Genomic DNA, 57,671 nt, shown 5'->3' on the forward strand with positions numbered 1-57,671 from the left:
TAATGAGAATTCTCTGTATAATTTTCCATATTATGATGAATAGCTTCAGTTGTGATACTGTTATATCCAGAAAAGTCAAATACATCACTAATTTGTACAACTTTACGTTTCCATTCTTCAAAAGTTGACCATTTATCTTTCCTTTTCATTGCTTCCCAGTGAGTCGCATGAGAAGGAGAAATAAATAACATTAACTTGATTTTATTTTTTTGAGATAAATCTACTATTTTTTTTAATTCATCTAAGAATTGACCAGATAGTTGATATCTGGCGTATCGATGTTTGACATAATAACTGATGAGTCTGTTAAATCTCTGCTGAGTTTTTTCAGGGTCAATATTTAACTCAGGCATAAATCCATTTTCTCCGTAACCAAGATAATCTGGTGGAGTTTTAAGACTATCAACTATTGTTTCTTTACTTGCCAACAATGCATCTAGAGAAAAGGTAACATTAATAAAATCTTTGGCAGAAATACGCTGTTTTTCTAATCTATTTTCATAGAAATTCACTCGGTTTTCCTGAAATGAATTAAACGTGAAAAAATCTAAGCCTACAATAACTAGGTCTAATTCTTTCTGATTAGCGATGGCGTGTTCTAAATAGCGTCGTAACTCATAAACATTAGGGTTATCAAGGCTTAAATTATAAGCTTGCTGATGATTTTCTAAAGCAGGATGATTTGGATCTAGAGCGCGTTTTGTTCTAGATGAACCGAGCAAAACCGTTACAGGTTTAATCCGAATAATATCAGTTGCTTTAAATAGACGATCATTATTATCTTTCCGGGGTTTTGAATGATTTATTCCCCATAAATTAGGAGTATTAAATACATCATAAGGATCGACAACAATATTGAACAATCCTACAGTAACTACAGGGATAAATACCGACAATAAAAATCTCCAATTATATCGGCAATATTTTCTTTTTTTTCCCACAATTTTTTCTGATTTTTGGGGATATGAAGTTTGAGAGTAAGTAGAACTAAGTTGATTATTAAGGCTCATATTTAAATCCCTGTTCAAGTAGATTTTAGTTAATTCAATATCTTCAATATAATTTTTATCTAGTTTAGTGAGGCATCAAATTTTTGTTTAATTTCTTTTACTAACTTCACTTCATCAGGATTATTTTTAGCCCAAATTTCTCGGTCTTGACGAATTTTTACGAGATGAGATTCAATATTTTCTGGATTAATTAAAATTCCAAAATCCTCTGGAACTTCTTCTTCTTTGTAAGAGAGGAGTCTATTCAAAATTAAATTCCCTACTTTAGGAGTGTAATGAGAATTCTCTGTATAATTTTCCATATTATGATGAATAGCTTCAGTTGTGATACTGTTATATCCAGAAAAGTCAAATACATCACTAATTTGTACAACTTTACGTTTCCATTCTTCAAAAGTTGACCATTTATCTTTCCTTTTCATTGCTTCCCAGTGAGTCGCATGAGAAGGAGAAATAAATAACATTAACTTGATTTTATTTTTTTGAGATAAATCTACTATTTTTTTTAATTCATCTAAGAATTGACCAGATAGTTGATATCTGGCGTATCGATGTTTGACATAATAACTGATGAGTCTGTTAAATCTCTGCTGAGTTTTTTCAGGGTCAATATTTAACTCAGGCATAAATCCATTTTCTCCGTAACCAAGATAATCTGGTGGAGTTTTAAGACTATCAACTATTGTTTCTTTACTTGCTAACAATTTTTTTAAATTCATCTAGTAATTGATTAGACGATTGATAGCCTCTCTTGTAACCTACATAATAATTATTCATAATTTTTTCAAATCTAGACTTAGTTTTTTTCGGGTCAACATTTAGGTAAGGTATAAATCCATTTTCTCCATCAAAAATATTATTTGTTGGATTTTTATTACTATCAATTACTGTTTCTTGACTTGCAAACAAAGCATCTAAAGAAAAGGTAATATTAAGCAAGTCTGCCAATATAATATATTTTTTTTCTAGTCTCTGCTCAGAAAAACTTTCCCTAGTTCCCATCAATGAATTAAACATAAACAAATCTAAACCGATAACAACTAGGTCTAATTCCTTCTGATTAGCGATCGCGTGTTCTAAATAGCGTCGTAACTCATAGAAATTTCCCTTAGTAAGTGCTAAATTATAAGCTGGTTGATGTTTTAAAGCTGGATAGTTAGGATCTATAGCGCGTTTTGTTCTGGATGAACCCATCAAAACTGTAACAGGTTTAATCCGAATAATATCAGTTGTTTTAAAGAGGCGATCGCTATTATCTTTCCGAGGTTTTGAATGATTTATTCCTAATAAATTGGGAGTATTAAACACATCATAAGGATCGACAATAATATTAAATATTCCTACTGCTACTACAGGTAGTAAAGCTGACATTAAAAATAGCCAATTATATCTGCGGTATCTTCTCTTATTTAACACCGATTTTTCTGATTTTTGGGAAGATGAAGCTTGGGAGTAAGTAGAACTAAGTTGATTATTTATACTCATATTTACCTCAACATTTATCTAAAAATTTAAAATTGGAAATAAAGAAACTCAGACACACGATTAAGCGACAATAAAGCCATACTTGTCAAAACACCAATCCAAACTGCCCACCACCATGTAGGTTTCAACTTTGCCAAAATTTCCTGAGTATTGGGTAGGAAACTTACAGAAAAAGTCAAGCCTATTAAAGCCAAAATAGATAAAATTTTACTCCCCAAAAATTCCGGCAAATAATTCATATCCAACCAAGATTTAAGCTGAAAACCAAAATTAGTTAACACAGATAATTTACCTTTCGCTTCCCCTGGTATAACAACCCCATTCATACCTGCCATTGTCTGTAAAATATCTAGACCATCCTGAAAATTTTGCGCTCTAAATAATACCCAACTAACAATAACAGCAACAAAAGTAATTACCCATGCCAATACTTTTGGCATAGGAATATTCAACTTTCGCCAACCATGATTAATACATAAATAAACACCATGTAACCCTCCCCAAATTACATAAGTCCAACCTGCACCATGCCATAATCCACCTAACAGCATCGTTGTCAAAAGATTACTATAACGACGCACTTCTCCACGACGACTTCCACCCAGAGGAATATATAAATAATCCCTGAGAAAATTGGATAAAGTAATATGCCATCTTCGCCAAAAATCACTAATAGAAGTAGCCTTGTAGGGAGAATTAAAATTAATCGGTAATTTAATATTAAACATCAACCCCAAACCGATCGCCATATCAGAATAACCAGAAAAATCAAAATATAGCTGAAAAGTATAACTTAAAGCTCCCACCCAAGCTTCAATAAAACTCAGGTCGGCAGCATGATTAAAAGCTAGTGCTACCCATGGAGATATAGTGTCAGCTATCAAAACTTTTTTACACAAACCAAGACTAAAAAGACTTAAACCCAAAGCCATATTTTTCTGGGAAAAAATAAAATTACGCAATTGACGAAACTGAGGAATAAGTTCATCGTGGCGTAAAATAGGTCCGGCAATTAATTGAGGGAAGAAAACTACAAAGAAACTATAAGTTAATAAGTCATAATTCGTCTCTCTTGTTTCCCCACGATAAGCATCTACTAAATAAGCTATCTGAGTAAAAGTATAAAAAGAAATAGCCAAAGGCAAAATAATTTGCCCAGCATTCAAATTTGTAGAAACTACTGAATTAACAGTATCCAAGAAAAAATTTGCATATTTATAATAAGAAATTATTGCTAAATTAACAGCTACACCTAACCAAAGTAAAATATTTGCTTGCTTACTTTCTGGTTTAGCCTCAGCAATAAATTTCCCCATTTGATAATTCCACAAAATTGAAATTATTAGCAAAGGCAAATAAGCAACATTCCAATAACCATAAAAAGCAAATGAACTAGCAGTCAACCAAACTTTTGCAGCCTTAATTAAACCAAATCTCGTTAAACCAAAGAATATAATCAGAGTTAAAGGTAAAAAACAAAAGATAAAAACGTAAGAATTAAATAGCATATCTAGTAACCGAAAAATTAGGTAGTTACGTCTCCTCTTTTAAGAGGATAAAAAGCAGTCGAGAGATGGGGAGGTCTCCTAGCCATCTCTAATCGACCAAGAGAAAAAGAATATTCCGTATTTTCAAGTTTCCTGATTGCAGAAGTACTAAAAACTGTTAGTGTAGCTCCTCCGATAAGGAGGCTAACTGATAACTGATAACTGATAAATTATAACTGAAATTACCTTCTCCCTAAATATCTTTTTGCTCATCCGAACAAGATTTTTGCATAATATTTTTCTTTTCCACAATTTGTGTTTCACCAGGTGGTACAGTTCTCTCCTCCATAAAGAAAATATCCAAACTTTCTAATTTTTCCGAACCTTCATTCTTTTTATTCCATTCACTACAAACATACTCTGCATAATAAGGATAAAGTTTTTTACCAATCGCTCGATTTAGAGTAATAAAATAACTGCGCCACTGCATATTTTCATACAGGTTATTAAATTGTTTCATCGTTGGTTTATCCCAACTTATAGACTCTCCTTTCTCATATAAAACATCAACCTCTTTCCCATTTTTCAACTTCCCAGAAATAACGTGCCAACCATCATCTCTTGGTGGAGCAGGCGCAAAAATACTCCAAGATTGGTCTAACTTTGTGAGCTTACCAAAAACATCTAACCGTTGAAAAGTCTTACGTCGAAATAATGTGTGTGCTTTAGCGATAAAATCCTGCTGTTGTACTTTTCTTCTTTGATAAGTTTGCCTAACAAAACCTTTAACATTCCAAGTCAAAGTATAGATAAGTAGTAAAAATACAACGACATTTAAACCTCGATAAGGACGTATATCTAAAGGACGAAATTTAAAAGGTTTAGTAAAATTTCCAGCAAATTTTCTATTATTAGCAATAGATTCATAAAATTTTGTTCCTAGAGGCATTATCGCTGATAACCCCATCAAGAAAGCCAAAGGTTTAAAGATAGGAGACAAACTAAATACATAAACCAAAGCTTCCCATTTAAAATGTCGATTTCCTTGCCAGTCTACAACAACCCAAGAATTTTTCTCCTGCATATCAGCATAGATAGATTCATCAGTTTGAGCAGTAGTTAATGGTGTTCCTGGTAATATTAAAAACGTGCGTAACAGATAAACAACTTTCTTACAAAATCCACAATCTGCATCATAATAAATTCTCAATCCTTGACGTTCATTACTCTGGATTTTTTTCTCCCAATTATCCCAGACTTCTGTAGGAATAAAAACCAACCAAATAACCACACATAAATAAGGAAATACCCCTAGTTCAAAAGATAAGCCAAAACTAATATGTAAAAGAATAAATAAAACAATAGAAACGCAGCGGAAAAATGTAATTCCAACAGGAATAAAAATCATCAAAGGTCCTAACCATTCAAACCACAGAGCTACCCAGGTTAGTAACTTTAATATAGGTTCAGGAAAACCTAGTAAAAATTGCCCAAATGGCGTAGCATACCCATCAAAACTCAAAGCATAATAAACCGCATCTCCATCAGGCCACCAAATCTCACTTTTAGTCTTATAAGCTGCCGAACCTGCATAAATCAACACTATTTGAATCATCAGTGCCACAGTAGCAGCAGAAGCAATACGTTTAGGTAATTTTTCTTGTGAAGAATTAAGAGCGCTATCTATTGAATAACTTGCTCCCAATGGTAAAAACATTGCCCAGAAAAGTAGAGCGCGTAGTACATGATCGGCAGCAAAACTTAAAGCTGGATTTCTATTTTGAATAGAAATAACAAATGCCCACATAGCAATAGTTGCTAATCTAGTTCGATATCCTACCAACAAAGCTATCGCAATTAATCCAACAATTAAGAAAATTAACCCCTGTACAAAAGGTTCGCCACTAATTGAATTTATTGACCAATAAAAGGGATTTGTAATTTCCTTAAGTAATGTCCGAGGCATAACTCCAGCATCACTATAAAGAGACCTTAAATCTCCTGCACGGATAATTAAATCTACAATAATTACTAATGCTAAACCAACTCTAAATAGAGCAAGCGATCGTAAATCTAAACCAAACAATTTTTCCAGTGTTGCACTGAAATTATTTTTTTCCTTTTCCATACTTACTGTCATTTTAATTATTTAGTTATTGACTTTATCAAAACAACTTCTGACTTCTGACTTCCTTTGCTAACCCCACTCTAAATAGAGCAAGCGATCATAAATCTAAACCAAACAATTTTTCCAGTGTCGCACTGATTTTTTTTTCCTTTTCCATACTTACTGTCATTTTAATTATTTAGTTATTGACTTTATCAAAACAACTTCTGACTTCTGACTTCCTTTGCTAACCCCACTCTAAATAGAGCAAGCGATCGTAAATCTAAACCAAACAATTTTTCCAGTGTCGCACTGAAATTATTTTTTTCCTTTTCCATACTTACTGTCATTTTAATTATTTAGTTATTGACTTTATCAAAACAACTTCTGATTCTGACTTCCTTTGCCAAACCCACTCTAAATAGGGCGAGTGATCGTAAATCTAAACCAAACAATTTTTCCAGTGTCGCACTGAAATTATTTTTTTCCTTTTCCATACTTACTGTCATTTTAATTATTTAGTTATTGACTTTATCAAAACAACTTCTGATTCTGACTTCCTTTGCCAAACCCACTCTAAATAGGGCGAGCGATCGTAAATCTAAACCAAACAATTTTTCCAGTGTCGCACTGAAATTATTTTTTTCCTTTTCCATACTTACTGTCATTTTAATTATTGATAGTAATTTCATTTGAGTTGCGTAAAAAACATGGTAGCTTTTAGGCAGCAGGCAACAGGTAAGAAGGTTTGCCGAACTTTTTACTGTTAGTAAATAACTAACTCTTGTTTTACATATCATTTAAAAATGCTATAGTTATTGACTGTATTAAAGTTATAAATTATCTACTTATTTCAACTTTTTGTGACTAGCTGATTTGCCAAATAAATTTTCCCACCAAACTTTTAATCTATGGCGAATAACTTGAAATTTGTGAGATAAAGTAGGTAATCTTTGAATATAAACTCCTAACCTTACCAAAGCAGCAAAAGAGCCATATAAACTAATACCAAAACTAGAAATAGCTGCCGTATTCATCCCCAAAGTAATCATCTCTCCCAAATGTAAATAACGAAACGGTCTTGGGCGTTTATTATTTAAACTTTTCCACAGATTTTTTGCTGCTTGACTTGCTTGTTGATAAGCAACTTGAGCTGTTGCTGGAAGTTGTTGATTATTGGGATATGAAATCTCCGCAATATCTCCCAATCCAAATACTTCTGGATAGTCAACTAACTGTAAAGTTGGCTCACAAATAAGTTGACCTCTAGAATTATGAGAACAATCCAAATTTTTCACCCACTCTCTCATTTGAACTCCCGCAGTCCATAATATTAAATCAGTGGGAATAACAGCAGTTTCTCCAGCTTGTAAAATAGTAACTTGGTCAGCTTCAATAGCATTCACACCCGTCTGTAAACTGATTAAAACATTTCTTTTATCCAAAGCACGTTGAGCATTTTTCCGAGTAGCAGGAGTAAAACTTTTCAGAATTTCCTTTCCTCTTTCTATCAGGCGTATTTCTCCCCTTTTACCTAATCTATCCGCTATTTTTCCTGCTAACTCTACCCCACTCGGTCCTCCACCAACAATACTTACTCGAATTTTTTCTTGGCTAGAATTTTCCAAACTTTGTAACTTTTGTTCGAGGCGTTGAATATCAGCTAAAGTTCTGAATGTCAAAACATTTTCTGCACCATTTGGCATTTTTCCATTAGTCACACCCACAGCAATAACTAAATAATCATAAGGTAAACTTCCTCCCTCCAAAAGTTTAACTTCACGAGCTTTAAAATCAATATCTTTCGCCTCATCTTGACAAAACTGAATATCTTTATTTTTGAGTAATTTATCAAAAGATGGAGCTATTTCCCAAGTTTTAAGTTCATCTGTAATCACCTCATAAAGTAAAGGAGTAAATGCAATATGATCATTTATATCTATTAAAGTTATTTGACAGTTTTTATGTTTAAATCCACGAAAACTTTGTAAATACAACGCTGTATAAAGACCGCCGAAGCCACCGCCTAAAATACAAATTTTTGTAGCTATTGCTGTTTCAGATATTTTTCCAGTTTCCACAGCTTTTAATGTCGATAATTATTGATTTTTTTGCCTATTATATAAAAACTACTCCTGACAAATCCCGATATGATAATTTTCAGGAAGCAATAGTAATTTTTTTTAAATTAACTTCAAAGCTTTTACCGAAAAATTGTGGTCTAAAGCCTCCCCTTTTAAGAGGATAAAACAAAGATAATATTCCTGATGTCAAGCCTCCTTATTGCAGAGATACTGTTAGGGTAGCTCCGACCACAGGAGGCTAACTGAAATGACAGGCAATTAAACTTTTAAATAAAGTCAAATACAGCTCTATTGGTCAGAGCAAAATGTATTACTACCTAACCAACTTTACTATTCAATATTATCCTACAGATAGCAGTCGAAGCAAATATTATGCTACCTCTAAAACTTCATTCATCTTAACAAGTAATAGTTTTGAATCTAGCTAAATGCTGATAGCTGATAGCTATACATCAGCACTCCAAATTAAATTCAATACAATCATATTTAATCTCTTAACTATGGTATTTCACACCCCAAAAAGTCTTGTAAATCCAAAATATTCTTCCGGAACAAATGTTTTAAATCTAATCATTAGACTTGTTACAGAAGTTATGAAATAGGGTATTGAAAATAGGGAGATGAAATTATTGATTTGATATCTTAAATTGATTTAATTAACACTTTTACAGAAAATTTGTGGTTCAAACCATTCTCTTTTAAGGGGATAAAAATAAAAATTTTCCTTTGAGTCAATCCTATCCGTTTTAAAGGAGAGGTAATTATTAATTATTAATCATTAATTATTAATTGTTGAACAGAGTTCTATTAAAACTCAAAGTAAATAAATTCAGAAGGAATAGTTGCCCCCAGTAAAATAGTTAAACCTAGCAGACCCCTAGATATCCAAGGAGATAGCAACAATTCATACTCATCTCGCTGCTGCCAAACTGCCAAATGTTCTAAAAATAATGCCCCGATCGCCACAGTTAAAGTAAAAACTAAAGCCCAACCCTCATTTATGCTATAAGAACTAAAAGCATCGATCACTCCAGAAAGTGAATAAGCTCCAGGTGTAACTAAAGTTACTAACTTAGTACCCAACCTACTAATATTAGTTTCCATAAAAAATAAACAGCCTAGAGTCACGGACATAAACGTCAAGGCCCAGGACACTAAATCAGTTCTAGAAGTCCATCTACCCACAAACCTCTGAAAAGGTCTCCCGGCATATCTGATCGCCAATAGTAATGCCCCATGGTAAGCTCCCCATAAAATAAAATTCCAGGCTGCCCCGTGCCAAAAGCCTGAAAGAGTAAATGTTATAAATAAATAGAATGGTGCCCACTTTTTATTTGCACCCATTAGTGGAATAAAAACATAGTCCCTAAACCAGTTACTCAAAGTAATGTGCCAACGTCGCCAAAATTCTTGGATACTGACAGAAGTATAGGGTGCCAGAAAGTTTAATTCTAGTTTAACTCCCACAAATCTAGCGATACCAACAGCCATAAAGCTGTAACCACCAAAGTCAAAATATATTCTTAAAGTAAACAAAAAGGCATGAAACCAAACTAACAAAGCATTTGTTGCTTGCTCTAGGTCTATATATGGAGTAATGTTATCTGCTAGAACAAATTTCATAAATAAACCTAGAGATAACCATCGCAAACCTAATTCAAAGTTTTCTACAGTAAATTTGAATTTAAAAGATTCTAACTGGGGTAATAATTGTTTGCGTCTTTCGATTGGACCTGCTACAATTTGGGGAAAAAATGCGATAAAATTGACGTAATCTATGAAATTAATTGGCTTTTTCTTTTTCGCTGTAAAAGAATCTACAACAAATGCCACCATCTGAAAAGTATAAAAAGAAATCCCTGGTGGAATAGTCTTATATACAGGCAAAGGAAAACTTTGTTGCCAATTATCTGGAATTCCTACTACTAAACCTACTACATCTTCTACAAAAAATGTGAGATATTTAAAGTATGCTAATACTGCTACATCAAATACTATTAAAAATGTAGCGATCGCCCTTGACTCCCAACCACGTCTTTGCAACATCAGTCGCACCATGATGTAGTTGAAAATCACCTCAAATATAAATACGGCAAAACTTTTTAAACTAGCATTTAAAAATAATGTTAGTGATAATACCATCAAGCCAATGGTATCAAAATAATCTTGCCAGAAGTTTAACCTTTTTCCTAGAGCGCGGATGGTGAAGAAAGGCACACTAAAAATCAGCAGCACCCACCAGAAGGAAAAATCAGAAAAATTCAATTAACTATTTCCTCCTCTATACTTGATAGCAACCTATCCCAATAAATTATGGTATGAGGTATTTGTCAATCTCTGAAATATTGAAAGATTTTTTAGTTACCAAAAGCAATTTTATTATTGGTAACTAAGATTTTTAATTTTATGAAGATAAAGTCTTAATATATACTAAAAATCATTAGTATAACTAAGTAAAAATTCAGCCGTGAGCCATCAGCTATCTGCTATCTGCTATTACTTTTGGTAAACATTCAAAGCTGTATTAATTCAGCCCGGATTAAATCTTACTACAAAAGTCGTTAAGTCTATTTTAATTTAAACCCTGTCCTCGCACATCAGAGTCTTATTGCTTAAGCGCTGACCGCTAATAGCTGAATGCTTACATAACTAAGACTTTTCTCCTAGGGTTCTTCAGTTCTTTTATGAACCACTTACTCCCTTCCAAAAACCACCCCAACCTTTACCAGATTTTTCAGCAGTTTTTTCCACTTCTTCTGTTTTTTCTTCAGAGCTTGCCAAATTTTCTAATGCCTCAGAAATATCAAACTCAGAAACTAAATATTCAGCAGATTTTTCAATTGTTGGATAATCCCAAAATAAAGTAGAAGGTAACTCTAATTCTAGTTCATCTTCCAGCTCACCAACTAAAGTTACGGCATCAATTGAGTCCAAACCATAACGAGTTAAAGGTTCGGTAAATTCGATAGTACTTTTGTCAACAGACAATTGTTCTGCTAACTTTTCAGCAATCCATTTTTGTAAGATTTCTAAGGGGGAATTTTCTGTTTTTGCTTCAGTATTAAGCGTGCTGGAGTTCTGAACTTGCATTTGTTTTATTCTCCTGTTTTTGTGTTTGTGCTAGTTGAAAGGGAACAATAGAAAATACTTTATTTTCGTTATAAAGTTTGAGCATTTCTTGAGTAACTTTTTCCCAATATAATTGGTCTACTTTTTGTGAATGCCCAAAAGGTTGTAGTAAACGATTTAAAGATAGTACCAACCACTCACCACCTGCAAAAAACTCACCCAGTATTTCGCGGTTATAAATCCACATATGCACACACGCTGCTGCTGCGTGTAAAGCACAGTATTTTTTAGCTATTTCAAATAATTCTGGTGACTGGTCGTGACCAAACTCAAATGCTGAATTAGCAATTTGTTGGTCGTGAGCGTTTACTTCTTCAATAACACACTCAGTCAGTGCAGTAATTTGCTCTAAAACTTTAGTGTTTAAATTAGCAGCTTTTAAATCTTTTAACTGTTCTAACGCAATTTCTAATCCTTGTAAAGCATCATCAGCACCACGCCCTACAATTTCCAGTTTTTCTGGTTCAAAAGTAGGCAGTTGTTTCTCCAAGGAAAAGATGATTTCTAGACGAGATTTAATTGCTTCCATCTTAGCAGAATTCCGCCGAGAACGATGTTTTGTTAACTGACGGAACTGTAAAATTAGAGCGTGCAAATTAACAGTTGTACTGCCATCAAATACACTAATAATTGAATTATCTCTCAGCACTTTTTGGAATATTCCCCAGTCATGTTCTTCTCGCATATAAAAGCGAGAACCTAACACTGATGAAATATTATTAATCATTGTTTCTAACTGAACAGTAACAAAATATTTCACCACTGCTGCCCAAACACTAAATTGTTGAGGAATAACATGAAATCCTCTTGCTGCTCCAATAGTTTCACAATCACAAATTAATAGGTCTAAAAAACCATCTACCAGAATTTTCCTGGGTTGAGGAATGTCAAAAACTGTTTTATTGTAAATGACCCGATTAATAGCAAATTTTAGTGTAGTTCTTAAAGCTGTATCACCAGCACCATGAGAAAAAGCTGCACATAAAGTTCGAGTAATTTGAAATCCTTTCAAAGCTACTTCTAGACCTGCTCCTTCCCCTTTTATCAACATATCTTCGGGAACAAAGCAATCCTTAAAACCTATGCCACTCATATCAGAAGCACGGATTCCATGGGTAAGAATTTTTGGTAAATTGTAGTAATTTGCTGGATCTAGTCGGCTTTTTTCTACCATAAATAAAGACAGACCTCTAGCTCCTCCATCCTCTTGGTCAGTCTTTGCTAATATATAAGATACTCCAGAAATAGTTGCGCGATTTATCGGCCACTTTTCCCCATTAAGTAGATAACCTCCAGGAACTTTTGTTGCAGTCAAATCTCCACCAATGAGGTCAGCACCATGTTCCTTCTCTGAATAACCAAGGCACATTGTCCCGTGTTCATCTTTAATATAAGTTGCTAACTTTTGCTTTTGTTCCTCTGTACCTGCCATCCAGGTAATAAAAGACCAAAACATGGTAGTAAAAGCAATTCCAATTGTTTGGTCGCGCCTGCATAAAACTCTAACGAAGGCCACAAACTCTTCAAAAGAAGTAAACTCCCCCCCACAATTAACAGGGATATAGTGATGTTGTAGCTTCCAATTATAGAGCCATTCAATTTCCTGATGTGGAAATTCTTCACTCTCATCAATTTCAATCACTCTCTTGAAAGACATTGTACTGTCTGGATTTTCTGGATCGCCAAGAGCACGCTCTAATTCTTCCGCTAACCAATATTGCTTGAGTTTATCCATGCTAAATCTCCTAAATTTTTTGTAGGGGCTAATGCCATTCGCCCCTACGGGCTATTTTTCATTTGGGATGCTAATGACTCAACTTCTTCTTGTAACTTTCGATACTTTGAGGTTAGTTGAGGATTTTCACTCCAGTCAGATATCACGTCTAGGGTTCCGGCCAAAAAGTTGGAACGACAAGCACGACGTTGAATCTTGCCACTAGCAGTCTTGAGAATATTTCCTGGTTTAGCCAAAATTACAGCATAAGCTTGTAATTCATGGTCTTCTGAAACAGATTGGCGGATATCATTGATAACTTTCTCAGTATCCAAGTCTTGAGTGCGACGTTCTACCTCTTGAACAATTACCAAATGTTCATCACCCCTAACTTCGACTGAAAAAGCAGCACCATAATCTGGACGAAGTGCCGGGTGAACCTGTTGTACTGTCCACTCAATATCTTGGGGATAGTGATTTGTACCTCGGATAATAATTAAATCTTTAATCCGACCTGTAATATACAACTCCCCATCTTTCATAAATCCCAAGTCACCAGTCCGCAAGAACGGACCCTCTCCACTATCTTTGATGTAAGCTTGGAATGTTTCTTTAGTAGTTTCTGGACGTTCCCAGTAGCCTTGCGCTACACTGGGGTCTGACACCCAAATCTCTCCCACTTCATCAGTAGCACATTTTGCTAAAGTTTCTGGATTGACAATAGCCACCTGAGTTTCACAAACTAAGCGACCACAAGATGGATAAGCTCTTACCCCTGTCGCATCAGGAGAAACTTCTACAATTTTATTTTTTTCTACTAGAGCTGTTGCATCTATGGTGCAAAGTACCGGGTCTGTGAGTTTAGGTTTAGCTGAAACCAGTAAAGTATCTTCTGCTAGTCCATAACATGGAGCAAAGGCATTCCAACGAAAACCACTAGCTGAGAAAGTTCCGTAGAAACTCTCCATAACTTTTGGGTTAATAGGTTCCGCCGCATTACCTGCTGCTTCCCAATTACTAAGGTCTAAAGTGGATAGTTGTTTGGGCTTAACTCGGCGAACACAAAGGTCATAAGCAAAGTTAGGTGCTTGAGAGTGTGTCGCTTTGTAATTTGACATAGCTTGCAGCCATCTCAAGGGTTGCTTGACAAATGAAAATGGGGACATTATGTAGCATGGAGTTCCATTATATAGGGGTTCCATCATTCCTTCCACTAACCCATAATCGTGGAAGAAAGGCATCCAGGTAATAGTTTTACTTTCTGGGGTATATCCACAAGCTCTCTGTAAATAGCCTAAGTGGTGAATTAAGTTTTTGTGGGTCAGCATTACCCCTTTTGGAGTAGAAGTAGAACCAGAGGTATACTGCAAATAAGCTAGTGTATCGCTAGTAACACCCGGATCTTTCCATTCCTGAGCTATCTCTAGATCGACAGATTCAGTATCTATCCAGCGCATAGTCTCGAACTCAGGAAATTCATCAGCTACTTCTTCTACAAGGGAAATAATTGTGGCCGTTGTTAGAACTATGGAAGCTTGAGCATCTTGAACTATGGCTCTAAGTCTAGGCAAAGTTCGTTTGAGACGACCTGCTTCTGGAGGAGGTACTGGAATTGCGATTACTCCAGAGTATAGACAACCACAAAAAGCTGCTATTGCTTCTAGTCCTTGTGGATAGAGTAGTAAGCCTCTTTCTCCTTTGACTTGATGTTTTTGTAGCAATGCTGCAATAGCTTGTACTCGATGCTCTAGTGAAGCATAAGTAAAGTTTTCCCCTTCTTTTTTGCCGTCAACCAAAAAAGTGTATGCTAGTTTTTCTGGTTGTTCTGCTGATAAAGTCTGAAGTAGGTCTATTAGGGTGGAATATTTCACTGTCTCACTCATTAGAATAGGAGAAGTATTGGCTTGTATATTCAGATATTATTTGGCTATCTGGATTGGACTTAGGATTTTACTTTAGATTATTTATCCTGAGTAATACACCTATTAGAATGTAATTTTAGTGACATTTACTTATTTTGCTTGAGCCTCAAAGCTTGATAAAGCGCTGCAATAAGTGGGTTTTAAACTATGAGGTGGTATTTTTTTTTACTATACTCTTAGCCAATCTGTTTTATTTTGGCATAAGTTGATCGACGATTGCAACTTTTAGGTTGGTTCTTTACAGAATCTTTAAGTAATCGGATAGGCTTGCAGAGAATTTTATCCTACTTTATATTTTGCACGTCAATTTTTAATATTAAAAGTAGTACGGCAAGAGCAAGAGTGGTTAAATACTTAACTTTGGCTTCCAAATCAAAAAATCCTATTCAACTGAAACCAGGAGAGCAGGGTAGGGGAGCCGTAAGTTTGACCAAGTTAGGAGGCCGTCCAAAAATCCAGGGCTATTTCATTCTTTATAATCACCTGGGTGTGGGGAGTGTGGGGAGTTTAGAGAAAAACTACAACTTTATGGGTTGAATTAACTGTTTGGGGGTTTGCATTTTCCTATATCCCCTATAACCCATACCTCCCAAACTCCCTCCGCCCCAATTAGTTTCAGCCTTAATGAAGCAGCTATGCCAACAATTGGAGATTTAATTTTTTGTTATTTCCTGATTTAGCAGTCGAAGCAGAGCTTAGGACATTCCTAAATGCTTCAACCCAGTCATAAATTACGTATGTACGGGCGAATGGCCATTCACCAGTACTGACTTCTGACTTCTGACTTGTGCGTAGGGCTATACTTGGTCAATCATCTCAAGATTCTATATTTTAGATAAAAATATCGGCTTTGTTGAGAATTTATAGTAGTCGAAGGAAAGGTTAGGACAGATCAAAAGCTTAAAACTCAGACAAAGTAAGATTTTTCCTTCTTTCTTCCTTCTTCCTTCTGCTATATAATTATTCCTGAGCAAATATTATCTATAGTTTGAGGAGTTAAAGTAAAACTTTTTTTTAGATGAATAATTACAACAATAATAACTTTAAAAAAAATCCCGAAGTAGACGAGGTATATGTACCAAATGTATTGAACCCTCTATCTAATATTTTTAAGTATCTTCAAGGTTTTTATTACCAATTGTTAGAATGGTTTAAGGAACTTCCTCAATGGGCAAAAATTATAAGTTTAATTATTATTCCTCTATTCATCATCAAGATATTAGAGGCGATTATCAGTTTAGTTTCTTTGTTAATTACTATAGCTGTGTTTGGAGGAGCGATTTATATAGGATATAAATTTTTATTCTTACCTAATTATTCAGAAACAGGTAAATATGAAGGTGAAAGACAGAAATGAATTATGATTATTGCTGGAAACTATTAATAAATACTCAAAAATATAGATATTTTTGATACATAAAAAATATATAAATAAAGATGAATACTAGATTGATTTGCGGTCTTAATCTGAGTAAAATTTGCTAAATTAGATTAGTTCTAGTATTGACCTAGTGTGAAAGAAAGTATCAAAATTAGTTTGACCACAAAACAATAATAGTATATAGTATTTCTGCGATCGGTTACCAACACTGTATGAATTGATTACAGGTTTTATCTGTTAACAAAATTTAGACATAACGGATAAGTTTGGAAAGTATGGGAAAATAGAGATAGAACCAGTTTAAATGTGATATTAGCTCCTTATTTGTTCCTAGTTAGGAAAGTAAAAAAAAGGGTAAAAACAGGTGGCCTTAATAGTAATACCATACTTAACGGTGCAAAATAATTAGTCTAAAAGTTGAGAATACTAGAGTAAGCACATCAATATGACAAGCCCAACTTTTGGTTCAGATATTTCAGATATCAATAATAGTAATAACCCAGAGGCATCGTGGCAGCCAAAATCCAAGCAATTACCTATCTGGGTCCGTAGATGTGGTGCTTGGACTACAGAAGTATCCCTGGTTGTGCTTAGTGGAATAGTTCCATTTTGGCTTGGTCACTTGGGTAATATAGGCAACAAATCTGTTCCTCTCAACCCAGTAGTAGCAACCACCACAGAAGCAATTGCCAATACTTTAGGAATCCCTTTACGAAACCGTTATCAGAAAGTAACGCCTCTGGCTAATCTATTTTGGTCTGGAGCATTATTAGCTCCTGTAGCGATTGTAGGTTGGCAATTATTTTTGTTAGCGAGAACAGGTCAAACATTGCCTAAGCGTTGGTTTGAAATCAGAGTTGTGACGGCTTTAGGAACTTCTCCAGGTTGGAGAAGAACCCTAGTCCGTGAGGGTTTTGCTAAATGGGGATTACCTATGGGAACTGCCTACTTGATTTGGTATCTAACTGGGGCATTTCCTTCTTTGGCAATTCTATTAGCATTGTCAGGGTTAGCATTACTAGGTGATATTTCTTTGATTCGTTTCAATAAATTACGCCGTACAGGACATGATCGATTAGTAGACACTTTTGTTGTAGATGCTCGCTCTGGCCAATTAGATTCTCATCCTTTTAATTTTATCGATACTCAGACACAAGCTTCAATAGCAGCAATTGTTACTACTCACAAAAAATCAGAAGGTTTTCATCTTTGGCCTTGGATGCGAAAAAATCCAGGTATGACTTTACTGATGATAACTGCTTTAGGTATGATATCGGTTTTGGGGACAATTTTTGGCACTCATGTTTATATTCAAAATCAAGCAAATTGGCGGGAGTTTAAACAACAAGATAATGATATGTTTCTGGCTCTTGTGAATAAGTTGTCCCTGACTTCGACTAAACCTCAGCAACGACGAGTGGCAGTTTTAGCTTTGGGTTCTACTAAAGATCCTCGTGCCATACCATTATTAGTAGATTTGTTAGGGCAAGAAAATGAACCAAGTATACTTGATGGAATTCAACAATCTTTAGTTAGTGCTGGACCAACGGTAATACCGGAACTACGTCACTTAAATCAAGCCCTCAAAAATGATCTAGATTCTCTAAGTTATGGAGGCAACTCTCAAGAACAGCTCTTGGTATCTCTGCGACTACGAGCTACTCAAAAGGCGATCGCTAAAGTTCTCAAAGTTTACAGTGGGTCGGTTAAAGAGGCTGACTTAAGTGGGGTTGATTTAGGTCAGATAACTTCTGGCCCAGCTAGCTTTACTTTGATATTAGAAAATACTGATTTGTCTGGAGTGAAATTTAGAGGCGCTATTCTTAATCAGGCTAGTTTTAAGAATAGTCGCTTTTATGGACCAGGAAAAGATAATCGCTTAGGAACTTTTGATGATTTGATTGCTGATTTGAGTGGAGCAAATCTGATAGAAACCAATTTAACGGGTGCAGTATTAGGCCCAGTGGTGATGAAGCGTGCAGACTTATTTAGAGCAATTCTAAATAAAGCAAAAATGCCTGATTCGATTCTGACAGAAGCCAACTTAAGTAGTGCTAAGTTAATTGAAACTGACTTACAGCGAGCAAATTTAACAGAAGCAAGTTTGACTGGTGCAGATTTAGGAAGTGCTAATTTATCAGAAGCTAATTTACGCAGAGCTCATTTAAGTAAAGTTAAGGCTGAAGGAGCGAGCTTTCAATCATCTAATTTAATGGAGTCTAATTGGCAAGGAGCAAATTTATCAGGGGCAAACTTCAGTAAAAGTAATTTGAGAAAAGCAGATTTGAGTTTAGCCCAACTAACTAATGTTAATTTTCGGAATGCTCAACTACAGAATGCTAATTTACGAAACGCAGATTTGAGTTTGGCAGATTTACGAGGAGCAAATTTGAGTGGAACTGATTTAAAAGGAGCCAAATTAGTAACTCCAAAACCGGCTCAATTAGATCAATTTTTGGCCAGTCCACTTGATACATTCAAATCCGATTATTTAAGGGGAGTTAATTTTAATTTTGCTAAAAACTTAGATCCTAATCAAATTAATTACATTTGTAAACAGGGGGGAATTCACGACCAATGTACGAATAATTAGGGTTTGTAGCAGACAGGAGGCAGGAGACAGGAGACAGGAGACAGGAGACAGGAGACAGGAGACAGGAGACAGGAGACAGGAGACAGGAGACAGGAGACAGGAGACAGGAGACAGGAGACAGGAGACAGGAGACAACCCTCCCCTCGCCCCTCCCCCTCCCAGGAGGGGAAGACAGGAGAAATGGCTTGGGAGCGAGGGGGTAGGAGTAAAAATTGTCAATTTGGGATTTTTCTGCCCAACTATGAGCCTAAAATACTAACTTTTTGAGCATCAATAGCTGAAAAATTTGCACTGCAATTCGACCCCAAAAAGACACTTTTGTTTATATGTCAATGCTTTTAGATTTAATCAGCAGAGCAATAATTAAATTAAAGTAGTGGGTTTCTCGATCAAGCAGTTAAGAATGCTAAAAAAAAATGAGAAACCCTAATTATTTTCAGGGCTTCTCATCCACTAAACTAATTAAATATTTCAGAAGCTCGAATGTAGAATTCTGATTGTGCTATGAACTAAACTGCTACTGCTTTTTTAGTAGTAGCAGCTAATTCTCCACTAGCATATTTAGCAGCAAACTCATCCAAGGTTTGAACCTTAATTTTGCTAGCATTACCAGCAGTGCCAAATTGTTGATAGCGATCGGCACAAACCTGTTTCATGTACTTGATAGAAGGCTTCATAAAGTGACGAGGGTCAAAGTTAGAAGGATCTTTAGCAGCAGCTTCACGAATAGCAGCGGTAATGGCCAAACGGTTATCAGTATCGATGTTTACCTTACGAACACCACTCTTGATTCCTTTTTGAATTTCTTCTACAGGTACACCATAAGTTTCTGGAATTGAACCACCATATTTGTTGATCATTTCCAATAAGTCTTGAGGTACAGAAGAAGATCCATGCATAACCAGGTGAGTATTGGGTAGGCGACGGTGAATTTCTTCAATACGGCTAATAGCTAGAATTTCTCCTGTAGGTTTACGAGTAAACTTGTAAGCACCATGGCTAGTACCAATAGCAACTGCTAGAGCATCTACTTGAGTACGTTCTACAAATTCTACTGCTTCATCTGGGTCTGTCAAAAGTTGTTCGCGAGAAAGGACGCCTTCTGCACCATGACCATCTTCTTTATCGCCCATACCAGTTTCTAGAGAACCTAAGCAACCTAGTTCTCCTTCTACACTTACACCAATGGAGTGAGCAACTTTAACTACTTCAGCAGTAACATTAACGTTATAGTCGAAGCTAGCAGGAGTCTTAGCATCTGCCTCTAGAGAACCGTCCATCATCACGCTAGTGAAACCATGGCGCATAGCGGAATAGCAAGTAGAGGGTGCATTACCATGATCTTGGTGCATAGCAATGGGAATATGAGGATATGTTTCTACGGCGGCTATAATTAAGTGACGTAGAAAAATTTCACCAGCATACTTACGCGCTCCACGAGAAGCTTGGAGAATTACAGGACTGTCTGTTTCATCAGCCGCCTGCATGATGGACTGAATTTGCTCCATGTTATTGACATTATATGCAGGAATTCCATAACCGTTTTCTGCTGCGTGGTCTAATAATAACCGCATTGGTACGATAGCCATACCTTGTCCTCCTATATTTTTTGTTATTAGCTGATCGGTAAATTTGATTTACTTAAGCTTAAATCTTACGACAATATTAAGACAAATTGAAGATTCTGTCTATTAATACTAATTTTTTAGATATAAAAATTAGTATGGTAAATCATACCTACCGCTTTAAAGAAGTCAGTAGTCGGTAGTCAGTAGTCAGTAGTCAGTGGCTAGTAGGGGCGTTAACGATAGTTATGGGCAAGCTTTCGGCTGTTCGCCCGTACAGAAGTTATTTTTGTAACGGAGATTTGAGCTTCGCTCCAAAAATATTTCGCCTTAAAAGGCGGGGTTGTGCGACCCAATTAGGGTTTGCTGAAAAAGTCTTATGGGTGAGGGTAGGAGAGAACCCACCCCGAACCCCTACCCCTCCCTGGAGGGGTAGGACCGAGACAGGAGAAATGGCTTGGGAGCGAGGAGGTAGGAGCTAAGTTTTGTAAGAATGATTTTTCTGCCCAACTCTTACCTAAAATACGCTCCATCCATGAGCGTGAAGAGCTGATTCCCAGGCACTGCAATTCGACCCCAAAAAGGTTAAAGTCTTTATATGTCAATGCTTTTAGATTTAATCAGCAAGCCCCAATTATTTTGATAAATATAAAGCCCGAAATTTTATAGAGCAGTGGTGAAGCTCTAAATTAATTATTTTTAAGATTTTTATCTTAGTGGGTCGCCCGGGATTCGAACCCGGAACAAATCGGTTAAAAGCCGAGTACTCTACCGTTGAGCTAGCGACCCCTATTAATTTTGTTTTATATCACACTTCCACTAACTATAGCATAGTCATAATTAATATTGCAATAGCTTTCTGAAAAAAATTTTAGATGTTGTGAAACCTGTATGGACAATTTGGTTCTTTTCTATAATATTATTAAGTTCATAGCTAAGGGACAAATCAACAAAGCTCACTAACTATTAAATATAGCAGTTTGCGGTGGTATATTTACAAATTGCAGGAACTGCCCAATAGCTAAAATTATTATATTGTCTATCGGCTTTTTATTCTCCCTATTGCCTGCAGGGCTAATTCTTTGTCGTCAGAGAATATTTACAACCCTATATTTTTTTTGAGCTCCTGTGCTTCCCACACTCCCCACAGTTGCTACATTTGCCACACCTCCTACACTCCTCACACTCCCTACCCCCTCCTCCTTTTTTCTAAGCGTGACAATAAATTGACCCTGGCTATTGCCTGTTGCTTGCACACAGCGCTATATGTACAGTTTCTCAAGTTACTGAAGTACAGTTATTTTTCTTCTTTTCTATTTCCTACTCTCTGCTCCCTGCTCCCATGCAACAAACGAATTTTGTACCTCATCAGCATGGGAATTGCTATATGATAGTTATAAATATTTAAGAATATTGATTAGTAAACCCTTCTCATAGTCAGGAGATCATTTTAGTTATCAGTTATCAGTTGTAAAATCATTACTTGTTTACGACTAGCAGATATGATATATAATATGCAAGTATTACAAAAATGTTGCAGTGAGCCTAACGAGCATTTCACAGGAAGACCCAGGCTCTAAATCAATCAAGCGATAACCTGTATTTAGAGAATTTGGAGGAGCTGTCCATGGTTCTAAACAATAGAATTCTTCATTTTTAACTATCCAGAAAGCCATAGTTGAATAAGAAGATGTATAACTCAGAATAATCTTGAGGCCACGACTTCGATCATAGACGGTAGTGGCCAAGCCTGTTAATTTTTCAAATATTGCATTCACTTCATCTTGATTAAGGTCAAATTTACCATTATTATCGTGGACGATTCCTGTTTTTGGTTCCACATATTGCATTGAAGGGATATCAAAGTGAAGCTGATACTTGTTTGGAGCAAAGAAATAAGGATGTAGTCCTGTCGAAAATGGCATCCTTTGTGTATTACTCAAATTGGTGTAAACTTGGAATATTTCTAGAGAATTACCTTTGACTTGATAAGTAAAAGTTAATTTAAAATCGAAGGGATAAAAAGTTTTTGTGAATTTATTACTAGTTAAAACTAGAGTTATTGAAGCTCGGTCTTGAGTAGACTTTTCTATGACTTCCCAAGGTAGTTCTCGTGCAAATCCATGTTGTTTGAGAGAGTAACTATTTCCATTATATTCGTATATATTATTCGGCAAGTTGCCACAAATGGGAAACAGGATAGGTATACCACCTCTTACTATTAATTCTGGATTTTCCAACCTTTTGGAATCAAAGTAAAGTAGCTCCTGATTATTAATACACCAACTTGTAATTATTCCTCCTCTCTCTGGAACGACATTTATACTAGAATTAAATCCTAAATCAGAGAGGGTATAAGTCTTGTATTGTTTTTGTTGAAGTGCGATGGCAAACACAGTTTTTAATTCAGGAATTGATTATTTAATATTGGGCATTGGGTAATGATAACTAGAAATAAAAATCAACTTTTTTGGTAATTTGCCCAATAATTATTTAGACCTCTAGTTTTTATATGATTACAGTATAGTAATTTCCGATCAACCATCAATTTTTTTTAGATAGTATTTTCATTTTGTACTTTATTCTACGTCATTCGATACCTCATATTTTTAGAATCATTGAATATAAAAAACAGAGTATTTAGCCATAGTTATTAATGTTTGTATGATTTTAATTAAATTCTTAAACGAGGTAATTCAATAAAAGGTTCCTTGATAAAAGGTTCTTTTATCAAAGGTTCTCTTTCTTCTTTAGCGGTTGCTTCAGGATTTAATATTGGTGGTAAAGAAAAGCTATTCTGACTATCTAAACCAGCTTCTCCTACAGACAAATTCTGAGAGTCATCTGTGGAATTTTGCTCATTTTCTATACTTCTAGGTGTAGGTGGCAACTCAGGTAAAGTTGGAGTTGATAAAATATTAGAGTTCGATCTACTTGGACTAGAGTCACTACCAGCAAACTTTGCAGAAGAATTGATCTTATCTATCTTGAGAGGGGTTCTCATAGGTTGATGGAAAACACTAGAAATTTGAGCAATGTGACTGAGAATTTCCTCTCCTTTTTTACCTGTAACAACCTGAGGTTGGTATTTACTAACCACTATCGGCAAAAACTCAATCTTCATTTTGCCTGGTTTTAAAGACACTTTCAAGATTGCTGTCTCATAATCACTCTCTTGATTAGAAGTATCTCCAGAAATCAAATTACCCAAAGAGTATATAATAGGTTGCCCCTTATAAATTTCTGCCCCCTGCAATACCTTAGGATGATGTCCTACAACTAAATCAGCACCTTGATCGATTGTTGACCTAGCTATATCCATCTGCCAGTCTCCAGGATATTCTGATAATTTTACCCCCCAGTGATAGTTAACAATAATCCAGTCTACCTGCTTTCTCAGAATTTGAATATCTGTAGCTATCTGATCTTTATTACGACTGTTAACTCCTACTATTCCAGTATTTGGTTGAATATCTGTATCATCATAGCTCAAGTAGGCAATCTTTTGGCCTTTAACCTTAAAAATCTTGGGTTTTCTGGCCTCATCTTTTGTTTTACCTGCTCCTACAGAGTGAATATTTGCCTGCTTTAGAATATCTATTGTTTCAACTAAGCTTTGTTGGTTATTGACCTTATTCTGTTCATTGGCCAAATTAACTAGATCCACTCCTCCAGAAGTCAAGACATTGACATAGTTAGAATCTACTGCTAGCTTATTCTGACTGTTTGTACTATTGATAGTAGAACTAGTCAGAGGATTTTCCAGATTAATCATTGCCAGATCGGCTTTTCTATACTCATCCATTTTGGCAAAAGGTAACTTATAATCCCCTTTTACTACATCAGAAACTGGATGAGATAAATTGACATCTCCACCAAACATTAAAGTAACCGTAGGGTCATTTGGGTTTGTCAGCTTTATATCATTAATCACTCGTACTTTTCCAGCAGCAGTTTCCAGCGATGAAACTGAATTTTGCACTAGTACTTCATAATAACTTACCCAACAACCCAAGATAAAGGTAGCCACCACTGAACCTATTAATATGAACGAGCGGAATATTTTAAATTTGAAATTATTACTTTTGGTGGGAATATTAGATTGATTATTTAATGTTCTTTTTGGTGTGATTCTAACAGATTGTTTCCAGAGGATATCGGGTGAACCCCTAAAACGTCCTATTATGTTTACTCTTTCTAGCAAAGGAGAATTCAGTTGATAAAGTTGGTGACAAATAAACTTGATTAATCTATCTGTTGGAGGTTCCTGCTGAAACTCTACTAAAACTTGTAAATATCCAGTGGTTTCTTTCGCTACACGAGCCGATATTCCTTGAGGTTTTAATTCTTTATTTATCCAGGAGCTAATCGCCTTAAAATCACCGGAACGTGCTAATTCCAAAAGAGATGGTGGAGTTAAAGTAGGTGTGTAAGTCATATCTTAACCTAATAGTTAAAGCTTTCAGATAGTGGGTACAAAAGTTTGAATAAATCAACAATACTATATCTTGTCTAAACAAGTATGTCATGCTGACTCTTCTCATAAGTTTTGTCTCAGTCTTTATCAGTAAAATTGATATACGTTCAACAACAATTTTAATATTTATGACAAAAATTATCTGTAGTTTAGTATGGAAGTCAAAAAAAAATATTTAAAGAATTAAATCAGGAAGATACTTAAAGATATAAATAGTATAGGTAGTCCTAAATATGTAAGGATAGAAGGAAAATATCCAAAATATAGTATGTTGTTCTGATGTCAATAATATTACATCTTGCCCCAACTGTACCTCAAACCAGATTGTCAAGAACGGTAAAATTCACGGTTGGCAAGCAAAACTTTAGATGCCGAGACTTTGGCTGATAATTTGTCCAAAATCCCCAAGGAGGAGATGACTAACCAAGAAATTAGAAATTAAAGAGTTGATTAATAAACTCTTGCAAGAATTGCTACCCTTAGCTACTTATTCAGAAAAATCATCGATTTTATGCTGAAATTGATCGACTTTGTTTCTTATCTAAAAATCTCTTAAACTCATGCTAATTATTTAGTTCGTCAGTCTTGGATATTTGAAAAGACAAATCTATCTTACTATGACCTACAAAAAACACTCTCTACTCAAGCAGACTATCAAGCAATTCCAGCTAAAGTCTCTCAACAAATCTTGATTATAATAGATAGAAACACCGAAAAGCTTTTTAGCAGCCAACGATGTTTATAAACACCAAGCCATCAAAGTTTAAATCTTGTCCTCGTCTTCGGTGGATATAAAAATAAAGTAACGGGAAAAAATGTTCTAGTTTATAGGACACAAGCTATCAGGAAGAGGCCGCTTAAGCTGGGAATAATTCATCCAAGTCAAACTGGGATTTATCTCAAAACATTAGTACCTACTTCACAAATTAAACAAGTTCGTCTTGTCCCTAGACTTAATCATTATGTAATTGAGGTCATTTATGAAGAAATCCGAAAAACAATACGAGCTAGAGAAAAATCGTTGCGCCAATATTGATATTAAGATTAAACAATTTAGCTACATTAATTTTTAATAAGCGCCGGAATTAAACTCAAGAGTTATCAATGGCAGACCGTTAAAATCGATAAATCAATACTATAATAAAGTTAAAAGCTTCCGACAATCTCAACTCCAGGAAAATCAATTAAGTAAGAGGCTGAAAAAACTTATGTTAAAAAGAGAATTTAAAATCAACGATTACCTTGCGTATTGCATCTGGTTTGATTATTGATACTCTAATTAATCAGAAAATAGGAACATTTATAATAGGGCACAATGAAAACTGGAAGCAGAAGATAAAATTAGGGAAAAGAAACATTTCATATTTTGTTTTCCTCCCCTATAACAGGTTAATATAAATGTTATCTTATAAAGCCAAGATGGTAGGGTATAGATGTAATTATTACAGAAGAATCTTACACCTCAAAAGCGAGTTTTATAGATAATGATTTGATTCCTGTGTACAAGTTCAGGAAAAAGAGTCAAGCTATGCATCGCCGCCAAAGGGGGTTTCCCACATGAGCAACTGCATCAAGACAAAGAGGAATGCAATCGTACCGCAAGCATTGGATTAATTAATGCTGATATTAATGCTTCTATAAACATAATGAAAAAAGCGGCGTTGCACAGTGACAAATGATTTTAGATTTTTGATGGAATTGGATTTTGGATTAGTCAATTACTAGTAATGATTAATATTAGGTTTTTTTTAGTCAAAGTATAAACTAATTTTTGGCAATATCATTCCATAATGTGCAACTCCTAAAAAGCAGCTCCCTTTTGTATTTTGCTATTGGGATAGAGAAGTCAGTGCGCCCTTGCGAGTCCCCCGACAGTCACGCAACTGGCGTGGTGTTGTAGTGCCTCCTTTCCTAGGTCATGCTGCGCAAACGGAGGAGCTACACTAATACGAGCGTCAGGGTAACACCTGAGCTCCGTTTTACTATATATAGATATAGCTTCAATTTATAAATTATAGTTTTGATGATTTGGCAATTATGCCTGATAAAATTTTAAGTTTTATAGTAGCCCATGAATTTAAGTTTATTTATTTTTAAGATTATGAACAAATCAGCAATTAGTGATTATATGGACAATAATGACCATCAGTCATGTAAATCTTACCATGTTGTCCTCATCTTGTAAAATATGACTAGTAAAAAAAATTAAAAAATTATCTCAAGTTAATTGAGTTAATCAACTAAAAGCTCTAATAAGACTAAAATAGAAGTAGGTAGTTTTACTTTCATTATCAATTACTGTTGTATAGTAGAATTAAAAATAATGAAAATCAAGAGTAAATATTCTTAAATTGCATATCAGGGGAACAAATTGTTCTAAAAACTGATATTTAAGTTACAATATCTCTAGGAGTGAATGTTTAATGTAGTGTTACAAACTAACAGCACTTCCTATTACCTTTTAATGTTGCAAGCTGAAAAATTAATTTCTCTTCTAATAATTCCTTGGTGGGAGTTATGTGTTGATGGTAGTCATGCTAGTCATAGACCTTAAATATAGTTTTGAGTGTCCACTAAACTAAAAAAACTTAGAGAAAAAATTTGTCTTTGTCAACATTTTCAGTAAATAGTCTTCTGTAAGTATATTTGATCAAACTTATTGACTGGGAGTATATAAAGCCAATGCTACAACGCAAGATATATCAACTTTGTTGTGATGGTCGTGAAGTCTGTATTTTTTTGCGAGATCAGCAGCGTTGGATTGAAACAGCAAAGATATTAGATATAGAGGGAGATTTAGTAACTATACGCTATGAAACAGATGAAGATGATGAAATCTGTTCTTGGGAAGAAATGGTACGTTTAGAAAGTATAGGGGCGATTACCCAAAAATTAGCATCTGTACCAAGGAATAATATAGAACCTCTAGTATCTGAAGATTGTCCAGAAGCTGAACGAATTCGCAATCACTACCCAGAATCAAATCAGCAGGAATAATATTTAAGATATGATATTAATATTTCTTGAACTGGTTTCTGGTCGTTAAATACAAAAGCATATTTATATAATGTAGCTTGATCAATTAATCATTTTATTCTATTTATTCAGTAGAAGGAAAATGAAGGGACTTAAACATAGGACAGTACCCATCAGATGTTACCCTAAATCCATATAGAGCTGAAGTAGGGTTTGAGCAACGCTGTCCTCGATAATATAAACAATTAACGCAACAATCTAACTCAGGAGAAATAAAGCGATCGCTAGTCTGATAAAGAAGTTGTCGTTGAGAAATTCCTCTCATAACCAACTCTTCTCCTTGCCAACGAACTTCCACAATACCTGTATCAGCAAAAATTGGCCAACGACTATCATTTGTAATGCTTTGAGGTAAAGAAACTATTACCTCTGTGTCCAACTCAGTTAATTCTCCCTCATAATTAGTTTCAGGTAATGTAGGTACTATAAATGTATCACCAATTGGCAGCTCTACCAAAACACCATTACCTGGAGAGTGGAGTTGATAACGGTTGCGTAACTCTTCAAGATTAGTAAGGTCAGCTAAATAACTAGGACAGCCATGAACAAAAACTATATGTTGAGGACGCAAGTTGTGAATTAACTGTGTTGTTCCGAGTCCATCACAATGATCGGTCAGAAGATATGTCTCAGTATGAACAAAATTCAACTCTTGTGAAATTTTTCCTGGTATTTCAGGTATTAAAACAACAAAAGAATTATCTTGATTAATAATATATTGACTCAAATCAGTATCCAGATCCGCAATGAGAATATAAGGCTTTTCTCCAGAAGGAAATTGTCCTGGTAACTGCCTCAGCACACGCGGTTTTACCTTTTCGTCCCAAAATAAAGGTTGATGTTGAGCAAAATTTTTAACTGCTGGAGGAAATTGGGGTAATAGTTGTAGATAAAGGTCACAAACTTGGGCAACTTGTTCCTCTACCCAAATGTCCAGATCGCGACCTGTGAAATAGTGATGACTGCGCAGAAGCATTAACAATTCTTGTCCTAATCCTAAAGCAGGAGTGGGCAAAATAACCGATTTTCCAGAAGTAATAGCTTGATATATTCTTTCTGCAAGATGATTTTCTAACTGTCGGCGATGTGGATAACGAGCTGTACCATAACTACCCTCAATTATTAATACATCTGGTTTTAATCCTCGTAAATCTCCTAGAGGTAAACCTTCAACTAAACGACTATTGGATAAAAATAAATCTCCTGTGTATAAAAGCTTATAGGTTCGATGGTCTTCAGCAGTATAAGTCAGAAGAAAAGCTGTTGCTCCAGGTAAATGACCAGCAGGAAAAAGCTCTACAGTTAGACCACTACAAAGTTTTATTGGTGAGTGCCAAGGCAAAGGTTGACAGAAGTCAGGGATTTCAGAAGCAGCAAATTTTGACCAATTGAGAGGTAAAAGTTTCGTTGTTGGTTCACTAGCATATATTGGTAACTGTGGAAAAGCTTGATGAAGTGCAAATAGTCCTTGAGCATGGTCTGAATGTGCGTGAGTACATAGGACAATATCTGCTGGGACTAGTTGTTGATTTTCATTAGTATTATTTAATAATGAAATATCTGCAATACCACAGTCTAATAAAATCCGGTGTGGACCTATCCGGGCGAGCAGACATATTCCATCATCTCCATGACCTACACTATAAGCTAAACATTGTAACATACTCCCACACTAAGCTGGCACTATAGTACGGGCTTCTCGTTTCCCTGCCCTGCCATTGCATCGGGATCCACGAGCTTTAAGGACGGAATGCCCTACCGCCCTATTTTTTATATTTATCGCTGCATTTCCTAGGTCATGCTGCGCAAACAAGTCGCAGTCTATTACAGTACCGCAATGCGGACAAGAATGAGTTAGTATGTTTAATTCTTTGGGGACTTTTTCACCACAATTTGAGCAATCTTGGCTGATATTTTTGGGGTTTACTGCTATAGTTTTCTGTCCAGCATTTGCCTCCTCCGGAGGAGCTGCGCTAACGGCTTTGACAGTTAAAATAGACAGGAATTGACTCCATCCAGCATCGTTAATTGATTTACTCAAACTAGTCTTTGCTAACCCTTTTATGTTTAAGTTTTCGTGGACAATAACATCCGCTTTTGATAACAATTCATTGGCTGTTTTGAAATGAAAATCTTTACGTTTATCGGCAACTGCTTGGTGCGCGTTCCCTTGCGACTGTCGTCGTCGCGGGGTCGCATCCGCCTTTTTATGTTGTTTTGCTACAGCTATAAGAGCTTTTAACCACCTTTTGCTACCTTCTTTCTTTCGAGATAAACGTTTCTGTAAAGTCTTTAATCGCTTCTGAGATTTTCTATAGTATTGAGGTATGGGGACAGATTCTCCAACACTAGTTACTAAGAATTGCTTTAGCCCCATCTCAATTCCCAGAGTGTTTTTTAATGTAGGTTCCACTTCAGTTGTTAAAGCTGGAACTGATTTTTCTTCTAGGGATAAAGTCACATAATAACCATCAGCTTTACGACTAATCGTCACTGTTTTAATTATAAACCCTTCTGGTATTGGACGATGCTGAATTAACTTTACTTTTCCAATTTTGGGTAAGTTTATTTTATTTCTTTCAATGCAGTCAAGTTTGATTTGAGGATAAGTAAAACTGCGATAACGTCCAATTCCATTAAACCTTGGTTTTCCTAATTTATGCCCATTTTTGTCTGTTTTCAACCATCTATCAAAGGCAAGTTTTACCTGTTTTATGCAATCCTGTAAAACTTGAGAATGAATTAGCTTGTATTCAGAAAACTTATCTTTGGTATTGACCAAATCTCGTTTTTGAGAGTAATAATTTGGATTATCTCTTAGTTGAGGAATGGGCATGACCAAGGGGCAGGCATTAACTGGACAAAGGTTTTCTGACCACCATGAGAACCGCTCCCCTAACCTATAGTTGTACTGCCGACGTAACAATTCTAACCACAATTCTATGGTGGCTATTTGTTCTTTGTTCGGCCTTAATTTATATTGGTAGGCAGTGCGCATGGTGGAAAATTTCCGGGGTTATAGAAACATAATAATATAATACAAGTTTTTCAACTTTTGACTTGATAATTTCAAAAAATTTCTACAATAATCTATCTATATTTTTCACAAGTTTTTTAAATATTGCATCGCCAAAAATCTAATACTTAAAAAGTTTTGATCTATTTTTTCTGAACAATTTTTGATGTTACAGCATTTTTGAGGAAGCATTAAGTACAGTTATAAGACTATATTATTTCTGTATTCCCTGTTCCCTAGAGCAATAAACTTTGTAGCTCATCAACTCGATAACTGCTGTAATTGCTAGCTTAACTTTAATGAGAAGAAATCTAGTATATATTTCTATATATTTACAAAACTTTATAATTCTTTATGATTAAGAGCTTGCTCGCAGTGTATATTCCAAAAAAGTAGAAAACTAAAAGAAATAAGCTCATAAATTTATACAATCTAAGTTCCTGGTTCAGGAATAGATTGTAACAATGAGCCAAAATTTTTCAGTTTTGTAACTAAAAAATACATTTTTTCAGCAAACCAGATTTTACCTAGGAGATAGTTCAAATGGTTTTTGGACCAGCATCTCAATTAGGGGTTAGCCTTTTTGAAGATACAGAACCCGTGGAACTGTTACCCGGAAGCTCATCAGAAGAAAAAGAAACTGTGATTCGAGCTGTCTATAAGCAAGTTCTGGGCAATGCTTACGTCATGGAGAGTGAAAGACTCTCTGTACCAGAGTCCAAACTCAAAGAAGGCGAAATTACTGTCCGTGAATTTGTACGTCAAGTTGGACGTTCTGACTTGTATCGTTCTCGGTTCTTTGAAAGTTGCCCCCGCTATCGTGCAATTGAATTAAACTTCAAGCACTTTTTAGGTCGAGCTCCCGATGGCTACGATGATATGAAGTTTCACAGCAATATCCTTGATGAAGGAAGTTTTGAAGCTGATATTGATTCCTACATTGATAGTGAGGAATATGATAGTGCTTATGGGGAAAATATAGTTCCTTATTATCGAGGCTATAAAACCCAAACAGGCAAAAAAATGGTTGGTTTTACTCATATGTTCCAACTATTACGAGGTGCTTCCAGCAGCGATTTAAAAGGAAGTTTGTCTGGAAAAAGCCCTGCTTTGAATAAATATGTGATTCAAGAAACACCTTTAGCAGTAGTTCCTCCTTCTGGTGGTTCAGATGGTTGGTCATTCCAAGATACACCTTTAGGTGCTAGAAGTAGACATGGAGTAGGAGCGAGTTCTAGTGGTAAAGTTTACCGCATTGAAGTAACAGCTTATCGCTCAAAAGTAGTAAATCGTGTTTCCAGATTCCGCCGTAGCAATCAAGTATTTTTGGTGCCTTTTGATCGACTTTCTCAAGAGTACCAAAGAATTCATCAGCAGGGTGGTGTAATTGCTAGCATTACTCCTGTAAGCTAGGGCTAAAAATTAGAAAATTGTTTGCTCTTTTGCATGAATAGCTTAGTTGCTAGAATCCTAATAACTAAAAGTTAAATTAACACAATTTAAAGTTGTGATAATTTAGCAATATTAAGGATAAATCAAGGGTAAAATTTTTCAAGAATTTTGCAGTAATTCATGGTTGATGGCTATGATGTATATACTTGTTAAACTAATGGCTATTAACCATGAAAACTGCAATCATAATCAATAGAAAAAATCAAAATCTTTTAATTAGAGGAATTAAGAATGTCACTTTGGGTAGACACAGTAGATCCAATAGAACTACGTTCTAATGCTACAGAAGATGAAATACAAGCAGTGATTCGAGCTGTTTATAAACAAGTTTTGGGAAATATCCATGTAATGGAAAGTCAACGTCTAACTAGTGGGGAATCATTACTCCGAAATGGAGATATTTCTGTCCGTCAATTTGTTAGTATGGTTGCTAAATCCGACCTATATTTTTCCTTGTTTTTTGAATCATCTTCTCCTTATGGATTCATAGAACTAAACTTTAAGCATTTATTAGGTCGCTCTCCAGAAGACCAAGCAGAAATTTCTGAACATACCCTTATATACAATGAACAAGGATATGAGGCAGAAATTGATTCTTATATAGACAGCGAAGAGTATACTCAAAACTTTGGGGAGAACATTGTTCCATACCCACGGGGTAATAGCACTCTAGTTGGTATGAAAAATGTTACATTCAATCGGACATTTGCTCTAGAACGGGGATATGCTACAAGTGACAGAAACAAATCTTCCCGACTTACTTCAGATTTAGCTACTAACCTTGCTACGAAAATTGTTCCACCTGCATATTTAAGTGGACCTTATAGCAATACAGTCAAACGTTTCCAAATCTCAGTTACTAAAACTGGTATTGGTCCTACTGTAAAACTGAGTAACACAACTTATACAGTATCTTACGAGCAGCTAAATTCAAAAATTAACAGCATTCAGAGAACAGGTGGTAAAATCCTGAAAATTACTGAAGTTGGTTAAACAAAAGATATAGTAACCTGCCGAAGCTAATTAGTTGGACTTAAGAGGGACCTGTTTTAAACTAACAGGTTCCTAATTAAATATTATTCAAGATAGGAATAATGGATGTTGTAGAATTTGTTGAACGCTCTATAGGACGCTGGCGATCGCAACGTAGTGGCCATAATTTAGCATTTAGTCATTTTGAGGAAGTTAGGTCCACGATAGATATTGTCTCTTTACCAAAAATGGCTCCAGAGGTCATAGAATTGTGTAAGTCTAGTAAGGTAGATATTGGCAAAGCTGTTTCTCCTTTTCAGATGAGTTGGCAAGGAGAGTCTGACTGGGATGACGATGAAGTTATGGAAGGTAGTTGTGTATTAGTGCCAATACCTGATGTAGATAATCTCAAAAAAGGAAAATTATTACGTTCCCAAGGTTATGCAGAAACTATTGCTGCTGTAGGAGAATATCAAATTACTGAAGATGGTACTTTTATTCTACACACAGAATATGACCGTGCTGCTGCAGAAGAAAAAATTTGGTTTGGTACTCCCAATCTCAGGTTTCGAGTATCCTTGATTAAAACGAGTGATGGTAATGGTGTATTAACTGCCTCTTTTTCATCAGAAATTCGTTCTTTGTCAATGGAAGAAAAATGATAACTCCCATCTATAACAGTCAGTAGTTCAACAATTAATAATTAATAATTAATAATTAACAATTACCTCTTGTTAAAAAGAAGAGGATTGACGCGGAGTGTGATTTTTTTTTCTTTTTTTCCCTTTTAAAGGAGAGGATTTAAACCTTAATTATTCGGTAAACAAAATAGATTTAAGAAAAGTAAATCCAAGTTTTGAATTCTGCCAAAAAGTAATTTGTAATTCAATTTACCTAGACACTTAATCTTTAATATCTATTATAAATTAAGTGTTAGGTTGTAGGTCGTAGGTCGTAGGCGTTAGAAATTATACGAATTTTATGTGAGGCAGCACAGAGTCCAAATAATGAAAGCTTATTTAACAAAATACTCAGCATTGGAAAAACTATATTCTTTCCTACTGTTCCTACTCCCTAACTGCCTACTGTACCTCATAAACCTGGAATACGCTGTAAATGCTTAAAAAAAATATAATTTTACTCAGTTAGTCAAAATTGATTATCAAATAAAAAAAAAGCATTGTGAATAAAAAAAAGGGAAGGTCATTTCAGTTATTAAGTTAGCCTCCTCCGGAGTATCTACGCTAACAGTACCTCTGCAATAAGGAGTCTTGACATCAGGAATATTCTCTTTTTTTTATCCCCTTAAAAGGGAAGTCTTTAGACCACAATTTTTCGGTAAAATATGACTATTTCCCATACAGAAAATCAGACAAAATCAAACAATATCATTACTCTAGCTAGTTGGATGGCAGGGTGCTTTAGTAACCAAAAACAAGCTTCTAGCAATCGAGTTCTTTATGCTCATATTTATATTTATTTCCGACCTTTACCATATCAATTTTTCTCTGGCATAGGTTTTTATTCAGAGCAAGTTTATGACTATGACCTTTGGAGTCCATATCGTCAAGGAGTTCATCAACTTATAGATAAAGGCGACCATATTTACATAGAAAATTACGGTCTCAAAGACCCTATTCTTTATGCAGGTGCAGCAAGAGAACTTGATATTTTACATACTATTACTCCAGAAAATATAGAACGTCGTTATAATTGCTCAATGGTTTTTAAACGAGATGGAGAAAAATTTTTAGGGAGTGTTGAACCGGGAAATAAGTGTTTAATTAATAAGAGAGGATGTGAGACTTATCTAGTTAGTGAAGTAGAATTAACTGAGCAAACATGGGTAAGTTTAGATAGAGGGATGGATGTTAATACACACGAACAGGTTTGGGGTTCAAAAGCAGGACATTTAAAGTTTGAAAAACAAACAAGTTTTGCTGATGAATTACCGTTCAAAAATTGAAGGCGACAAATTATGAAACAGTCTTGAGGGAGGACTAATAGAAAATGTTGCCACCAGTAGCAGAAAAAAAAATGCAAAGCTGGATTAGAACCAGACATTTAATCTGTTCAGGAAACTTTTTCTTGTTTGAGACAGTAGAATATTCTACAGTTGATAGGTTCGCAGAATGTGTTGAAACATTGGGTGGAAGTTTGATATCTGTCAAACCTATCAAGAAAATTTGGATTGGTAATCATAGAAAAGTAGTTCTTTATCAAGCAAAAGCAAGTCTACATACACCCCACCACGATTTGAAACAATACTGGGTCAAGAACGGCGGTTTTTATACAAGGTTTGACGAACGGGGTTAGAATAACACCGTTTTACGGAAGTCAGAAGTCAAAAATCAAAAGTCAGAAGGCGCAATTTGATAGGCTAAAAACTTTGACAATACAATAGTTTCAGACAATTATTTGAATTTAAAGGAGCGAAACTATTTGTGAAATCCTTAAAGTGAATTGGTATAAGTAAAGTGCTTTGCAGAAGTCAACACTAATCAATCAAAAATTAAGCAGGTTTTTCGATTTTAAACCTTACTACTGTTTGTTTTGATATCTTATCAAAATACGCGCAACTCCGCCTTTTAAGGCCAAATATTTTTGGAGGTTTGCTCAAGTCCGCGTTACCGAATGAATAATTAATAATTAAATAATTAAATAATTAAATAATTAAACAATTCAGCAATACTTGCCTCCCCTTTCAAGGGGAAAAAAGCGGTCGAAGGATGGCGAGGAAACCTTTGCCATATCCAATCGACCAAGAGAATAAATTTTTTCGGCGTTGGTCAATCCTCTCCCTAAAAGGGAGAGGTAATTATCAATTATCCATTAATGAAAAAAATAACTTCTGACTTCTGACTTCTGACTTCTGACTTCGTTAAGGGAATACCATTCAACGGTATACTAGAAACAGTATGGTGGCCAAGGAGATTTATAATGGCAAGAAAACGTAATGGTGCCACCTCATATTCAGAAAGCAAGGTTAAAGTCGGTGTGTCTCTGACTCCCACTAGCGCTGAGAGGCTAAAGGACGTAGCAACTGAACTTGGTCTATCTAGGTCTGAGTTAATTGAGCGCATTGCTAGAGGAGACCTTGCAATTTTGAGAGAGGCGGCACAGATCAAAGCAAATCTGGACAATCAATCGGAGACAGTAAATAATGCTCTGAAGAAAAATGAAGTATCTGATGAAAAATTGGATATAGTAACAGTTCCAGAACCATTAGTTGACTCTGTAGAAACACAAAATCAGTTATCGGAAAGTTATCAAACTTTACAACAAGAGTTGGCATCTCAGATGGCACAGATTAAACATTTGGAAGACCAAATGACGGGGATGGTGTCAAGAGAAAGTTATGAAACTTTACAGCAGCAATTAGAAGAAGATAAAAAAGTAATCGTAGAGTCTCAAGCACAACTAGCTCAACTCAAACAACTAGAAGAGCAAGTAGCTTTGATGGTATCTCAGGAAAGTTATAAAACTCTCGAGCAAGAATCTCAAGCACAACTAGCTCAACTCAAGCAACTAGAAGAGCAAATTGCTTTGATGGTATCTAGGGAAGTATATGATTCTTTGCAACACCAATCACAGGAGCAAATTGCTCAAGTTGAGCAACTGGAATCTCAGATAGCATCGATGCTGTCTCAGGAAGCTTATGAAATTATCCAACAAGAGTCACAAGAGCAAATAGCTCAATTAAAAGAGCAAATTGCTTCGATGGTATCTAGGGAAGTATATGATTCTTTGCAACACCAATCACAGGAGCAAACAGATCGACTAGGGACACTAGAATCTCAGCTCACCTCGATGGTGTCTAAGGAAGTTTATGAGAATCTTCAGCAAGAGTCACAGGAACAACAAACTAAACTTCAAAAACTAGAATCTCAAATAGCTTCAATGGTATTGCGGGAAAGTTATGAGTCCTTGCAAAATCAGTCAGAAGAACAACAAGATAAGTTGCGAAATCTAGAAGCACAAATTACCACAATGGTTTCTAGAGAAGCTTATGAGACTTTACAGCGTCAGTCAGAAGAACAGCAAAATAAGTTGCAAAGTTTTGAACAACAGACTGATTTAATGGTGTCAAAAGAAAATCATGAAGCTTTGCAGCACCAGTTACAGGAGCAACTCAATAAGTTGCAATATCTTGAATCTATAATTGGTTCAATGGTATCACAGGAAACTTATGAAGCTTTGGAAAAACAGTCAGAATTGCAGAAACAAATAATTACAGATTACCAAAATAAACTGACTAAATTGCAACAAGAATTTCACGTTCAAGTGGAGACAATACAGGCTTCAAGAAAGCAAATTTCTGAGTTACAAACTACATCTATGATGGCAGAAAATCACATTCTTAATAGATGGCAAAATCGTACTTTTTCTAGATAAAATCAAAGAAATATGATTCTTTTGATGAATTCCGAAATTTGAAATTTTCAGTTGGGAAAATTCAGAACAAATCAGGGAGAAGAAAGTAATTATTTATTTCCCAAGCGACAAATGCTCTCCGCTAATTGCTAATTGATGAATGTAGAGATTAAATCTTTGTATTCCACAAGGAAAAGCGGAGAGAACCTAAGTCGCATACATATATAATTGTTGATAACGACCGGGTATAGCAGAAGGAAGATTTTTTTAGTTATCTAGGAAAGAAGGAAAAATTTTGCTTTGTCTGAGCTTTAAGCTTTTGATATGTCCGCGTCCTTTCCTTCAACTTATATAAATAGTGAAATATAGCGTTTTTATCTGGTGTGTGGAGAATAAGTGCTATGAAAAATGGAATAGGAAATAGGTATGGAGGGAATAGTAAAGGAGGGAAAAAACGATTCAATAGTATCAAGAATAGCAAACACAATAATATAAGGTAATAAATCAGCGCGCTTTTTTGATCAAAAAAACTTCAATCTATATTGACATCTCAAATCAAAAAACTATATTGAAAATTCAAAAAAAAGGTATCAAAAAATATATCTGATATTAAATACAGTTTGATCGACTAATTATCTAGATGCCTAAATTATATCTAGGCATAAATATTTACTTTCATTTTTGAATATTATTTTAGTAAAGTGATTTTTTTACCGAAAAATTGTGGGTATGCGCCTCCCCTTTTAAGGGGATAATAAGCGGTCGTTTGCGCAGCATGACCTAGGATGGGATGGCGCCATTCGGAGCGGCTCTGATAAGAGCGGGTCTCCTCGCCATATCCAATCGACTCCTGTGAAGAAAAATTTTCATGAATTTGTCAATCCTCTTCTTTTCAAGGAGAGGTAATTATTCATTATTCATTATTCATTATTAATTGTTGAAAAGTAGCAAATATACAAATAATTTTTGTATACCTACTATAAATTTCCAGAAAAGGTTCTCAAACCCTTACCCCACTATTCCAACATTGGCATATTTGGAGATGTCTTCTGAGATAGTTCATTTTATATTTTAATGACAGTTTTACCAAAGCTTAATTGTTGATAATTTCATACTTTCTAGCAATTCCCAAGAAGCGCGAGATACAAAATTAGTTTGTTGCGCGGGAGTAGGAAGTAGGGAGTAGTAATTCTGGCAGCAGGTAATAGAAAAGAAGAAAAACAACTATACCTTGGTAACTAGAGAAACTCTATATCCAAAGCCCAAATAAATTTTACGTTAACTATCATCACCAAATATATATAGCAATCCAATTCCAGTTGCGGGTAAAAATATCGGGTGCATCTCAATGCGTGAATAAAGTCAAAAATTTATCGCTTTTAGGCAACAGCGGTCAGACCCCGCGTCGGCATCAGACGCAAGGGAATGCTGACCAAGAGAGGCAACAGGCAACAGGGAATATATAGGAAAAAAGTATTTTTTTGACATCCTCCCCGGCCTAAAGGCACGGGGATTCCTACTGAGCCGTAGCTCCTCGGCGGGTTGACGCTTTGCTTCGCATAGCTGCCGCTAACACAGGGTGCTGCTTCCTTGGCGGTAGTCTAACGCTTCCCTCCACATCCGCGCACGAGTTTCCGAGTGCCCCCCGGCAACTAATAACACTGTACCACATATTCAATTCACTTGCCCATAAAATAAAAAGTCGCCCTACAAGGGCGAGGCTTTAAACCCAATTTTTCGGTAAAAGTTTCAGAGTTTTTATATATCCAGATATTTTTGAAAAAATATTTAGAATTGCTATAGTTATCTACAAAATCTTGGGAAAGTACTAAAATATAACTAATTAATTTCTGTTAACTTAGAATCAATAATTACATAAAAATATGCCACCCAAAATAATTATAAAAAATCTAATCAAAATTTATGGCAAAAAACATCTTGCTGCTCTTAAGTTGTTTCGGGAAGGTAAAACAAGGGATTATATACTGCAATCCACAGGTAATGTATTAGGATTGGCCGATATATCTCTTGAGATTAATCAAGGGGAAATATTTGTATTAATGGGGTTATCCGGTTCAGGAAAATCTACCCTGGCTCGATGTATTAATCGTTTGATTCATCCCACTAGCGGACATATTTATATTGATGATGAAGATGTTGCTCACGCTGATGAGACACGAATGCGAGAAATACGACTGAATAAAGTCTCAATGGTATTTCAACGTTTTGGGTTGTTTCCTCATAAAACAGTCGCGGAAAATGTAGAGTATGGACTAAAGGTGCGGGGAGTTGAACGAATTAATCGTCGCCAGAAAGCACTAGAAACATTAGAAGTAGTGGGTTTAGATAAATGGGCAGATTATAAACCGACCTCTTTGAGTGGGGGAATGCAGCAACGAGTTGGTTTGGCCCGTGCTTTAGCTACTGATGCAGAAATTTTATTAATGGACGAGGCTTTTAGTGCCCTTGACCCATTGACGAGGGGAGAGATGCAAGATGAATTGTTGCGACTTCAGAAAGAATTACACAAAACTATTGTGTTTATTAGTCATGATATTCAAGAGGCTTTGAAACTGGGCGATCGTATTGCTGTTATGAAAGCAGGTGCAATTGTTCAATTGGGGACACCAGAAGAATTACTCACTCAACCAAAAGATGACTATATTACTGCTTTTATCCAAGAGGTAAATCCTGCCCAATTTATTACGGTAGGTTCTATTATTAATAAGACTGGTTTTCTGAGGATAGGCCAAGATTCTGTTGGTTCTGGGCTGAAAAAAATGTTAGACCATAATCTCCAAGTTATGTATGTGCTCGATCAACACAATAAACCAGTTGGTTTGGTCAAAAAAGAACATCTAGAAACCAGTCTCAAACAGGAAAATGAAGATATTATGGCGATTATAGAAACTGATTTTCCTATAATTGATGCTTCTGCTCATCTAGAAAATATTTTTCACCTTTACAAACAAGGATTTCCTGTGGCAGTAGTTGATAGAGAAAAAGAGTTTAAAGGTATGGTAGAAGCTTCTGATGTAGTTACAAGTTTGGGGGGCTAGTAATACCATTTCTCAAAAACTTTTCTACATTTTGTTGAGTAGGTGAGTAGGGGAGTGGGGGAGTAGGGGAGAAGAAAAAATAAGAATAATGAATATTAAATTAGCTAAAATTAGCATAAAAGTGATTCGGCTTCTGCTAATTAGTTAATAACTGAAGTCTTTTGCAAGTATAGCACTAATGCATGGAAATTGGTATAACTGTTACCTATAATCTGGTATTATCTATAATAATCTCTAATTAGGGCTTGCTGATTAAACATCAAAGCATTGACTGATATTGGTTGTAGCATTTTTTGATCTAAAAAAGAGTCAGCTTTTCAGTCGAAAAAGCTCAAAAAGCTTGTATTTTGGGAGGATTATGGCAGACAAATCAAGGGACAATTTTTCCGACTACCTCTTCTATAATTCCCATTTCTCCCCTCCTGGGAGGGGTTAGGGGTGGGTTGTCTCCTGTCTCCTGTCTCCTGTCTCCTACCCTCACCCATAAGACTAGTAAAGCGCAAACCCTAATTATCTATATTTATTTATGCTACTTGGATTCAAAACTGAACTGCACCCTAATAACTAGCAAAAAACCTTACTGGCTAAATATGCAGGTATTGCAAGGCATACCTAGAGTTAGGGATTATGGCTAACTAGAAATATCCGCATACTACAATTTCCATAATCCTGAAAGTAAACTTAAATTTTCTATTGCTATGACACATTGATGCAAATAAAAATAAATTTGAATAGTTAAGATTATGAATCGTTTAAAATTTGGTGTGTTTTTACCAAAAAAAAATCATAACATTGACACCAATTTAGTCTATGCTCATTCTCCATTAACAAATAGACTACCTAATCAAGAAATAGAAAAATTTCTAGGGTTGATTAGTGATAGCGGTGTATTTGAGCTGATCGAGATTCCTAATTTTAATGATGTGATTATTGTTAACGCGAGCGTACTATATAAAGACACTAATTTAAGTAATTTAGATACATTCTTCTGGTATGGAGAGATAGGCAGGGAGAATGGAATATATTCCTTAGATGTTTTAAAAGCACTCTCCCAAACAACAAAAGTTATTCCTAATCCTTATAGTTATGAAGCTGGTTTGGATAAATACACATCACATATGCTTCTCAAGCGGAAAGGAATAAATGTTTCCGATTTAATTTTGCTATCTAGCAGTAATGTTCACCTCGCACAACCTATTTTAGAAGAATGGGGATGTGGACTATTAAAGCCAAGAAAGGGAGGATTTGGAAAAGGTGTAACGTTAATTAGTAGCTTTCCAATGCTACGTGACATTGTTGAATATGTTGACATGAAAAACTTTGAAAACACTGGAACAAGTTATAGTGGAGGCATACTACTAGAACGATACTATGAGAACAGTATTGATAAGTTTGTTAGCACAACTCTTATAGATGGAGAGATTATGTATGGATATCGCAAGCGGACTTCTAAGTTAGCAGATCTAGGAAATGGTTATCAAAAAATATATGATTTTAATGGAATTGGTGGTGAAGTAGATATATGTGAAGTATTGCCCGAACATGAAAAACAGGCATTACCAGCGAGTAATGTGCTTGGATCGGAGATTATCGGGTTTGATATGATTTGGCACAAAGATCGACCCATTATTGTTGACGAAAATACCTTTCCTGGTCTTTATATCGATTTATTTAAACAACAAGGTATATCTCTAGCCCACAAAATGTATAATTTGATTCTAAAACATTCTGGCATCTCTCATGTCTATTGAGAAAAATACACATATTTCTGATACATGGACTCATAGTCAGGACTACAAAGATCGTTATCAACTACCAGAACAAATTTCTGAGGTGATAGATTGCTTAAAACTAGCAGAAGTCTCCACTCTTTTATAGGTTGTGGAAATGGAGCTTTTGGTATAGCTGCTTCTATGCGGTTTCCTAACTCTCAGGTATTAGCTGTCGATCCTCTTGAGTCAGCTGTTAAAGAATGTCAAAAGCGAGTATCCCAGGCGACACTAATGAATTTATTGGTAAAGCAAGCTCCGAGTGAAAACCTTCCTTTTAAAGATTCTTGTATTGAACGTCTTTTAATGCGGAATGTCATTCATCATTTAGTAAATGTTGATATCGCATTAAAAGAAGCATCTCGTGTTCTTTCACCGAGTGGTCTAATGGTTATTGAAGCACCGTGTAACATTGGTGATGGAGTGTTGGGTAAGCTTATTAGTGAAATTTATTGGCTAATGGACAATTCCCATAGAAGAACTTATCATCATCCAGAATTAATCTCTTCAATATTACCGAAAAGCGACGTTGAAGGCCCCCGTGTTTTAACCGGGGGATGAAAACAAGCGAGTCGCTTAGACTAGACAACTTTAGTTGTCCTGTGTTATTATTACCTACAATAACTGTTCGGTCTGCCCGTTTCAAATGTACTGTTGTCAGCAAGTTTTAGTAGGTAAAAATCCTGGATTAATTCCCATTTTAACATTCTTGTGCGAACAGTCTCACAAACTAACTAACATGGGCATATACTATGGTCGGCAATTATATTTTAAAGCCAGGATTGGTATTGGCAAGTTTGACTTGGAAAAGGTCTATAAAAACAACTATCATTACAAAGTTTTATATTCTCAAGCAGCACAACAAACATTGAGAACTGTAGCTGAATCATTTAGGTCTTATTATGGTCTTATTATTGCCTATAATGAAGGTAAAATCGAACACAGACCAAGGATTCCTAACTATAGAAAAAAAGGGGGAATGGCTACAGTAAGTTACCCTAAGCAAGCATTAAAACTTAAAGATAATCAAATTAGAATACCACTAGGGAATACCTGTAAACGCTGGTTTGGAGTAGATAGCTTTTTAATTCCAATGCCTAGTATAAGAGCATTCTCTACTCTTAAAGAACTGAGAATATTACCGAGAAACAGATGTTTTTATTGGGAAGCGTGTTTATGAAAGAGAAGTAATAGTTAAACCTCAATTAAATCAAGAAAATGTATTAGGAATTGACCATGGTTTAAATAATTGGTTGACCTGTGTATCCAATGTAAATACTAGCTTAATTGTAGATGGGAAACAGATTAAATCAATGAATCGTTGGTACAACAAACAAGTATCAACTATTAAAGAAAATCAACCGACTGGATTTTGGTCAAATAAACTAGCTGCCATTACAGAAAAGCGTAACCGCCAAATCCGTGATGGAATTAATAAAGCAGCCAGGATAGTGATTAATCATTGTTTAAAAAATCATATTGGTACAATTGTATTTGGCTGGAATAAAGGTCAGAAAAATCAAATAGAATTAGGAAAGAAAAGTAATTCAGAATTTGTACCAATTCCTACAGCTAGACTGAAAAAAAGAATTGCTCAATTATGTGAAGAGTATGGGATTAGATTTATAGAAACTGAGGAAAGTTATACAAGTATTGCTTCATTTTTAGATGGTGACAATCTACCTAATTATGGTGAGAAACCCAATAATTGGAAACCGTCAGGAAAGAGAATAAAGCGTGGTTTGTATAGAACAGGCAATAATTGGTGTATTAATGCAGACTGTAATGGGGCTGCAAATATAATCACAAAAGTAAGCAGAAAGCTAGGGTTAAACTTAAGCCGACTGTGTAGGGGCATTTTGACTTGTCCCCAAAGAATATATCTTTGGTCAGCTAAGAAGAAACGGAGCAACACGGATTTATCCTGTTGCGTAGTATCTGCTTAGAATCCCCGTGACTTAAGTCCGGGGAGTAGTCAAAGAAATACGGTGTTACTACTCAGTCAATGATGCTATGGCAATGCTCATCACAAATGTCTTCCCAGGCTGTGTCACTCATAAATAAGCATCACAAGGAAAACTAGCTGGGGCTAAAAGAAGCAAGTAGTGGACAGTGGGCGATAGAATTAAATTTTATGCGAATCATTGCTCAAAAAATTTGAGGTGTCAGAATCATAAAACCCAGATGGGTATTGGACTTGTAACTTGTTCAATAGATACCAAATGGCTTCTATAAGAAAACAAAAATCAAAATATAATTGACACTAATGGTACTTAAACATTTTCTAGGATGTCAAAATACTGCCCAAAGTAAATTGATAAATTAGGGAAAAACACTATATCTAGTAAACAAAAACTATAACGTCTTATATATGTAGCGTTGACAACTCAAAAAATCATCTGTTTTCAGAACTGATGCCAAAATACTGCCCAAAATAAATTGAAAAATTAGGGAAAAGCACTATATATAGTAAAGAAAAACTATAACGTCTTATATATGTAGCCTTGACAACTCAAAAAATCATCTATTCTCACACAGAAAACTATCTGTTTTGAACACTGATGCCAAAATACTATCCAAAATAAATGGAGAAATTAGGGAAAAGCACTATATATAGTAAAGAAAAACTATAACGTCTTAGATATGTAGCGTTAACAACTCAAAAAACCATCTGTTTTGAGCACTGATGCCAAAATACTATCCAAAATAAATGGAGAAATCAGGGAAAAACACTATATATAGTAAAGAAAAACTATAACGTCTTAGATATGTAGCGTTAACAACTCAAAAAACCATCTGTTTTGAGCACTGATGCCAAAATATTAATTTCGAGCCAGAGTAATATAAATATAAATTAAATAGCTTTCCAGAGACTATTTATCAAGCACTTTAGGAGGAAGATATCTGTAAGTCCCTGCTACCTAAAGATTTGAATAAAACCTAACACCAAAGGAGCCAATAATATAGTGTTCAAATTTTTTCCCATATCAAATTACTTTATAACTGCAAGTCAAGGAGGCTTAGAAACAGTATTAAATCCCTTCCAGTTTTACACTTTACCCCTAGACGAATGGGTTAACACTGCCGTTAATTTTCTAGTTGATAACTTTCGTCCCCTATTTCAAGCTATCAGCTTACCCATAAAAAATACTCTGGAAATAATTAAATCTGGTTTTCTAGCTATTCCCCCCTTGATTTTTCTCATAATTATTGCCCTGCTTGTCTGGCAATTAGTAGGAAGAAAAATAGCCATCTACAGCATCATTGCTCTTTGTATAATTGGTTTTTGTGGCGCTTGGGAAGCAGCAATGGTTTCCCTGGCCCTAGTTCTAACAGCCGTAATATTTTGTATGTTAGTGGGTATCCCTCTAGGTATTCTTAGTGCTATTAGCGATCGCTTCAACAAAATATTACGTCCCTTTCTAGATGCTATGCAAACTCTTCCGAGTTTCGTCTACCTAGTACCTGTAGTAATGTTGTTTGGAATTGGAGAAGTTTCAGGTATTATTGCCACATTTGTTTTTGCAGTTCCTCCTCTAATTCGTCTGACAAATCTGGGTATTAGACAAGTATCTCCAGAAGCAGTAGAAGCAGCTTTGGCTTTTGGCTCGACTCCCCAACAAGTCTTATTAGAAGTGCAAATTCCTTTGGCTTTGCCTACTATTTTGGCTGGTACAAATCAAGCGATTTTGTTGGCCTTATCAATGTCAGTTGTCACCTCAATGATTGGGGTAGAGGGATTAGGACAAATGGTATTGCAAGGTCTGGGTCGTTTAAATGTCGGACTAGCTGCTGTAGGTGGTTTGGGTATTGTTTTAATTGCGGTGATGCTCGACCGTATCACTCAAGCTATTAGTCAGGGAAATGTTCTTTCTTGGCAAGAGCGAGGTTTAATTGGATGGTGGCGGTCTCGTGGCTTTTCCAAAAAAAAAGGCACAACTTTGGGAATTAGTATTTTGGTTGCTTTGCTGGTTGGTGTTAGTGGCTGGCAATTGATGTCCCAAACTACTATAAACTCAAAAGATAAAACATTGCCAGGGAATGGAGTAATTATCCGTTCTACTTCTGGTCTGGAAACATCCGGTATATTTATTACAGAAATTGTGAATATTGGGCTGGAGAAATTAGGCTATCAGGTGAAAGGACCAAAACAATTGAACGTTCCGGCAATGCACATTGCTGTTAGTAATGATGATGTGGACTTTACTGGTGTCCATTGGCAATTTGCCCACAAAGAATTTTTTGATAAGAATGGTGGAGAAGATAAATTAGAACGGGTTGGAGCGCTTATTTCTGACTGTCAAGCGGGGTATCAGATAGATAAACAAACTGCTGAGAAATATAATATTACTGATTTATCACAACTCAAAGATCCAAAAATTGCTAAACTTTTTGATTCAGATAGCGATGGTAAGGCAAATTTAATCGGTTGTACTGCTGGTTGGATGTGTGAAAGAATAATAAATCATCATTTACAGGTTTACGGACTTGAGGATACTGTTGAGCAAATTGAAGGAGATTATTCTTCTTTAATGGTAGATACTTTGACCCGTTATCGAGAAGGTCAACCGATTCTTTATTTTACTTGGACTCCTCATTGGTTAGCTTCAATTTTAAAAGTTGAGGAGGATGTAAAATGGTTGGGTGTTCCTTTTACATCCTTATTAGAAACTCAGGGAAATTTCACCGCAGAAGATACTTCAGTTAATGGAAAAAATCTTGGTGTTCCAGTCGATCGAGTCCGGATATTAGCAAATAAGAATTTTTTGCAGGATAATCCAGTTGTTCAAAATTTATTTGAACAGATTGAAATTCCGCTTCAGGATGTCAACCTCCAACAAGAAAAAGTTAAAAATGGGGAGAATAAACCTATAGATATTCGCCGTCATGCTGAAGAATGGGTTGCCAATCATCAAGAATTATTTAATAGTTGGTTGTCAGTAGCTTTGAAATAAACTTCAGTATTTTAAACCTCTGGCTTCAGCGGTCGGTACTAATAACTGATACCATGTCCGTTTGTATCGTTTGTGTAAACCCAAACATGAATATATATAGGAAGTTTGGCGTTGCTGATGCGTGGGTATGATTTGTATTTTTTGGTAGTTGCTAAACTATTGAATAACAAATATTTGAGATTGTTCAATTTTTATTTTCATACCTTGATTCAGCAACGTCGAAAATTTAAGTTTTTTTCTTGCTCTTTAGTCTCTCCTACATCTTCCCTCTTCCTTACCGAATAATTAAGGTTTAAAGCCTCTCACTCGCCGTGGAGCAGCGGTCGATCTTCGGAGCTTCCCCGTTGGGTGAGATGGCGAGGAAACCTGTGCCATATCCAATCGACCAAGAGAAGAAAAAAAATCCTTTGAGTCAATCCTCTTCTTTTTAAGGAGAGGTAATAATTCATAATTCATAATTAATTGTTGAACTTTGCCCTGACAATAATGACATCTTCTCTGGCCTCAAGGCTCTTAACATAAGCGTGCTTTTTTATACTCAAAACCTGCCGCTCTCCTCACACTTACCCTTCTTCCCACACTTCTTTTATATTACAGCGCTTTTCGCTCTTGATGAACCACATCTTCACAAGCAAAACTTTGTAGGGACGTTCCATGGAACGTCCCTACTGTGGTCTACCCAAATGAAAACCGCTGTAAAGGTAAAAAACATACCCTTGTAACTATTAATTTGTAACTATTGATAATCTCAATATTATTTTTAAGATTAATTTTATTAATACTTCTACAAAAAGCGTTGGTAAATCAAAAGATGAAACCTTAAGGTTCATTCCTCTGTGATAGTTCTAAATACCCAATTAGAGTAGGCAAGGGGTGTCACCCCTAACAGAAAATCATCTTAGAAATTACCAATGTGCTACAAAAGTATGTTATTAATCGTCGCAGTTTGATAGTATTTTTTGATTATATCAATATGAATTACCATGATTATGGATAGTATTAGTTAGTATGATTATTTAATTTTTTATTGCTCTATCTAGAATCTAGAAAGTATTCAAAAAATTAATATTATATTTAGATACTTTAAGAGTAGTTAAATTCACTAAAAATGTTAGTTTATTGTTGCTTTTTTTTTTGCTTTAGAATATAATCCCGTAGAAAGCTAAAGCTTGTTTAAAATATTTTAAACAAGCAATATAGCTAACTCTAAATGGGTGATGAATAACATCCTCACTTATTCGCATTTTTTTTTGTAAAGTATCTACATCTAAGGATTTAACGATGAATTTACCTAATTTCTTACAAAAGCTAGCTCCCGTTGGGGTAGCAGCTATCGGCGCGATCGCTATAACTGGCATTACTACTGCTCCTGTTCAAGCTACTCCAGGTGAAGTATCTACCCTAGAATGGGATGATGCAACAACTAACTTCAATCAGGAAATCAAAGATGTTTTTAATGCTGGTATAGGTAATAGTTTTGATGTTACCTTCAGTCCCCTAGAGTTGGGAGGAGCAGCAGCTAGTTTTATCGCTACCAATCACTTTGAACCCTTCTTCGATACTCCTGGACTTTATGATATAATACCGGGTGATTCTACTATGGGAACTTTTGAACTGGTATCTAATGTTACTATTGCTCCAGCTTCTGGTATTGCTCGTGCGGGAGAGTTTGAACTTACAAACGATCTGAAATTCACCTTTGATAATGATATGAGTGGTGATGTTAGCGATGGTGACGTAATGGCTACCATGAAAGCAGGAGCATTATTCTTAGGTGAAGAGCTAAATAGTGGTGCTGTTGAAGTAAATCTCACTGGAGGAGACTGGTGGTTCTACATACCTGAATTTGAAGACAAACCTGCCAAGACCATCAAATCACGCGACAGTGTACTTGTATTTGGAGATCTTGTGGGTGATGCTGGAGGAACCTATGGTGCAGAAGGTGAAGTGGTCAAAACACCGGAATCTGCTTCGATGTTGGGTGTTCTTGCCTTTGGTGGCTTGGGTTTGGCCATGGCTAAGCGCAAGCAAGAAAAAAAATAGTTACCGATGTCTTCCAAACACCGATAACTTGATGTAGTTTGATTTCGTAAATGTAGTGAGGTTAAGATTATACTGTTGACACAATCTTGACCTCACTGTGTTAATAATAACACGACGATCAATATTAATTAGATAGACTGGATTATTTCAGCATATTAACTTAAACTTCCAGCAACATTCTTCTCAATCATTGCTTCTAATTGTTCGCGAGTTACACAACGACGCTCAGAGGAATAACTCATCAAATTAACACCATTCATCATTCGCACTGTACTAACTCTGACTCGAAAATCATCTGTTAGAAACCAACAACGTTCTTGCCCTTGGTTTCTTTCATATTCTGTATCAATTGTCAAGACTCCATCTGTGGCAAAATGATATCTACCCACTACAGGAATACCTTCAACATAACCACGATTACGCAAAAATTTGCCTGTTGAGCCTATTTCCGAATCAGGAATATCTACTAAAATAGCAGCATAATTTGGATTAGGTTCATCATTATCTAAATTATCTTGCCAATTAAAACTTGCACCACCTGTTGCTAAAGCTGGGTTGACATTTTGTTGTTCACAAACTTCCAAAACTTTAGGGTCATCTTTTGTTAAAACTTTGACGATCAAATTAGATTTTCCTGACTCATCTTGAACAGAATCAAAATGATGGACAGTACGTTGAGAAAACCATATTCCCTCACTTTTAAGAAAAAAATCCATCATTGTCATTGGTGGTGTGAATTTCATTTTTTTTGCCCCTAAAGTTTTGTTAAAATCTAAGAGATTTTTAGTTCAGAAAAATCTATAAAAATCTAATTGAGAGTCTTGACGAAGTCAAAAGTCAAAAGTCAAAATTCAAAAGTCAAAAGTTATTTTTGTAACGGGAATTTGAGCAAGTCTCTAAAAATACTTCGCCTGAAAAAGCGGGGTTTTAGACCCAATTATTTTGATAAAATTTTGACACTCCTGCTGTTCAATCAAAGATTATAATGGGAGTCCTCTTTCAAGATTTTTTGATAGAATAAATCAAATATATACTTTACTTTAATAGCGAAAACTCTTCAAACAAAATGCAGTTTCAATCAGCTAAAGAAATTATTCAAGCTTATCAGCAAGACAAAAATCTTACAGGTAGTAACCTACAAAATATAGATATCAGCCAAATTGAACTATATCAAGTCAATCTGAGTCAAAGCAATTTACAACAGGCCAATCTAAATAATACAATCTTAATTGGAGCTAACTTGAGTGAGGCAAACTTAGGTGGAGCAAATCTCAAAGGTGCTGATTTACGAGGAGCAAATCTTCAGGGAGCTAATTTGAGTGGAGCAGATTTAACCGATGCTTATCTTAATAGAGCTGAATTACAAAAGGCTAATTTGACTAACGCTAATTTGGCAGGAGCTAAATTACAAGTAGCTTACTATAATAGTGAAACAATTTGGCCAGAAGGATTTGCTTATAAAAAATCAGGAGCAGTTGGACCAGGAGCTGATTTGAGTGGAGCTTTCTTAAATACAGCTTACCTCCGAGGAGTTGACCTTCAAGGGGCAAATCTGCGGGGTGCTTATTTGAGTGGCACTGACTTGACAGGTGCTAACTTGCAAGGTGCGGCTCTTAGTGGTTCTAATATGAAGGGAGTTTTTTTAGTAGGTGCTAATTTGCGGGATGCTCGACTCAATGGGGTAGAGTTAGAGGGAGCTGATCTGCGTGCTGCTGATTTGACGGGAGCGAGTTTAGATAATATTCCTAGTATTGCTGGAGTTGATTTTACTTTGGTGCAGGGATTAAGTGACTCTGCTAGAGCTATGTTATGTGGGTATTCTGGCAAAGATTTGGGAACCTGGAATTCTTTTACTCGTACTAATACTAAGAGTAGTTTGTTATCTCACTTGACTGATATTTAATCTAGCGTAAGAAAGAAGGCTTTAGTTATCTAGGAGAGAAGGAAAAATCTGGCTTTGTTTGAGTTTTAAGCTTTTGATATTTTCTCACCTTTCCTTCGACTGTTATATCAAATATTTATTCAATTGGAACTCTACTGGTGAACTATTTTATCCTGAGTAAACTTTTAATTTGCTGATTAATTTGATTTTTTTTATTTTCAGAAAAGTAAATTTTTAGTGACTTTGGTAGTAATTTGAATAAAGGAGTGTTTAAAGGATATCTCAGACGAATCATTTGAAACCAAGCTACTGCTTCAATATCAAATATCATAGATGGTGATAATTCAGATTGCCATTGATTAATGAGTTTAGGATTTAAAGGTTGTCTAATATTAACTTTCCAAGGTTCTCTGTCAACATTAACTAAATTGTTATTTACTGTATGAAATTCTAGCATTTGTGCCTCAAATTCAACACCTATAAAATTGCACATTTTTTTGAGTGTTTGTTCTGGCTCAAGTACCAGTTTTTCATAATTTATCCTCATAATTGAGGATTTTATATGAGTCGGTAAGTTGTCGATGAAGATCATATTTCTATGCCATACTCGTGTATCATCTATGACATTTCCACTAGACCAAGGAACTTTTCGCCAAGAATTAACAACAGCTCTAGGATCGCGGACAATATGTATAAATAATGCTGAGGGAAAAAACTTGTAAATCATTTCTATATATCGGAGATGCTCCGGGGTTTTTTCTCCTACTATTGATGTTTTTTTTAATTCCGCAAATTTTTCTAATAAAAGATTGAATAAACTACCATAGTCTCTTGTGATACTCAAAGCTGCTTGACGAAAATCATCTGCATTAAGTCCCATTTCTGCAAATACGGGCTTTTTAACTATATCAGAAATTAATTTCTGATAGTTTTGGTCATTAGATAAGTTTTTGTATAATCTTCTTTTTCGCCAAAATTTTTTCATAAAATTAGTTTCAGGAGCGATCGCTATCTGGGAATGAGCATTTAATATTTGTTGTAGTAAAGTTGTTCCAGATCGCGGAGTACCCACTAAAAAAATCCTTTTTTTTACAATATGCTGATTCATTGATTTTATATTTAACTTCCCTGGCGGGAAGTCCCGCGCTCTCCCGCAGGGGAGCGTCGTATGGTCAAGCCAGGGCCAAGATTCGGATACCTTCATAAGCTAAACGTTCATATGCCCTTGACAAGCTAGGTACATTTTGTTATGGTAAGGTCCAACACAGGGGGAGGACATCACCTCTGTCTAAACAGCGGTCAGGGTTTCCCAGACTGAAGAATCCCGCGTTGTCCCGTAAGGGCAACGTCGGGAGTATGTCAAAAAAGTTAGTTAGTCTCAAAATTATACAATGGAAAAATTTATAATTTTATAGCAGTTGAAAGAAAGGTTAGGAAATATCAACGTAAGCATTTCCTGCGGAATGCTGCGCAAACAGCTTTATTAATTTTAGTGGACAATTTAAGCTTGCTGTTCTTGTGCTTCAATTCTTTGTTTAAAAATGTCGTAGAAGTTAAGCAAATGCTTGCTTCATTTATTAAAAAGCTGAATGCGAGCGCATTCCGCACCGAAGAGCTGACCGCGAGCTAGCTGAATGCTTACATATCAACAACTTAAAACTTAGACAAAATAATATTTTTCCTTCTTTACTAGACAACTAAAACCATCTTCTTTCTTCTTTCTTCCTTCTTCCTTTCTTTACTTATTTGGCACAACAAATCTCATTCCTCCCTTAACTCCTAAGGTATCTTCCTGATACCGAGGGATAACATGAACATTAGTATGCATCATTTTTTGTCCTCCGGCACGATTAACATTTATCCCTACATTAAACCCATCCGGATTATACTTTTCCTCTAAAATTTTCTGTACCTGATTTACCATTAACCAACATTCTAATTGTTCATCTACAGGTAACTCAAAATAATTTGCTAGATGACGTTTCGGTATAACTAAAGTATGCCCTTTTGTTACTGGATAGCCATCAAGTATTGCATAAGTTTTTGCTGACTCTGTAATTAACTGTAAATTTTTACGCGGGTTACAAAATAAGCAATTGTTTGTGGAATTTTTTTGCTGATTATAATGAATATATTCATAAATTTCACACAACTCATCTGTGTGGATAGATTTAAAAGGTAAATTAACGAAACACTGATAAGTTGGTTTCTTGTGTATATAATGTTCTCGAAAACCCTCCCGCTTCAAACCTCTTCTAACAGCATAATAAGCTTTACCTCCAGGTTTTAATAATTGCGAAACTTCCATCAAAACTTGAGTTTGTGGTTGTTCAAATAAAACATTTAATACATAAAAACAGAGAATAGTATCAAATTTTGTCTGGGGATATTGTGGAAAATAATAAGGGTCATAACCAGTGACTGGAAAGTTTTTTTGTTGTAGTAGTTTAACGTCATTACCAAAACCACAGCCAAAGTCGAGAATTTTACCAACTAGCAGATTTTTATCTAGCAATAATTGAGCTGGAAATGAAATAAATTTACGCTCTTTAGCAGTAAGGTGGCTATATTGGTTTGATTGTGTATTGGTAAACAAGGATACTTTTGTGATGAAGTAATGCAGAATACAATAATTGTAATTGGTAATGGGTAATGGGGAAGATGCTAAAACAACTTCGCTATTTATTGAATGGCAGAGAATGTAAAACTTCTCAATAAAATCTGAGTACTGAATCCAGATCACAACTGATTATTTGGAATCAATTAGCAATCCGGAATGATTTATGAGAATTTTATTACTTCGGTATTCCCTATTCCATCACAGGAGTGCGCTACCAGGTGCGTCTGTCGCACCCCACGGGGTCACACCACTATTGCTTAAAAGTCTAGAATATTTCACAATTAAAATAAGATTGCTATAGGTTTTTGACAATCTAATGATTCTCAAAAAAGGAATAGAAAATGGTGGATGGTAGAAAATAATTTTTGTGATTAAAAATGACAATAAATTTTGAGCAACTCATCGATAAATACTATATTTATAGCATGGTAATTTCATTCTAGATTTTGGCAATAAATTTCTTGATTTTCAGACAGGGAAAGATAAATTTCCTAAAGCTTGGAATAACGTGGTTTCCTCAATACATAAAATGACACAGTTTCAAATGAAACAGCCCTGTATTTATAGATGATTTTAACAGTATATGAGCGTTCGAATTATAGGTTTTTCATTAAACAGCTTTATAAAGAATAAAAATTACATTTTACCGAAAAATTGTGCTTTAAAGCCTCCCCTTTTAAGGGGATAATAAGCGGTCGATCTTCGCAGCTTCCCGAAGGGTGGGATGGCGCCATTCGGAGCGGGTCTGCAAGAACGGGTCTCGGAGCCATATCCAATCGACTCCTGTGAAGAAAAATTATCATGAATTTGTCAATCCTCTTCAATTTATGGAGAGGTAATTATTCATTATTCATTATTCATTATTCATTGTTGAACGTCTTGGTATTTACAAATTGTTCGCAGCTTTATTTAGTCAGATTTTTCCCTAGTATACCTCACACCAATCCGATAGCTTTCCTAACCTAATCTTATGCCAGTTTAATAAATGTTTGCTACGAATAGTTAGGCTATTTCTGAGGATTCAGGATTCAGGAGTCAGGAGTCAGGAGTCACACGGAAATTGCTTCAATACCAGTTTTTAGGTCATAAATTCTCTTTTCTGTCAAAGAGACATCTCCTGTACCTGCCTTTTAATCACACTTATTATTCGTAACATTCTTTTTTCACGCTTGGCATTAGCCCATAGTACTATAAACAACATACGACAATTTATGAATCAGTAAACAAACATAAAACAAAATATTCTTGCTTATACTTATCTATATAATTTGTTCAATTATTTGAATATAGCAGTCTACAGATAAATTAAACATAAGCATCTGCATACAATTAGTTACCTACTCTAATTTTCTGTAAATTTTGTAGCAAAAAGGCTTGAATGATGGAAAATGTACAATTAATTTTGTTTAATTCCTATTAAGAATTTTCCTCAACTAAAAAAATCACAATCAATGAATAAGAATTAATAACTAATTTTAATACCAACTTATAATATATTTTTCCTATTTCCTATTCCCTTTCAGCAATCACAATATATTTGAAGGTTAAGCCAATGGAAGACCCCAGAAAAAGCTGGTTCCATATAATTTTTGACTTTAAAAGTTCAGTCATTCCCAATATTTGGCTCAGAGTATTGGTAATCATGGTATTTGCCCTTTTAGTTACTATAGCTCATGGTAATAATTTGCCAATGAATCAGCCAATTTTAGGTAGTATTATTCCAGGAATAGTCCTTGGTTTATTGCTAGTTTTTAGAACTAATACTGCTTACGATCGCTATTGGGAAGGTCGGAAATTAATCGGACTTATTTCTAAAAATTGCTGCATTATGGCAAAAAATATAATAGTGTTTGTTCCTGAGAATAATAGTGAAGATTACGCTCAAAAAATATCTTACATAAAACTATTAATTGCTCTTTTTATTGCAGTAAAACTTCAAGTTAGAAAGGAAAAGATTAACGAAGAAATAAAAAAATATATCTCTGAAGTTCAATGTTTAGAATTGAATAGAAGTAATAATATGCCTCTACAAATTACTAAATGGTTAACAATATACTTTGATAGACTTACCAAAAATAGTTCTATCAATGAATTGACTTTAATCAGTTGGAATCAAAAAATAGAAGAAATTTTTATCGCTTTTGGAGGTTGTCAAAGAATTGCTACAACCCCTATTCCGAAAGCTTATTCTATTCATTTAAAGCATTTATTACTCATCTATTGCTTTGCCATTCCTTTTCAATTTGTTGCTGAATTAAGTTGGTGGACTATTCCTGTGTCAGGCATTATTAGTTTTGCTCTATTAGGAATAGAAGCCATTGGTCTAGAAATAGAAAATCCTTTCGGTTATGACAGTAACGATCTTCCTATAGATAATATTGGCACGAAAATGACAGAGGATATTTTAGAACTAATCAACTCTGGTTCTTTTAATAATTCTGAATTATGGGAAGGTTGGGTAAGTTTGCAGGAAATAAGTTAGATGATTTGTTTGTAGAGAACAAGCAAGAAGAATTGATTTTTCCTTTTGGGTAATAGCTAAAGATCGTAATCATTATTTTTCATAAAATGATGTAGCAATGACTACTAAAATCATAATAAGTAAAGTTTAAATAAATCAGAAACTTTAAGATTTTAGGCTTGAGATAGTGAGGTAAAATATCAAGTAATAGCTCTTACTTATACCAACTTAATTTGTAATTGGTTTTAGGAGTTAGTCAATTATATATTAATCAGAGGTTAAGCCATGACTAGCATCGTCAAATCTCCCCTAAACAAAGAACAAACTACTACCTGGTTAAGAGGACTAATGACCGTTGCCTATGCTGATGGGGAATTAGATGTGACAGAGAAAGATTTATTTGACCACTTTAGTCACGAAGAGTTTGCTTCTAAAATTGAAATCTCAGAATTACAACCCATTAATCCAGATGATTTAGCTAGGGTACTGGGAGAAAATCCTACCATAGCAGAAAATTTTATGAGAACTGCGGTAATGGTAGCCTTGGCAGATGGAATTTATTCTATTACTGAAGATGACATACTTCATAGATATTGTGATGCTTTAGGACTAAAGGTTAAAGCTTTAGATGCACTGAGAAAAAATTTGGAAAAAGCCAAGGAACAAGCAGGAGAAGATGATTTAGAAAGTTGGATTGAACAAACAGAACATACTGGCACTTTCATTATTCCCCACGACCCCGAACATCATCAAACTGTACTTGCTCCCATCAAAGATTGGTTGGATGGATGGGATATCCATGACCCAAAAGTGGCTCACATGGTATGTAAAATGATTCCCCCTCAATGTCCTTTTGAGCGAGATATTGTGATTTTTGGTAAGAAAGTAGCCCACATTCCAGCTATGTGTAAACTTAACCCACTTTACGACCAGTTGGTTGGTATACGTTTTCGTGCTTTATCTTATTTGGCAGATGAATGTCAGGAGGATGTGTCTAAGTATTGTTGATGAACTAATAACGGTAGTCCTGTATAGTAATGGTGAATGGTGGCTGAAATGCTTGCTATACCGTTACCGA

42 protein-coding genes and 1 tRNA gene are annotated in these 57,671 nt (G+C 35.3%); 21 read left to right on the top strand and 22 right to left on the bottom strand.

What is annotated here, in order from left to right; all coding sequences use genetic code 11:
- The 12 genes from F6K23_RS16950 to F6K23_RS17005 form a co-directional block, all read right to left on the bottom strand.
- A partial coding sequence (locus tag F6K23_RS16950; RefSeq protein ID WP_293157776.1) for a hypothetical protein occupies nucleotides 1-1,010 on the bottom strand: 1,010 nt, incomplete at its 3' end.
- A gap of 59 nt (nucleotides 1,011-1,069) precedes the next feature.
- Complete coding sequence (locus tag F6K23_RS16955) at nucleotides 1,070-1,729, bottom strand: hypothetical protein (protein ID WP_293157779.1); 660 nt, start codon at nucleotides 1,727-1,729, stop codon at nucleotides 1,070-1,072.
- Nucleotides 1,701-2,495, bottom strand: a complete 795-nt coding sequence (locus tag F6K23_RS16960; RefSeq protein ID WP_293157782.1) for a hypothetical protein — start codon at nucleotides 2,493-2,495, stop codon at nucleotides 1,701-1,703. Before F6K23_RS16960 ends, F6K23_RS16955 begins: the two co-directional genes overlap by 29 nt.
- A gap of 26 nt (nucleotides 2,496-2,521) precedes the next feature.
- On the bottom strand, nucleotides 2,522-3,898 hold the full coding sequence (locus tag F6K23_RS16965) for an MBOAT family protein (RefSeq protein WP_293157785.1): 1,377 nt from the start codon (nucleotides 3,896-3,898) through the stop codon (nucleotides 2,522-2,524).
- Between the two features lie 337 nt (nucleotides 3,899-4,235).
- On the bottom strand, nucleotides 4,236-6,110 hold the full coding sequence (locus F6K23_RS16970) for an HTTM domain-containing protein (protein ID WP_293157788.1): 1,875 nt from the start codon (nucleotides 6,108-6,110) through the stop codon (nucleotides 4,236-4,238).
- Nucleotides 6,111-6,304: 194 nt separating this feature from the next.
- Nucleotides 6,305-6,427 (bottom strand): hypothetical protein, encoded by a 123-nt coding sequence (locus F6K23_RS16975; RefSeq protein ID WP_293157791.1) that lies wholly within the window; start codon nucleotides 6,425-6,427, stop codon nucleotides 6,305-6,307.
- Between the two features lie 180 nt (nucleotides 6,428-6,607).
- Nucleotides 6,608-6,781, bottom strand: a complete 174-nt coding sequence (locus F6K23_RS16980; RefSeq protein WP_293157794.1) for a hypothetical protein — start codon at nucleotides 6,779-6,781, stop codon at nucleotides 6,608-6,610.
- 156 nt (nucleotides 6,782-6,937) lie between these two features.
- Nucleotides 6,938-8,170 (bottom strand): NAD(P)/FAD-dependent oxidoreductase, encoded by a 1,233-nt coding sequence (locus tag F6K23_RS16985; RefSeq protein WP_293157797.1) that lies wholly within the window; start codon nucleotides 8,168-8,170, stop codon nucleotides 6,938-6,940.
- 810 nt (nucleotides 8,171-8,980) lie between these two features.
- Complete coding sequence (locus tag F6K23_RS16990) at nucleotides 8,981-10,438, bottom strand: MBOAT family protein (RefSeq protein WP_293157800.1); 1,458 nt, start codon at nucleotides 10,436-10,438, stop codon at nucleotides 8,981-8,983.
- A gap of 417 nt (nucleotides 10,439-10,855) precedes the next feature.
- Nucleotides 10,856-11,263, bottom strand: coding sequence for an acyl carrier protein (locus F6K23_RS16995; protein WP_293157802.1), 408 nt, complete (start codon nucleotides 11,261-11,263; stop codon nucleotides 10,856-10,858).
- Nucleotides 11,235-13,037 (bottom strand): acyl-CoA dehydrogenase, encoded by a 1,803-nt coding sequence (locus F6K23_RS17000; protein WP_293157805.1) that lies wholly within the window; start codon nucleotides 13,035-13,037, stop codon nucleotides 11,235-11,237. The genes F6K23_RS16995 and F6K23_RS17000 overlap by 29 nt, the downstream gene beginning before the upstream one ends.
- 44 nt (nucleotides 13,038-13,081) lie before the next feature.
- Nucleotides 13,082-14,899: a fatty acyl-AMP ligase gene (locus F6K23_RS17005; RefSeq protein ID WP_293157808.1), complete on the bottom strand. Its 1,818-nt coding sequence runs from the start codon at nucleotides 14,897-14,899 to the stop codon at nucleotides 13,082-13,084.
- Nucleotides 14,900-15,280: 381 nt separating this feature from the next.
- On the opposite strand from F6K23_RS17005, the gene F6K23_RS17010 reads away from it, so the two are divergent.
- From F6K23_RS17010 to F6K23_RS17020, 3 genes are all read left to right on the top strand, one after another.
- Nucleotides 15,281-15,475: a hypothetical protein gene (locus F6K23_RS17010; protein WP_293157811.1), complete on the top strand. Its 195-nt coding sequence runs from the start codon at nucleotides 15,281-15,283 to the stop codon at nucleotides 15,473-15,475.
- 481 nt (nucleotides 15,476-15,956) lie between these two features.
- Nucleotides 15,957-16,295, top strand: coding sequence for a hypothetical protein (locus F6K23_RS17015; RefSeq protein WP_293157814.1), 339 nt, complete (start codon nucleotides 15,957-15,959; stop codon nucleotides 16,293-16,295).
- A gap of 469 nt (nucleotides 16,296-16,764) precedes the next feature.
- Nucleotides 16,765-18,912 (top strand): pentapeptide repeat-containing protein, encoded by a 2,148-nt coding sequence (locus F6K23_RS17020; protein WP_293157817.1) that lies wholly within the window; start codon nucleotides 16,765-16,767, stop codon nucleotides 18,910-18,912.
- 509 nt (nucleotides 18,913-19,421) lie between these two features.
- Here F6K23_RS17020 and fba read toward each other — a convergent pair.
- From fba to F6K23_RS17040, 4 genes are all read right to left on the bottom strand, one after another.
- Nucleotides 19,422-20,501 carry a class II fructose-bisphosphate aldolase gene (fba, locus tag F6K23_RS17025; protein ID WP_293157820.1) on the bottom strand — a complete coding sequence of 360 codons (1,080 nt, stop codon included), beginning with the start codon at nucleotides 20,499-20,501 and terminating at the stop codon, nucleotides 19,422-19,424.
- Nucleotides 20,502-21,194: 693 nt separating this feature from the next.
- Nucleotides 21,195-21,266, bottom strand: a tRNA-Lys gene (locus F6K23_RS17030).
- Nucleotides 21,267-22,000: 734 nt separating this feature from the next.
- Complete coding sequence (locus F6K23_RS17035; protein WP_293157823.1) at nucleotides 22,001-22,873, bottom strand: aldose epimerase; 873 nt, start codon at nucleotides 22,871-22,873, stop codon at nucleotides 22,001-22,003.
- 278 nt (nucleotides 22,874-23,151) lie between these two features.
- Nucleotides 23,152-24,915 (bottom strand): CapA family protein, encoded by a 1,764-nt coding sequence (locus tag F6K23_RS17040; RefSeq protein WP_293157826.1) that lies wholly within the window; start codon nucleotides 24,913-24,915, stop codon nucleotides 23,152-23,154.
- A gap of 2,455 nt (nucleotides 24,916-27,370) precedes the next feature.
- Between F6K23_RS17040 and F6K23_RS17045 the strand changes: the two genes are divergently transcribed.
- Both F6K23_RS17045 and F6K23_RS17050 read left to right on the top strand, forming a co-directional pair.
- Nucleotides 27,371-27,508, top strand: coding sequence for a hypothetical protein (locus F6K23_RS17045; protein WP_293157829.1), 138 nt, complete (start codon nucleotides 27,371-27,373; stop codon nucleotides 27,506-27,508).
- A gap of 128 nt (nucleotides 27,509-27,636) precedes the next feature.
- On the top strand, nucleotides 27,637-27,951 hold the full coding sequence (locus tag F6K23_RS17050; protein WP_293157832.1) for a DUF6679 family protein: 315 nt from the start codon (nucleotides 27,637-27,639) through the stop codon (nucleotides 27,949-27,951).
- 103 nt (nucleotides 27,952-28,054) lie between these two features.
- Here the strand turns inward: F6K23_RS17050 and F6K23_RS17055 are convergent, their stop codons facing one another.
- Both F6K23_RS17055 and F6K23_RS17060 read right to left on the bottom strand, forming a co-directional pair.
- Nucleotides 28,055-29,653: an MBL fold metallo-hydrolase gene (locus tag F6K23_RS17055; protein ID WP_293157835.1), complete on the bottom strand. Its 1,599-nt coding sequence runs from the start codon at nucleotides 29,651-29,653 to the stop codon at nucleotides 28,055-28,057.
- Nucleotides 29,654-29,662: 9 nt separating this feature from the next.
- Complete coding sequence (locus F6K23_RS17060; protein WP_293157838.1) at nucleotides 29,663-30,988, bottom strand: transposase; 1,326 nt, start codon at nucleotides 30,986-30,988, stop codon at nucleotides 29,663-29,665.
- Between the two features lie 561 nt (nucleotides 30,989-31,549).
- Between F6K23_RS17060 and F6K23_RS17065 the strand changes: the two genes are divergently transcribed.
- The 12 genes from F6K23_RS17065 (at nucleotide 31,550) to proX (ending at nucleotide 47,587) form a co-directional block, all read left to right on the top strand.
- Nucleotides 31,550-32,419 (top strand): phycobilisome linker polypeptide, encoded by an 870-nt coding sequence (locus F6K23_RS17065; protein WP_293157841.1) that lies wholly within the window; start codon nucleotides 31,550-31,552, stop codon nucleotides 32,417-32,419.
- Between the two features lie 270 nt (nucleotides 32,420-32,689).
- Nucleotides 32,690-33,451: a phycobilisome rod-core linker polypeptide gene (locus F6K23_RS17070; protein WP_293157844.1), complete on the top strand. Its 762-nt coding sequence runs from the start codon at nucleotides 32,690-32,692 to the stop codon at nucleotides 33,449-33,451.
- Nucleotides 33,452-33,552: 101 nt separating this feature from the next.
- Complete coding sequence (locus F6K23_RS17075) at nucleotides 33,553-34,092, top strand: phycobiliprotein lyase (protein ID WP_293157847.1); 540 nt, start codon at nucleotides 33,553-33,555, stop codon at nucleotides 34,090-34,092.
- Nucleotides 34,093-34,775: 683 nt separating this feature from the next.
- Complete coding sequence (locus tag F6K23_RS17080; protein WP_293157850.1) at nucleotides 34,776-35,396, top strand: chromophore lyase CpcT/CpeT; 621 nt, start codon at nucleotides 34,776-34,778, stop codon at nucleotides 35,394-35,396.
- Between the two features lie 44 nt (nucleotides 35,397-35,440).
- A complete protein-coding gene (locus tag F6K23_RS17085; RefSeq protein ID WP_293157853.1) occupies nucleotides 35,441-35,746 on the top strand; it encodes a CpeR family transcriptional regulator in 306 nt (101 codons plus the stop codon).
- A 624-nt stretch (nucleotides 35,747-36,370) separates the two neighbouring features.
- Nucleotides 36,371-37,825, top strand: a complete 1,455-nt coding sequence (locus tag F6K23_RS17090; RefSeq protein WP_293157856.1) for a hypothetical protein — start codon at nucleotides 36,371-36,373, stop codon at nucleotides 37,823-37,825.
- A 1,862-nt stretch (nucleotides 37,826-39,687) separates the two neighbouring features.
- On the top strand, nucleotides 39,688-40,863 hold the full coding sequence (locus F6K23_RS17095; protein WP_293157859.1) for a glycine betaine/L-proline ABC transporter ATP-binding protein: 1,176 nt from the start codon (nucleotides 39,688-39,690) through the stop codon (nucleotides 40,861-40,863).
- 743 nt (nucleotides 40,864-41,606) lie between these two features.
- On the top strand, nucleotides 41,607-42,614 hold the full coding sequence (locus F6K23_RS17100) for a RimK family alpha-L-glutamate ligase (RefSeq protein WP_293157862.1): 1,008 nt from the start codon (nucleotides 41,607-41,609) through the stop codon (nucleotides 42,612-42,614).
- Between the two features lie 90 nt (nucleotides 42,615-42,704).
- Nucleotides 42,705-43,193 (top strand): class I SAM-dependent methyltransferase, encoded by a 489-nt coding sequence (locus tag F6K23_RS17105; RefSeq protein ID WP_293157865.1) that lies wholly within the window; start codon nucleotides 42,705-42,707, stop codon nucleotides 43,191-43,193.
- An 85-nt stretch (nucleotides 43,194-43,278) separates the two neighbouring features.
- Nucleotides 43,279-43,812, top strand: coding sequence for a hypothetical protein (locus F6K23_RS17110; RefSeq protein WP_293157868.1), 534 nt, complete (start codon nucleotides 43,279-43,281; stop codon nucleotides 43,810-43,812).
- A 49-nt stretch (nucleotides 43,813-43,861) separates the two neighbouring features.
- Nucleotides 43,862-44,578, top strand: coding sequence for a transposase (locus F6K23_RS17115; RefSeq protein ID WP_293158050.1), 717 nt, complete (start codon nucleotides 43,862-43,864; stop codon nucleotides 44,576-44,578).
- Between the two features lie 1,020 nt (nucleotides 44,579-45,598).
- On the top strand, nucleotides 45,599-47,587 hold the full coding sequence (proX, locus tag F6K23_RS17120) for a glycine betaine/L-proline ABC transporter substrate-binding protein ProX (protein WP_293157871.1): 1,989 nt from the start codon (nucleotides 45,599-45,601) through the stop codon (nucleotides 47,585-47,587).
- A 38-nt stretch (nucleotides 47,588-47,625) separates the two neighbouring features.
- On the opposite strand, the gene F6K23_RS17125 is transcribed toward proX, so the two are convergent.
- The gene (locus F6K23_RS17125; protein WP_293157874.1) at nucleotides 47,626-47,775 is read right to left on the bottom strand and encodes a hypothetical protein; all 150 of its coding nucleotides are present in this window, start codon (nucleotides 47,773-47,775) and stop codon (nucleotides 47,626-47,628) included.
- 1,093 nt (nucleotides 47,776-48,868) lie between these two features.
- Between F6K23_RS17125 and F6K23_RS17130 the strand changes: the two genes are divergently transcribed.
- The gene (locus tag F6K23_RS17130) at nucleotides 48,869-49,630 is read left to right on the top strand and encodes a hypothetical protein (protein ID WP_293157877.1); all 762 of its coding nucleotides are present in this window, start codon (nucleotides 48,869-48,871) and stop codon (nucleotides 49,628-49,630) included.
- Nucleotides 49,631-49,785: 155 nt separating this feature from the next.
- Here the strand turns inward: F6K23_RS17130 and F6K23_RS17135 are convergent, their stop codons facing one another.
- Nucleotides 49,786-50,373 carry a phycobiliprotein lyase gene (locus F6K23_RS17135; RefSeq protein WP_293157880.1) on the bottom strand — a complete coding sequence of 196 codons (588 nt, stop codon included), beginning with the start codon at nucleotides 50,371-50,373 and terminating at the stop codon, nucleotides 49,786-49,788.
- A gap of 323 nt (nucleotides 50,374-50,696) precedes the next feature.
- On the opposite strand from F6K23_RS17135, the gene F6K23_RS17140 reads away from it, so the two are divergent.
- A complete protein-coding gene (locus tag F6K23_RS17140) occupies nucleotides 50,697-51,533 on the top strand; it encodes a pentapeptide repeat-containing protein (RefSeq protein ID WP_293157883.1) in 837 nt (278 codons plus the stop codon).
- 142 nt (nucleotides 51,534-51,675) lie between these two features.
- Here the strand turns inward: F6K23_RS17140 and F6K23_RS17145 are convergent, their stop codons facing one another.
- Complete coding sequence (locus tag F6K23_RS17145; RefSeq protein WP_293157886.1) at nucleotides 51,676-52,620, bottom strand: sulfotransferase; 945 nt, start codon at nucleotides 52,618-52,620, stop codon at nucleotides 51,676-51,678.
- Nucleotides 52,621-53,250: 630 nt separating this feature from the next.
- On the bottom strand, nucleotides 53,251-54,108 hold the full coding sequence (locus F6K23_RS17150) for an HIT family protein (RefSeq protein ID WP_293157889.1): 858 nt from the start codon (nucleotides 54,106-54,108) through the stop codon (nucleotides 53,251-53,253).
- Nucleotides 54,109-55,684: 1,576 nt separating this feature from the next.
- Between F6K23_RS17150 and F6K23_RS17155 the strand changes: the two genes are divergently transcribed.
- Nucleotides 55,685-56,614: a bestrophin family protein gene (locus F6K23_RS17155; RefSeq protein WP_293157892.1), complete on the top strand. Its 930-nt coding sequence runs from the start codon at nucleotides 55,685-55,687 to the stop codon at nucleotides 56,612-56,614.
- A gap of 264 nt (nucleotides 56,615-56,878) precedes the next feature.
- Complete coding sequence (locus F6K23_RS17160; RefSeq protein ID WP_293157895.1) at nucleotides 56,879-57,601, top strand: Mo-dependent nitrogenase C-terminal domain-containing protein; 723 nt, start codon at nucleotides 56,879-56,881, stop codon at nucleotides 57,599-57,601.
- The last annotated feature ends 70 nt before the right edge of the window (nucleotides 57,602-57,671 follow it).

The sequence above is a fragment of the Okeania sp. SIO2C9 genome (assembly GCF_010672455.1).
Lineage (GTDB): Bacteria > Cyanobacteriota > Cyanobacteriia > Cyanobacteriales > Microcoleaceae > Okeania.

Excerpts from the sequence above, each read along its gene's own strand:
- F6K23_RS17065 (WP_293157841.1), top strand. The coding sequence starts at position 31,550 with ATGGTTTTTGGACCAGCATCTCAATTAGGGGTTAGCCTTTTTGAAGAT.
- F6K23_RS16980 (WP_293157794.1), bottom strand. The coding sequence starts at position 6,781 with ATGAAATTACTATCAATAATTAAAATGACAGTAAGTATGGAAAAGGAA.
- F6K23_RS17130 (WP_293157877.1), top strand. The coding sequence starts at position 48,869 with ATGAATTTACCTAATTTCTTACAAAAGCTAGCTCCCGTTGGGGTAGCA.
- F6K23_RS17005 (WP_293157808.1), bottom strand. The coding sequence starts at position 14,899 with ATGAGTGAGACAGTGAAATATTCCACCCTAATAGACCTACTTCAGACT.
- F6K23_RS17060 (WP_293157838.1), bottom strand. The coding sequence starts at position 30,988 with ATGCGCACTGCCTACCAATATAAATTAAGGCCGAACAAAGAACAAATA.
- F6K23_RS17155 (WP_293157892.1), top strand. The coding sequence starts at position 55,685 with ATGGAAGACCCCAGAAAAAGCTGGTTCCATATAATTTTTGACTTTAAA.
- F6K23_RS17085 (WP_293157853.1), top strand. The coding sequence starts at position 35,441 with ATGTTGCCACCAGTAGCAGAAAAAAAAATGCAAAGCTGGATTAGAACC.
- F6K23_RS17020 (WP_293157817.1), top strand. The coding sequence starts at position 16,765 with ATGACAAGCCCAACTTTTGGTTCAGATATTTCAGATATCAATAATAGT.
- F6K23_RS16970 (WP_293157788.1), bottom strand. The coding sequence starts at position 6,110 with ATGGAAAAGGAAAAAAATAATTTCAGTGCAACACTGGAAAAATTGTTT.
- F6K23_RS17090 (WP_293157856.1), top strand. The coding sequence starts at position 36,371 with ATGGCAAGAAAACGTAATGGTGCCACCTCATATTCAGAAAGCAAGGTT.
- F6K23_RS17040 (WP_293157826.1), bottom strand. The coding sequence starts at position 24,915 with ATGACTTACACACCTACTTTAACTCCACCATCTCTTTTGGAATTAGCA.
- F6K23_RS17050 (WP_293157832.1), top strand. The coding sequence starts at position 27,637 with ATGCTACAACGCAAGATATATCAACTTTGTTGTGATGGTCGTGAAGTC.
- F6K23_RS17110 (WP_293157868.1), top strand. The coding sequence starts at position 43,279 with ATGTACTGTTGTCAGCAAGTTTTAGTAGGTAAAAATCCTGGATTAATT.
- F6K23_RS16960 (WP_293157782.1), bottom strand. The coding sequence starts at position 2,495 with ATGAGTATAAATAATCAACTTAGTTCTACTTACTCCCAAGCTTCATCT.
- F6K23_RS17080 (WP_293157850.1), top strand. The coding sequence starts at position 34,776 with ATGACTATTTCCCATACAGAAAATCAGACAAAATCAAACAATATCATT.
- F6K23_RS17075 (WP_293157847.1), top strand. The coding sequence starts at position 33,553 with ATGGATGTTGTAGAATTTGTTGAACGCTCTATAGGACGCTGGCGATCG.
- F6K23_RS17135 (WP_293157880.1), bottom strand. The coding sequence starts at position 50,373 with ATGAAATTCACACCACCAATGACAATGATGGATTTTTTTCTTAAAAGT.
- F6K23_RS16975 (WP_293157791.1), bottom strand. The coding sequence starts at position 6,427 with ATGGAAAAGGAAAAAAATAATTTCAGTGCGACACTGGAAAAATTGTTT.
- F6K23_RS17145 (WP_293157886.1), bottom strand. The coding sequence starts at position 52,620 with ATGAATCAGCATATTGTAAAAAAAAGGATTTTTTTAGTGGGTACTCCG.
- F6K23_RS17000 (WP_293157805.1), bottom strand. The coding sequence starts at position 13,037 with ATGGATAAACTCAAGCAATATTGGTTAGCGGAAGAATTAGAGCGTGCT.
- F6K23_RS17045 (WP_293157829.1), top strand. The coding sequence starts at position 27,371 with ATGTTTAATGTAGTGTTACAAACTAACAGCACTTCCTATTACCTTTTA.
- F6K23_RS17100 (WP_293157862.1), top strand. The coding sequence starts at position 41,607 with ATGAATCGTTTAAAATTTGGTGTGTTTTTACCAAAAAAAAATCATAAC.
- F6K23_RS17095 (WP_293157859.1), top strand. The coding sequence starts at position 39,688 with ATGCCACCCAAAATAATTATAAAAAATCTAATCAAAATTTATGGCAAA.
- F6K23_RS16955 (WP_293157779.1), bottom strand. The coding sequence starts at position 1,729 with ATGAATTTAAAAAAATTGTTAGCAAGTAAAGAAACAATAGTTGATAGT.
- F6K23_RS17055 (WP_293157835.1), bottom strand. The coding sequence starts at position 29,653 with ATGTTACAATGTTTAGCTTATAGTGTAGGTCATGGAGATGATGGAATA.
- fba (WP_293157820.1), bottom strand. The coding sequence starts at position 20,501 with ATGGCTATCGTACCAATGCGGTTATTATTAGACCACGCAGCAGAAAAC.
- F6K23_RS16995 (WP_293157802.1), bottom strand. The coding sequence starts at position 11,263 with ATGCAAGTTCAGAACTCCAGCACGCTTAATACTGAAGCAAAAACAGAA.
- F6K23_RS17160 (WP_293157895.1), top strand. The coding sequence starts at position 56,879 with ATGACTAGCATCGTCAAATCTCCCCTAAACAAAGAACAAACTACTACC.
- F6K23_RS17070 (WP_293157844.1), top strand. The coding sequence starts at position 32,690 with ATGTCACTTTGGGTAGACACAGTAGATCCAATAGAACTACGTTCTAAT.
- F6K23_RS17015 (WP_293157814.1), top strand. The coding sequence starts at position 15,957 with ATGAATAATTACAACAATAATAACTTTAAAAAAAATCCCGAAGTAGAC.
- F6K23_RS17140 (WP_293157883.1), top strand. The coding sequence starts at position 50,697 with ATGCAGTTTCAATCAGCTAAAGAAATTATTCAAGCTTATCAGCAAGAC.